This window comes from Nocardia vinacea NBRC 16497 (assembly GCF_000308835.1).
GTDB lineage: Bacteria > Actinomycetota > Actinomycetes > Mycobacteriales > Mycobacteriaceae > Nocardia > Nocardia vinacea.
This window is the reverse complement of record NZ_BAGN01000105.1, coordinates 1-41,051: the sequence shown is the minus strand read 5'-3', so window position 1 is coordinate 41,051 and position 41,051 is coordinate 1. Positions and strand designations below refer to the sequence as shown.

Annotated in this window: 39 protein-coding genes; 23 read left to right on the top strand and 16 right to left on the bottom strand. The window is 66.1% G+C overall.

Annotated features, from left to right (window positions below; genetic code table 11):
• Positions 1-215: alcohol dehydrogenase catalytic domain-containing protein (locus ON44_RS48205; protein ID WP_157187143.1), on the bottom strand; the 215-nt coding region annotated here is incomplete at its 3' end.
• A 192-nt stretch (positions 216-407) separates the two neighbouring features.
• Here ON44_RS48205 and ON44_RS14145 point away from each other — a divergent pair.
• Positions 408-1,382 (top strand): sugar-binding transcriptional regulator, encoded by a 975-nt coding sequence (locus ON44_RS14145; RefSeq protein WP_085998534.1) that lies wholly within the window; start codon positions 408-410, stop codon positions 1,380-1,382.
• Positions 1,383-1,807: 425 nt separating this feature from the next.
• Here the strand turns inward: ON44_RS14145 and ON44_RS14140 are convergent, their stop codons facing one another.
• Positions 1,808-3,088, bottom strand: coding sequence for a family 2 encapsulin nanocompartment cargo protein terpene cyclase (locus tag ON44_RS14140; protein WP_218007560.1), 1,281 nt, complete (start codon positions 3,086-3,088; stop codon positions 1,808-1,810).
• 296 nt (positions 3,089-3,384) lie between these two features.
• Between ON44_RS14140 and ON44_RS14135 the strand changes: the two genes are divergently transcribed.
• Together ON44_RS14135 and ON44_RS14130 are read left to right on the top strand one after the other, a co-directional pair.
• Positions 3,385-4,002 carry a class IV adenylate cyclase gene (locus tag ON44_RS14135; protein WP_218007559.1) on the top strand — a complete coding sequence of 206 codons (618 nt, stop codon included), beginning with the start codon at positions 3,385-3,387 and terminating at the stop codon, positions 4,000-4,002.
• Positions 4,003-4,087: 85 nt separating this feature from the next.
• Positions 4,088-4,423 (top strand): WD40 repeat domain-containing protein, encoded by a 336-nt coding sequence (locus ON44_RS14130; protein WP_040690070.1) that lies wholly within the window; start codon positions 4,088-4,090, stop codon positions 4,421-4,423.
• 422 nt (positions 4,424-4,845) lie between these two features.
• Here ON44_RS14130 and ON44_RS53975 read toward each other — a convergent pair whose 3' ends face one another.
• The 3 genes from ON44_RS53975 to ON44_RS46745 form a co-directional block, all read right to left on the bottom strand.
• Positions 4,846-5,100: a transposase gene (locus ON44_RS53975; RefSeq protein WP_373283159.1), complete on the bottom strand. Its 255-nt coding sequence runs from the start codon at positions 5,098-5,100 to the stop codon at positions 4,846-4,848.
• A 142-nt stretch (positions 5,101-5,242) separates the two neighbouring features.
• On the bottom strand, positions 5,243-6,358 hold the full coding sequence (locus ON44_RS14120; RefSeq protein ID WP_040690065.1) for a BTAD domain-containing putative transcriptional regulator: 1,116 nt from the start codon (positions 6,356-6,358) through the stop codon (positions 5,243-5,245).
• A gap of 66 nt (positions 6,359-6,424) precedes the next feature.
• Entirely contained in the window at positions 6,425-9,361 is a 2,937-nt protein-coding gene (locus ON44_RS46745) for a tetratricopeptide repeat protein (RefSeq protein WP_051181993.1), read from the bottom strand.
• A 121-nt stretch (positions 9,362-9,482) separates the two neighbouring features.
• On the opposite strand from ON44_RS46745, the gene ON44_RS14110 reads away from it, so the two are divergent.
• From ON44_RS14110 to ligD, 6 genes are all read left to right on the top strand, one after another.
• Positions 9,483-10,403: an alpha/beta hydrolase family protein gene (locus ON44_RS14110; protein WP_040690062.1), complete on the top strand. Its 921-nt coding sequence runs from the start codon at positions 9,483-9,485 to the stop codon at positions 10,401-10,403.
• A 65-nt stretch (positions 10,404-10,468) separates the two neighbouring features.
• Positions 10,469-10,702 carry an NfeD C-terminal domain-containing protein gene (locus tag ON44_RS14105; RefSeq protein WP_040690061.1) on the top strand — a complete coding sequence of 78 codons (234 nt, stop codon included), beginning with the start codon at positions 10,469-10,471 and terminating at the stop codon, positions 10,700-10,702.
• A gap of 37 nt (positions 10,703-10,739) precedes the next feature.
• Positions 10,740-11,840, top strand: coding sequence for an SPFH domain-containing protein (locus ON44_RS14100; protein ID WP_040690060.1), 1,101 nt, complete (start codon positions 10,740-10,742; stop codon positions 11,838-11,840).
• A gap of 31 nt (positions 11,841-11,871) precedes the next feature.
• Entirely contained in the window at positions 11,872-12,270 is a 399-nt protein-coding gene (locus tag ON44_RS14095; RefSeq protein WP_040690058.1) for a cold-shock protein, read from the top strand.
• A 290-nt stretch (positions 12,271-12,560) separates the two neighbouring features.
• Complete coding sequence (locus ON44_RS14090) at positions 12,561-13,646, top strand: ATP-dependent DNA ligase (RefSeq protein WP_218007558.1); 1,086 nt, start codon at positions 12,561-12,563, stop codon at positions 13,644-13,646.
• Positions 13,646-14,656 carry a non-homologous end-joining DNA ligase gene (ligD, locus tag ON44_RS14085; RefSeq protein ID WP_083897854.1) on the top strand — a complete coding sequence of 337 codons (1,011 nt, stop codon included), beginning with the start codon at positions 13,646-13,648 and terminating at the stop codon, positions 14,654-14,656. Before ON44_RS14090 ends, ligD begins: the two co-directional genes overlap by 1 nt.
• Positions 14,657-14,667: 11 nt before the next feature.
• Here ligD and ON44_RS14080 read toward each other — a convergent pair whose 3' ends face one another.
• A complete protein-coding gene (locus ON44_RS14080; RefSeq protein ID WP_040690054.1) occupies positions 14,668-15,429 on the bottom strand; it encodes a DUF4190 domain-containing protein in 762 nt (253 codons plus the stop codon).
• Between the two features lie 314 nt (positions 15,430-15,743).
• On the opposite strand from ON44_RS14080, the gene ON44_RS14075 reads away from it, so the two are divergent.
• Positions 15,744-16,130, top strand: coding sequence for a hypothetical protein (locus ON44_RS14075; RefSeq protein ID WP_174415063.1), 387 nt, complete (start codon positions 15,744-15,746; stop codon positions 16,128-16,130).
• On the opposite strand, the gene ON44_RS14070 is transcribed toward ON44_RS14075, so the two are convergent.
• The 3 genes from ON44_RS14070 to ON44_RS14060 form a co-directional block, all read right to left on the bottom strand.
• The gene (locus ON44_RS14070) at positions 16,127-16,798 is read right to left on the bottom strand and encodes a TetR/AcrR family transcriptional regulator (RefSeq protein ID WP_373283158.1); all 672 of its coding nucleotides are present in this window, start codon (positions 16,796-16,798) and stop codon (positions 16,127-16,129) included. The two genes, ON44_RS14075 and ON44_RS14070, sit on opposite strands and share 4 nt — an antisense overlap.
• Positions 16,782-17,927: an acyl-CoA dehydrogenase family protein gene (locus ON44_RS14065; RefSeq protein WP_040690050.1), complete on the bottom strand. Its 1,146-nt coding sequence runs from the start codon at positions 17,925-17,927 to the stop codon at positions 16,782-16,784. Before ON44_RS14065 ends, ON44_RS14070 begins: the two co-directional genes overlap by 17 nt.
• 132 nt (positions 17,928-18,059) lie before the next feature.
• Positions 18,060-18,764: a TetR/AcrR family transcriptional regulator gene (locus ON44_RS14060; RefSeq protein WP_040690048.1), complete on the bottom strand. Its 705-nt coding sequence runs from the start codon at positions 18,762-18,764 to the stop codon at positions 18,060-18,062.
• Positions 18,765-18,944: 180 nt separating this feature from the next.
• On the opposite strand from ON44_RS14060, the gene ON44_RS14055 reads away from it, so the two are divergent.
• From ON44_RS14055 to ON44_RS48190, 4 genes are all read left to right on the top strand, one after another.
• Complete coding sequence (locus ON44_RS14055) at positions 18,945-19,880, top strand: alpha/beta fold hydrolase (RefSeq protein WP_051181992.1); 936 nt, start codon at positions 18,945-18,947, stop codon at positions 19,878-19,880.
• A gap of 61 nt (positions 19,881-19,941) precedes the next feature.
• Entirely contained in the window at positions 19,942-21,276 is a 1,335-nt protein-coding gene (locus tag ON44_RS48195) for a hypothetical protein (protein WP_051181991.1), read from the top strand.
• Positions 21,277-21,381: 105 nt separating this feature from the next.
• Positions 21,382-22,851, top strand: a complete 1,470-nt coding sequence (locus ON44_RS14045) for an SDR family NAD(P)-dependent oxidoreductase (RefSeq protein ID WP_051181990.1) — start codon at positions 21,382-21,384, stop codon at positions 22,849-22,851.
• 45 nt (positions 22,852-22,896) lie between these two features.
• Complete coding sequence (locus tag ON44_RS48190) at positions 22,897-23,286, top strand: DUF2784 domain-containing protein (protein WP_083897853.1); 390 nt, start codon at positions 22,897-22,899, stop codon at positions 23,284-23,286.
• On the opposite strand, the gene ON44_RS14040 is transcribed toward ON44_RS48190, so the two are convergent.
• Together ON44_RS14040 and ON44_RS14035 are read right to left on the bottom strand one after the other, a co-directional pair.
• The gene (locus ON44_RS14040; protein WP_040690086.1) at positions 23,226-23,984 is read right to left on the bottom strand and encodes a thioesterase II family protein; all 759 of its coding nucleotides are present in this window, start codon (positions 23,982-23,984) and stop codon (positions 23,226-23,228) included. The genes ON44_RS48190 and ON44_RS14040 overlap by 61 nt on opposite strands.
• 11 nt (positions 23,985-23,995) lie before the next feature.
• Positions 23,996-24,901 carry a dienelactone hydrolase family protein gene (locus ON44_RS14035; protein WP_040690047.1) on the bottom strand — a complete coding sequence of 302 codons (906 nt, stop codon included), beginning with the start codon at positions 24,899-24,901 and terminating at the stop codon, positions 23,996-23,998.
• 44 nt (positions 24,902-24,945) lie between these two features.
• On the opposite strand from ON44_RS14035, the gene ON44_RS14030 reads away from it, so the two are divergent.
• Positions 24,946-26,292, top strand: a complete 1,347-nt coding sequence (locus ON44_RS14030) for a CoA transferase (protein ID WP_040690045.1) — start codon at positions 24,946-24,948, stop codon at positions 26,290-26,292.
• 37 nt (positions 26,293-26,329) lie between these two features.
• On the opposite strand, the gene ON44_RS14025 is transcribed toward ON44_RS14030, so the two are convergent.
• The gene (locus tag ON44_RS14025) at positions 26,330-26,902 is read right to left on the bottom strand and encodes a TetR family transcriptional regulator (RefSeq protein WP_040690042.1); all 573 of its coding nucleotides are present in this window, start codon (positions 26,900-26,902) and stop codon (positions 26,330-26,332) included.
• Positions 26,903-27,003: 101 nt separating this feature from the next.
• On the opposite strand from ON44_RS14025, the gene ON44_RS14020 reads away from it, so the two are divergent.
• Genes ON44_RS14020 through ON44_RS14010 form a run of 3 tightly spaced genes read left to right on the top strand, consistent with a single transcriptional unit; the run spans position 27,004 to position 30,168 of the window.
• Positions 27,004-28,206, top strand: coding sequence for an FAD-dependent monooxygenase (locus ON44_RS14020; protein ID WP_040690040.1), 1,203 nt, complete (start codon positions 27,004-27,006; stop codon positions 28,204-28,206).
• Between the two features lie 49 nt (positions 28,207-28,255).
• Entirely contained in the window at positions 28,256-29,284 is a 1,029-nt protein-coding gene (locus ON44_RS14015) for a nucleoside hydrolase (RefSeq protein ID WP_040690082.1), read from the top strand.
• Positions 29,281-30,168: an amidohydrolase family protein gene (locus ON44_RS14010; RefSeq protein WP_051181989.1), complete on the top strand. Its 888-nt coding sequence runs from the start codon at positions 29,281-29,283 to the stop codon at positions 30,166-30,168. Before ON44_RS14015 ends, ON44_RS14010 begins: the two co-directional genes overlap by 4 nt.
• A gap of 3 nt (positions 30,169-30,171) precedes the next feature.
• Here ON44_RS14010 and ON44_RS14005 read toward each other — a convergent pair whose 3' ends face one another.
• Complete coding sequence (locus tag ON44_RS14005) at positions 30,172-30,813, bottom strand: NAD(P)-dependent oxidoreductase (RefSeq protein WP_040690038.1); 642 nt, start codon at positions 30,811-30,813, stop codon at positions 30,172-30,174.
• Between the two features lie 120 nt (positions 30,814-30,933).
• Between ON44_RS14005 and ON44_RS14000 the strand changes: the two genes are divergently transcribed.
• From ON44_RS14000 to ON44_RS13985, 4 genes are all read left to right on the top strand, one after another.
• Positions 30,934-31,428 carry a MarR family winged helix-turn-helix transcriptional regulator gene (locus ON44_RS14000; RefSeq protein WP_040690036.1) on the top strand — a complete coding sequence of 165 codons (495 nt, stop codon included), beginning with the start codon at positions 30,934-30,936 and terminating at the stop codon, positions 31,426-31,428.
• A gap of 386 nt (positions 31,429-31,814) precedes the next feature.
• Positions 31,815-32,693: an Rv0361 family membrane protein gene (locus ON44_RS13995; protein WP_040690034.1), complete on the top strand. Its 879-nt coding sequence runs from the start codon at positions 31,815-31,817 to the stop codon at positions 32,691-32,693.
• A 65-nt stretch (positions 32,694-32,758) separates the two neighbouring features.
• Positions 32,759-33,622: an Rv0361 family membrane protein gene (locus tag ON44_RS13990; protein WP_157187141.1), complete on the top strand. Its 864-nt coding sequence runs from the start codon at positions 32,759-32,761 to the stop codon at positions 33,620-33,622.
• Complete coding sequence (locus ON44_RS13985) at positions 33,622-35,046, top strand: neutral zinc metallopeptidase (RefSeq protein ID WP_040690030.1); 1,425 nt, start codon at positions 33,622-33,624, stop codon at positions 35,044-35,046. Before ON44_RS13990 ends, ON44_RS13985 begins: the two co-directional genes overlap by 1 nt.
• A 42-nt stretch (positions 35,047-35,088) precedes the next feature.
• Here ON44_RS13985 and meaB read toward each other — a convergent pair whose 3' ends face one another.
• From meaB to ON44_RS13970, 3 genes are read right to left on the bottom strand one after another with little or no spacing between them, the layout of a single operon-like run.
• Entirely contained in the window at positions 35,089-36,114 is a 1,026-nt protein-coding gene (meaB, locus tag ON44_RS13980; protein ID WP_040690080.1) for a methylmalonyl Co-A mutase-associated GTPase MeaB, read from the bottom strand.
• A gap of 23 nt (positions 36,115-36,137) precedes the next feature.
• Positions 36,138-38,438, bottom strand: coding sequence for a methylmalonyl-CoA mutase (gene scpA / locus ON44_RS13975; protein WP_051181988.1), 2,301 nt, complete (start codon positions 38,436-38,438; stop codon positions 36,138-36,140).
• Positions 38,438-40,285 (bottom strand): methylmalonyl-CoA mutase family protein, encoded by a 1,848-nt coding sequence (locus tag ON44_RS13970; protein ID WP_040690029.1) that lies wholly within the window; start codon positions 40,283-40,285, stop codon positions 38,438-38,440. Before ON44_RS13970 ends, scpA begins: the two co-directional genes overlap by 1 nt.
• 174 nt (positions 40,286-40,459) lie before the next feature.
• On the opposite strand from ON44_RS13970, the gene ON44_RS13965 reads away from it, so the two are divergent.
• On the top strand, positions 40,460-41,051 hold a 592-nt coding region (locus tag ON44_RS13965), incomplete at its 3' end, for a TVP38/TMEM64 family protein (RefSeq protein ID WP_051181987.1).

Below are 41,051 nucleotides of genomic sequence, written 5' to 3'. Positions count from 1 at the left end.
CCGGTGATCTCATGCCCCGGTACGACCTCCGTCTCCGCCCATGCCGCCCGGTTTTCGTCACCCCAGAACTTCGATGCGCCGTGGTAGCACTTCAGGTCGCTCGCGCAAATGCCGACGGCCTCGACGCGGATGAGTGCCTCTCCTGGTCTCCGCGACGGGACCGGTAGCTTCTCCAGCCGGTAATCAGCGGGACCGTGACACACGACTGCCTGCATCGTGTCACCAGCGCAAACGGCTGACCGGGTATGTCGATCAGTCACGAGGGACTCCTTCTGCCTGCCGCCTCCCGGGGGAGGCGTGTTCTATGTCACTATAGACATCGGTGAACAAATGTACAGCACAAATGTTCAGACCCGATCGAATACTCTGAACATCTGCACACTGATTTGCACGGAAGGAGGATGCCGATGAGAGACCGAGCAGCCGGGAGTATCGATGCGGGCGCCCGCCGCCGGTTTCCTCCCGGGCTGGTGTACCAGGCGGCGCGGCTGTACTACCTGGACAACGCGACTCAGGCCGAGATCGCACACCAAATCGGCACCAGCCGTGCGACCGTGAGTCGTCTCCTCGCCGAGGCGCGCGAGACCGGAATCGTCCAGGTCACAGTCCGTAACCCGGAGAAGCGGGCGCTGACCGACCTCGAGCATGATCTCCGCCAGGCGCTTGGACTAACTGCGGCATACGTGACACCGGAGTCCCCAGGCGTCGAATTGGGGACGCTGCTCGCTCCCCGCGTCGCCGACGCGCTCACCGAATCGCAACTGCGCCCCGGAGACGCGCTTCTAGTGTCAACCGGCGCAACGGTATTCGCAGTCGCACGGCACGATCTCCCGCCGTTGCCCGGCGTCGTCCTGTGCCCGACAGTCGGGGGTATCGAAGAGCCGGAGGCGCACTACCAGTCGAACGAGATCACGCGGGCGCTGGCGCTGCGGGTCGGCGGAGTCCCCGTCATGCTGTACGCCCCCGCCATGCCGACCCCGACCCTGCACGAAGCGTTGATGAGCGACCCACAGATCCAACGGGTCCAGCAACTGTGGCGGTCTGCGCGCGCCGCACTGCTCGGGATCGGTGCTCCACCGCTGCACCGCTCGTCGCTGCCGAGCGTCATCTCGGCGCGGGAGGCAACACTCGAGCACGCCGTCGGTGACATCTGCGCCCGGCCCTACGGACCCGACGGAGCGCCGATCGAGTCCAGTGGGTTCGAGCGCCTCATCGCCATCCCGCTAGAGGACCTCCCGCGCATTCCGCACACGATCGGCGTCGCCATCGGCCAAGACAAGGTGGATTCCATCCTCGTGGCGGCTCGCGCCGGCTACGTGAACACCCTCGTGACCGACAGTCCGACGGCGGAGGGTCTCCTCAGAGCGGCTGCCGTCCGATAGACGACCACCACGACTCCCCCACGACCGGCACAGCACCCCCAGCACCCGGTTCCGTGCCACACCACCGGCCGCCGTGCCACACAGACACCACGCCACTCCCACACAACCCATCCGCACTTTCCACATCCATCCACAGCTGAGCTTCTCCCGGTCTTCGGGACACCGATAGTGAGGCTCGCCTCCAGCACATCCCCCGAAGTTCCGGCAGCGTGCGACCGAGCTGGCTCGTGCCGGTGACACGCACAACGCTCGCTCATGGATGACAAGTCGGCCCATGCCTGCTGGACCAGTCCTACCGTCCGCTCGGGCGCGTCTCGAACCATTGCGCCAGGGCCACCCGAAGTGAGGTGATGGCGGACTCGGTGGGTTGGTCGATATGTGCCGCCCAAGCGATATCAGGAGGTTACCGCCAGGGCACGACCCACCTAGCGGTAGCGCGGGTTCGTGTTATGCCATTCGAACGAGCCGCCCATCCAATCGCGAACGCCGTGCATGAACAGCTGGAGCTCGGGGGAGGGGATGGCGCGCAGGGCGCGATGGTCGGCTTCGAACTGGTGCACCATCCGGTTGTGCAGGTCGACGGTTACCTCGGTCGCTTCGGCCAGCGAGCACCCACGATCGGCGGCGATCTGCAGCACCATATTGCTGACGGGTACTTCGTCGGCGGCATCCTTCTTGATCGAGAACAGGTCGTTGACCAGGACGGCGGCGGTACCCGCGCGGAACACGGCCTGCCGGACCCGATCGTCGTAGAAGAGGTTCGCGGGCAGCTCGTACCCGGCGACGGGGTCGATCAGGGTCATCGAGGTGTAGAAGGTGTCGTGCTGGCGGGCGGCGAGATATTCCCACGCGGAAGGTGATTCGCCGGTGTGTCGCCACGCGGCGTAGGCGGTCCAGGACACGAACATCGTGAACGTCGCGTAGCAGGCGCGCTGCACCTGCCCCGGGGTGGCGTGGGCACGCAGATTCGCGATCGCGGAACCGAAAGCACGCAGCACCTTGTCTTCCCGCAGCACCTCCTCCAGCGGAGTGGTGAACTCGCCCGCGTCGGGCAACGGATCCAAGGCCGCCATCGCCAAGGTGAGTCGTTGCGGCAGCCGGGTCGGGTCCGCACCGAGCGCCGAATCGTCGGCGTAGTAGTCGTCGGCCATCCACCAGGCGGTGTTCATCTGGGCCGGGACCAGCAGCCGGTCGGGGTCGTCGGAATCGGTGTGGGTCAGCATGACCAGCCGTCCGTAGCCGGTCCGGCGCAGCTTCTCGAGCTCCTCGTCGGTGAACCCGATCGACTCCGCCCACGTGGTGAGGCGATCGTCGATTCGGTCGGCGAGATTGTCGTCGATCCGGGTGGCGGGCGGGCAGTACAGTGGCGGCGCGGAACCGTCACCCCAGGCAAGTTCTCGGTAGGGCTCGATCTCGGCCGTCGCGTGCCGCACCGGTATCCGAAACGCGCTCTCGCCCAGGAGAGTTCCAGTGCTGCGAAGGTGCCGTAAGCCGGCGCCGGGCAGTGTGGCCGCCGGCATCGTGCCGGGCGCGGGTGGTGCCGCCGGATCGGGCTCGGCCCGGGTCATCGTCGAGAAGCGTGCGGCGAGTTCGGTGCCCAGGCCGTGAGGCCCAGCCAGAAGGTGCGTGAGTCGTTCGCCGGGCGGTTCCGGATTGTCGGTAACCGTGTCGCGGTGGCTGGTCTGGTCGTTGTCGAGACTTGTCACAGCACTTCTCCCGTCGCAGGGGTCCATAGATGCAGACAACACGATGCACTCAAAACGACTATCGACCGTCTCGCCCAGTGCCGCAGGCGATTGCGTGATTCCGGTGGATTCGACACGCCGATCTCCGACATAGGGGTCGAGCTTCCGCCACGGCGACTCTGAACGAGCACTACACCACTCCGGATCGACTCGCGGGCCACTTCGCGCCTGGCACATGGAACGTGCTACTCACATTGCAGGCCTACCCATTCCTCGAACGAGCCCATTTCGGCCAGCCCCACGACCACACTCACCGGATGGGCGTTCTCATCGCGACGAAGTCCCCGGACAACCACACGAAAGGCGATCCAGCCTCGATGAAGCACGAGTACGAAGCCAAGTTCCTGGCGATCGACGTCGACGCCGTACGCACCAAGCTCACTGCCCTCGGCGCCACCCAGTCATTCCCACGAACACTATTGACCCGCAAGATATTCGAAAACGATGCACTTGCCCAAGGCGCGTGGGTGCGGCTCCGGAACGAGGGGTCCCGCTCAACGCTCACCCTCAAGCAGGTCACCGATGCCAGCACAATCGACGGCACCACCGAGATCGAAACGACCGTCGGTGATCTGCACGCCACGGCCGAAATCCTGACCAAGCTCGGCCTGCAAGAGCTCCGCTACCAGGAGAACTACCGCGAAGAATGGCAGCTGGGCGACGTGGTGTTCGACCTCGATACCTGGCCGGACCTGCCGACTTTCTTGGAGATCGAGGGACCGGACGAAGCAGCGGTCCGCCACGCAGCGGACCAACTTGGCCTCGACTACGCCGAGGCACGCTTCGGCAGCGTCGACGAAATCTACAAGACCGAGACCAGCCGCGACATTCTCACCGAACCGACACTGCTATTCAGCGATACCAACGGGGTCTAGCCCCAGGCTGGGGCGTCAGGGTCGAAAAGCCCTGGCGGAGTGGCGGCTTCGGCTTGCAATCCGGCACGGAACAACCTGAGCATCGATGACCGAGCTGGTGGCGCGCGGCCGGAACCATGAGGCAGGCATTTCGGGAAAGCCGTCGCTCGAGGAGCGCTCGGCGACGGGTGCGCCGACGTTGGGTGGCATGTCAAAGCTTCGGTGTGTCTTCGCGGTGCTCGCGTGCACCAGCATCGACGGTCGGCCCGTGGTTGTCACCGCTGGCTACGATCAGACCACGCGGATCTGGGATCTGACGACGATGACCCTCACAGCCGTGATCGACTACCCCGCGCTTGAACCCGTCGTCGCAGTAAGCCCGGGAGCCGACATCATCCTGGGCCTCGGCAACGACATCGCCGTCCTCACACGACAGCCATAACCGGCACAGACATCGCGGAACCGACCGACAGCACCAGCGGCGACCCCCATGCCCCGGCTGGCCATAGTCAATGAAAGTGACCTGTAATCAGCGTAAGTCGTTTTGTGTCAAGCGGTTCGGTCGGTGCCTCGACCGTCGTCGTCCCGGCATAACGGTGATGGGGTTGGTTCCTTCAGCGTGTAATCGGGTTGAGGTGACGACGGTCGGGGCTGCCCATGATTACAGGCGAGATCACGGTGTGTCTCTATGCCGCGTGGGGCTCGCCCCGACCGCCCGCTCGTTGGTCGCCGAAATATTCAGGCGGCCAACGGGATTGGGGTGATGGTGGCTCGGGTGCCGTGGGTGGCGGTGTGTGGGTCCCAGCGCTTGCCGGTGGTGATGACGGCGTGCAGGTGACCCAGGATGGTCGCGGTGATGGCGGCCTAGGCTTGGGTGGGGGTGAGTTTGTTGTCCTCGCGGCCGGTCAGATGCTGGTAACGGGCGGCATAGACAGGGTTCGCCCGTTGGGCGCCCCAGACCGCTCGCCACGCGGCCAGACGCAGGCTGGGTCGGCCTTGGCCGGTGAGTTCGGTGCGTCCGGTGAACGTGCCGGACAGCTTCTCCCGTGGCGCCAGACCAGCGTGTTCGACCAGGGCTCGGGCGGTGGTGAACCGGGCGGGGTCGCCGGTTCCGGCCAGGATCGCCGCTGCACCGACCGCCGAGAGTCAGGTGATGGAGGTGACCAGGTCGGTGAGCCGAAGCTCGTTGAGCACGTTGATCATTCGGGTCTCGGTGTCGGTGAGGCGTCGTTCCGGATCACCGCCGATCCCGCCGCGCAGCTCAGATCAGCGTGAAGACGAATTCGAATTCGCCGATGCGGATCACCGTACCTTCGATGAGTGTGACGCTGTCGATGATGCGCGCACCGTCGAGATACACCCCGTTGGACGACCACAGATCCTTGATCACGAAGTTCAGTCCGTTGTCCACGATCACTGCATGCTGACGGCTGACCTTGCCGTGTTCGAGCACGATATCGTTATCGGGCAGCCGCCCGATCCGGGTCACCGATCCGGTGATCGGATAGACCTCGCCCCGCCGATCGCGCAATCCGGCCCGCGCCCCGGCCGCGGCGTGCTCGACAATGGTGGTCGCCCGGGTCATCGTCACATCGGCGACCGCTCGGACGCTGAGCGGATCCTGGCGCAGGATCCGCGCCTCCAACTCTTGGATCGCCGGGCCGGGGTCGATGCCGAGTTCGTCGTCCAGTGTGGTCCGTAGCTGCCGGACCGCGCCTAGTGCGTCGGATTGCCGCCCGCTCAGATACAGCGCGGTGATCAGCTTCTCCCACAATGGTTCTCGCAAAGGATGCGCCCCCACGAGCAGGGCGAGTTCGGCCGCGACGGCGTCCGCGCGCCCGCGCGCGATATCGGCCGAGGCCCGCGTCTCGATGACACCGAGCCGTTCATCGTCGAGGGCGGCGGCGTAGGCGTCGGCGAATCCGAGCCCGCGCAGGTCCGACAGCACCGGGCCACGCCACTGTTCCAGTGCGCTCGACAGCGCTTCGGCGGCCACTGTGAAGCGACCCGCCGCCAGTTCCCGCAGGCCCGCTTCCTTGCGTGCCCGGAACCGCTGCACATCACTGGCCCCATCGGCCACCGTGATCCGGTATCCGGTGCCGACCTGGGCAAGTACGCCGCGAGCGTCGAGTCCGGCAGCGCGCAGCGGTTTGCGCAGATTCGAGGTGACAGCGTGCAGACTCGCCCGCACATCCGAGGGCGGACTCTCCTCCCACACCGCCTGCGCCAGCGCGTCCACCGAGACCGGATGATTGGCATTGATCACCAGATACGCCAGCACCGCGCGCTGTTTCGGCCCGCCGACCGGCTGCGCGACGCCATCGATCGACAGCTGCACCGGCCCGAGCACACCGAATTGCGCCCGCATTTCGGCCATCGTCGTACTCCTTACGACTGGGCCAGCCGCTGGCCCGCAAAAACATTAGCCCCGATACATCCTCGGCTACCCGCCGGACCGGGCGCGCCAGTACTCCAGGTTGCTACGGGTGAGCAGAGTGTGCGGATGGTCAGGACCGAGGACGCGGATCTGATCGGCGAGCAGCGGCTCGAATTCGCCAATGGCGGCGCCGATATCACCCGCCTCGCCATAGCAGCCCGCGAGGCAATTGCGGGTGTGCAGGGTATCCGGATGATCCGGCCCGAGAATGCGCAACTGATCCGTCCGCAGGGCGGCGTATTCGGTAATGGCCCTGGCCGTTTCGCCGCTCTCCCGCCGCCAGCGCGCCATACTGATGCGGGTGCGCAGGGTCTGGGCGTCATCCGGGCCGAGGATGCGGACCTGGTCGACGAGCAGCAATTCGAATTCGGTGAAGGCGCGGACCAACTCGCCCGCCATGGCACGGGAACGCGCGAGATGCAGTCGGGTGCGCAGGGTTTGCGGGTCGACGGGACCGAGGATGCGCTCCTGATCGGCGATCAACTGTTCGAATTCGATGACAGCGCGCCGCAGACTGCCGCGTTCACTGCGCCAGTAGGCCAGGCTGTTTCGCGCGCGCAGCGTCCACGGATGGTCGGCGCCGAGGATGCGGGCGTGATCGATGACGAGCCGTTCGAAATCCGCGACCGTCCGCTCGAGCTGGCCCATATGCCCGCGCCAATCCGCGATGTCGTAGCGGGTAGTGACGGTATCGAGATCATCCGCGCCGTGTACCCGCGTCTGATCGCGGGCCAGCTCTTCCAATTCGGTGACGGCGGTGGCGAATTCGCCACTGCGGCCACGGCAGTTCGCGAGATGATTGCGAACCAGCAGCGTGACGCGATGATCCGGCCCCATGGCGGCGGTGAAGCTCGGCAGCCAGGCCACCCACAGATCCCGATTGTCCACCACGCGTGTGGTTTCCAGCGATTCCAGGTAGCCGAAGGCGGCCGCCGCGTCGCCGTAGGCCAAGTAGTGACGCACCGCCGCACCACGGGCATAGTCGGCCACGCGCTCGGTGGTTCCCGCCTCGATGGCCGCGATCACCGCGCGGTGCGCATCCTCGCTGTGCACGCCGAGCCGGTCGCATTCACCGGCCAGTCCGGGGAGCAGGGCGGCGTGAGCGATACCGAGCGATTCGTCGGCCGTACCGGGGCGGCTGCGCGTGACCAGCACACCCAAACCCACGGTGAGATCGCGGATGCCGGCAATGCTCACCTCGGCCCCGAGTTCACGCATCGCCGCATCCAGCAGTTCCAGCGGCAGCACCGGACCGACACCTGCCGCGACCAGCACACCGAGGACCGCGCCGATCCCCCAGGCATCGGCGACATTCGGTGCGATATCCGGTCCGTCGCCCGCTGCGGCCCGGATGGCCGCGCCGACCCGCAACGCCACCAGACCGTCGACACCGATATCCTCGGCCACCACCCGATCGGTGACCTCGTCGGCGATCTCGGCCAGCAATCCGGCCAACAGCCAGCCCGCCGCAGCGGCAGGGGAATCGGCACGCGCCGTTGGTGTTTCGGCCAACCGCGCATCGATCCAGCCGACCCATTCCTGCTCGTCGACGGCGGCACGCTCATATCCCGCCGATTCCACAATCGCGGCGATATCCTCGGCCACCGGCTCGGCGACAACGATCCGATGCATATGCCGCAGTTCCGGATCGTTCTCGAAGCCGAGCCCCTCCCGGATGCCCACGATCACCCGGACATGCGCGAGCTCCGGTCGACGGGTCAACTCGGCGACGGCGGCCACCAGCAGTCGCTGGGTGCCCTCTTCCGGTTCGTTCAGTCCGTCCACGACGATGGTGACCCGTCGACCCCATCCGCCCAGGTCCGCCAGCGGTTGCCGCACCTCGACATCGAAAACATCGGGTGCGGTGACACTGTGCCGGGCCAGGCTGCGCGCCGCCGCGACCGCAGCTCGGAAGCCGGGAAGTCGGGTGCTCAACTGCGCGGACAACTCGGCGGCGACCGCCTCGATGGAACTGCTGACGGTCAAAAATACTGCGGCCGTGATGTATTCGGGTGCGACGGGCAGGGTGTCGACCAGGCTCGGCCGGATGAGCATTGCCAGTAGTGTCGATTTGCCGACACCGGGCGGTCCGATCACCCCGCGCAACCGGTAGCTGCCGGATCCGACGATATCGTCGAGCGTCTCGCGCACGGCCGGGGTCAGTAGCAGTCTGCGGGTGAGTTGATCGACGAAACCAGCTGCCGGACGGCCGGTTACGGCGTCGCGGTGACGGGCGATATTCGGCACCAGCCACAGGCCGGGATCACCGCCCTCGGCCGCGGATACCGTGCCCGAGGTGAACGACAGATGTTCCGGCTGCTGCCGGGTGCACGCAGCGGCGATCGGATCGACCAGATCCGACGGCAGCAGATTCTCCCCGCGCGCGGGCAGTCCGGCCGCGAAGGTGGACAGCAGCGTTCGGGTGAAGCAGCCCGCGTAAGCGGGACCGTCGCCGGCGGCGACAAGTAACTCCATCCGGCCCGCCGCCCGCGACAGCAGATCGGTCCAGCGACGGGCCGCGCCGAGCACGCCCTGTTCGGTCTCACACGCGTCGACGAGGACCACCAACCCGTCCAGCGACGATCGGTTCAACCGCTCCCGAATCTCCTGTGTCAGGTGGAAGGCCGTATGCGAGTTCGGCACCGCGGGCGAATCGTGGCCGAGCAGAAAGAAATCCTCCGCGCTGGTCGCGGTGCCGTGTCCGACGAATCCGATCAGCAGCGTCGCCTGCTCTCGCGCCGCCGCGTCGAAAGCCTCGTCCACTGCCGTAACCAGCTGTGCCACTGTCGGATTCAGCACCGGGCCCGGCACCTCCGTCGCCGCCCGCCAGCCGCCGGATCCGGTCAATGTCCCATACAGACCCGTCGCCAACTCATCGGTGAACCCCAGTTCCCCCAGTGCCTCGCACTCGGACCCGACTACCAGGGCGAGCCTTCCTCCCATTTCAGCACCACCATTCCCACCGTCGACTCCCCGACGACCCTCGACACCCCGACACCGGCCGCCCTGCGTGGTAGGAAGGTACCCGAAGGCACATCGGGGCAAATGACAACGGGGGCGGCTGATGGCAGCGATAGTGCTGGTGCACGGGATCGCACAGGAGCAGTACGGTGCGGATCTGCTGGAAGCGCAATGGCTTCCGGCGCTGGCGGCCGGTGTCCGCACGGCCGGCTACGGCGAACTCGCGGATCAGCTGTGGCGCGGCCAGCGCCCGGGCATACTCGAGGTTCGAATGGCGTTCTACGGCAATGCCTTTCTCGACCCGGGCGCTCAAGGCGGCGGCGGGCCGGTCGGTACCGAGGATGCCGAACTCACCGAGCAGATCGCCGAGGCGTGGTTGGCGACGGCTGCCGAGCAGGCGGCCGATCAACGCGATCGGCTGGAAGCGCAACGCTACCTGGATAATTCCGCGCTCGGCACCGAGGGCGCACAGGGCTTCGGCCGCAAGGCCAGACCTGCGGCGAATGCGCTGACCAAGCTGAAGTGGTTCGCGCCCTTCGGTTTCGGGATGGCCGGCAAATTCGTCAACCGGTCACTGGCTCAAGTCAGCAGATATCTGGCCGAAGATGCGGTGCGTGCCTACGCGCAGCAACAGGTGCTCGACCTGATCGGTCCGGAGACCCGGATCGTCATCGGACATTCGCTCGGCTCGGTGGTCGCCTATGAGGCACTGCATCGGACCGATCAGCCCGCGGCGCTGGTCACCCTCGGTTCGCCGCTGGCGTTGCAGTCCATCATCTATCCGCTGCTGCGCCCGCAGCCGCCCACGGTGCCCGCCGCGCTCACCCGCTGGGAGAATTTGGCCGATCGTGACGATATCGTCGCGGCGCATCTGGATCTGACGCCCTATTTCTCGCCCGCGCCGGGACGCGATGTGGTGCCGACGACCCATCCCGAACTCGACAATGGCTCCAGCCCGCACGATGCCGCGCACTATCTCACCAAGAAAACGGTCGGGTGCATCATCGCCGAGTCCCTCTCGTAACCGGAGCGATTCCGAATCGCGCGTACGCTGACAACTCTGGCACCGAGTGCGAGGAGTTCACCGCGATGACCGACCCCGTGCAAGGTTTGACGGGTACGCTCACCTCGCCGATCCGGGGCCCCGGAATGCTCGGCGAAGTATTGGTTGCGATTCGCGGGGGCACGGAGATATATATCGCGCGGGCGGCCGAGCCGATCTCGGCCGGCGAAACCGTCCTGATCATCGCGGTACAGCCGGGCCGCATCGTCGATGTGGTGCCGTGGATCCCGCTCGAACCCGTCCCGGTCGACGATATCTGACACCGCGACCGAAGTTATGAACTGCTAGGGAGGCACAGTGCTGGGTTATCACGTTCCGGATCCTGACGAGGCGATGCTGGTCAGCGGCGGTACGAGCAAGGACAACGCGCCGTTCGGCGTCGTTATCGGACGCGGCAAATGGGTGATGCCGTTCTTCCGCAAGGTGAGCTATCTGTCGCTGGCCATGTTCGAGGCCGAGATCAAGGAACGCTGCGTCACCAAGCAGGCCATCCAGCTCGAGGTGCGGGCGGTGATCGCGTTCAAGGTCGCCAACGACACCCAGTCGATCGTCAATGCGGCCCAACGCTTTCTGTCCGAACAGGAGCGGGAGATGTCGGTGCTGACCGGGCGCATCTTCTCCGGACACCTGCGCTCGATCGTCGGCTCGATGACGGTCGAGGAGATCATCCGCGAACGCCAGCGGCTGGCCGACGAGGTACTGGTGGCCTCCAAGGTGGAGATGAGCAATATCGGCCTGTGGGTGGATTCGTTCCAAATCCAATCCATCGATGACGGCAATCTGGGGTACATCACCGCACTGGCCGCACCGCATAACGCGGCCGTGCAGCGCGATGCGCAGATCGCGCAATCACAGGCCGCGCAGCGTGCCGCCGAGGCCGAACAGGAATCGCTGCGCCGCCGAGCCGAATATCAGCGTGAGACCGCCATTCTCCAGGCGCAGTATCAGCAGGATATCGATAAAGCCAATGCCGAAGCGGCACAGGCCGGTCCGCTGGCCGAGGCCAAGGCGATGCAGGAGGTGCTCACCGCGCAGGCCGAACAGGCACGCAAAGAGGCCGAGTTGCGTGAGCAGCAGTTGCAGGCCGAAGTCGTGAAACCCGCTCAGGCCGAAGCGGAGCGGGTACGCATCCTCGCCGAGGCCGAGGCCGATCGGACTCGGATCCAGGCCGAGGCGGCAGCCTCGAACAACCGGATCGCCTTGGACCAGTTGCTGATCGAGCAGCTGCCGGAAATCGTCAAGCAGGCCTCGAACGGCCTGGCGAACGCCAACCTGACGGTGCTCAACGGACCCGATGGTGTCGGCGAATTGGTCAACGGAATGGTCGGTCAGGGCCTCACTGTATTCAACTCGTTACAAAAGGCGCTTTCATCCAACGACGGGGATAATGCGGGCTAAAGTGGCCGAGTAGCGACGGCGCGAGGAGCGGGTGTTGGTGTCCATCGGGAAATTGGTGTCGTTCGACAGTTCGCGGGGATTCGGGTTCATTCGGCCCGACGATGGTGGCCCGGATGTGTTCGTTCATGTGAACGACATCGGACTGGACGAGGATGAACTGCGCCAGGGGCGGGTGTTCGAATTCGATGTGACCGAGGGTGATCGTGGTCCGAAGGCGGTCAACCTCGCCGTGGTCGGCGGTCAACCACTACCACCCACTCCTCGGCACAAAAAAGACAGATCCGGCTCCGGCCAACTGACCGCCACCGAACACAAACGCCTGATCACCGAGCTACTACTGGACGCGAGCCCCGCCCTCACCGCCGGTGAGATCCTCACCATCCGTGACCGCCTCACCGCCTTCGCCGATCAGCACGGCTGGCTGGAATAGCGCGCAAGCTCCCCGCCTCCCTGGGCCTTCAGGCGCCGGACTCAGTGCCACAAAAATTGCGTTGGCGCCTGGCACCAGTCAGCCCGTTCCCCGGTGAGTTACCCCTGTTCGCACCTGATCAGTTCTTGCGTGGTCGGCCATCTTCTCGGCGCTTCGGACGGTCCAGGCGAGGTTCACGACCTTGTCGGACCGGCGTTCTACGATCAAGCCACAGCCCCGGCCGCACCGATGAATCTGCGTCGACTGCGACGTCGATATGGGTGAGAGAACGGACCCCCGAGGAGGATGGTGTGGACCTACCCGTGATGCCGCCGGTCAGGCCGATGCTGGCGAAAACGGCGCCCTCGGTGCCGCACGAGCCGGGCCTGAGTTACGAACCGAAATGGGACGGCTTTCGCTGCGTGGTGTTCCGCGACGGCGACGAAGTGGAACTCGGTTCCCGCAACGACCGCCCCCTCACCCGCTATTTTCCCGAGGTCGCCGAACTACTGAAGGCGGCGCTGCCGGATAAATGCGTGGTGGACGGTGAAATCGTGGTGGTCACCGATGAGGGACTCGATTTCGACACCCTGCAGAACCGGTTGCATCCGGCGGCCTCGCGGGTCAACAAGTTGGCCAAGGAAACGCCGGCCAGCTTCGTCGCCTTCGATCTGCTCGCTCTCGGCGACAAGGATCTCACCGGTGAGCCGTTCGCCGAACGCCGACGACTGCTGGAGACCATTCTCGATACCGAACTCGCCCGGGTGCACCTGACCCCGATCACCCAGGATCCCGCCGTCGCCGAGGACTGGTTCACCCGCTTCGAGGGCGCGGGGTTCGACGGCGTCATGGTCAAGTCCAACGAGCTGGCGTATCTGCAGGACAAGCGGGTGATGCTCAAGGTCAAACACGAGCGCACCGCGGACTGCGTGGTGGCCGGTTTCCGCTGGCACAAGGATGGCGAGGGCGTCGGTTCGCTGCTGCTCGGACTCTTCGACGACGAGGGCAATATGCATCATGTCGGAGTCGCGAGCAGTTTCACCGCGGCCAAACGCAAGTCGCTGGTGGATGAGCTGAAACCGTTGCGGGAGAACGCATTGGTGAATCATCCGTGGCGGGAATGGGCCGATGCCGCGGCGCAGGCGAAGGCCGACGGCAAGATGCCGGGCGGGGTGAGCCGGTGGACCGGCGGCAAGGATCTGTCCTGGGAGGCGCTGCGTCCGGAGTTGGTCGCCGAGGTCCGCTACGAACATGTGCAGTCCGGACGATTGCGGCACGGCGGCAGGCTGGTGCGCTTCCGGTCCGATCGCACACCGGAATCGTGTACCTACGCCCAGCTCGACGAGGTCGCACCGGCCGAATTGAGCGCCATCTTCACCGAAGCCCGAGGCCAATGATGACCGAGTCGGTCGATATCGAGGTGGACGGCAGAACCGTCGCCATCAGCAATCCGAACAAGGTCTACTTCACCAAACGCGGTGAGACGAAACTCGATCTGGTGCGGTACTACCAGGCCGTGGCCGAACCGTTCCTGCAGGTGGTGCGCGATCGGCCGCTGCTGCTGGAGCGGTATCCCGATGGGGCGTCCGGTAAGTCGTGGTTCCAGAAGCGGGTGCCGAAATCCGCACCGGATTGGCTGCACACCGTCGAGGTCGCGACGCCCAACGGCACCACCAGCGACGCCCTGGTCGCCCACGATCTCGCGCACATTCTGTGGGCGGTGAACCAGGGCTGCCTCGGCTTCCACGTCTGGCCCAATCACGTCGACGATCTGAATATCGCCGATGAGCTGCGCATCGACCTGGATCCCTCGCCGGGCATCACCTTCGACGATCTCAAGCACGCCGCCGTACTCACCCGTGAGCTGTTCACCGAACTCGCCATCGACTCCCGCATCAAGACCTCCGGCTCGCGTGGATTGCACATTTACGTTGCGCTGGAACCGAAATGGGACGGCTATCAGGTGCGCGCGGCCGCGGTCGCGCTGGCTCGCGAACTGGAGCGGCGGCATCCGGATGAGATCACCGCGCAGTGGTGGAAGGAGGAGCGCGGCAACCGCGTCTTCGTCGACTTCAACCAAAATGCCCCGCACAAAACGGTTTTCGGCGCATGGTGTGTGCGACCGAAGGTCGGCGCGCAGGTCTCCACGCCGATCGCCTGGTCCGATCTGGATACCGTTGCCCCCGAGGAATTGACCATTGCCACCGTCCCCGCGCGGCTGGCCGAATCCGGTGACCCGTGGGCGGACCGACCGGCCCAGTCCATCGAGCCGCTGCTGAAAATGTCGGAGCGGGATATGGCATCCGGGCTCATGGACGCACCGTGGCCGCCGCAATATCCCAAGATGCCGAACGAGCCGCCCCGGGTACAGCCGAGCCGGGCCAAGAAGCCGGAAACGGAAGGCTAGCTACTGGGAGGCTATTCGGTCCAGAGCACCCAGACTTTGCTCTCACACGTCACTGCCCGCCCATCCGCGGTGCGGGCACTCTTCGCCGAACCGTCGCATTTGGTCCCCGGCTCCGCGACGGTGCCGCCGACGGTGTACGGACCGTTCCACTGGTAGACACCGCCGCTGGCCAGGCACAGCAGGGTGTTGCCGTCGGCCCCCGTGCCGATGCGGCCCGGCTCGGTGCACACCGTGCCCTTCTTCGGAGTCACCTGGCTCGTCGACGCTGCGGCCGAGGTCCCCGGGGGTGCGACGACGGTCGGAGCCACCGAGGGCTGCGGGATGGCGGTCTGGGCGATGGTGGAGGGCAGCGCGACACTCGATACGACCGGGGTCCGGTTCATCCCGGACAGCGCGTCGGAGAAGTTGCTGCCGGACAGCACGACGTATCCGGCGATAGCGACGACCTCGATCACACCGAGCAGCAGTGCGCACACCGCCATCGTCTTGCCACGCGGATGGCTGAAGGCGATGAACCCGAAGACGATCGCGACCGGAAAAAGGCCGAGCAGCGCGGCCACCAACGCGACGATCGCATACGGATTGACAATGGGCGGAACCTCGACCCGTAGGCGACCGGCCCGGGTAGCACGCCGGGCCGGCGGCTCGACCTCCGGCCAGCGGTCGTTGGGATCCGGATCCGGCCACCGGCCGATCGCTCCGGTCTCCGCCTCGTACTCCTCCGGCTGTGCCTCCGGCCAGCGTTCGCGCTCACGGTTATCCGTCCGTGCCATCCAGGTCCCTCTTCCACACCACCAAACCGCGCAGGAACCTCGAACTGCCCGGACCCGCCCCGATACCGACAAAGGATAGGGGCCGACGGCCGCAACATCATCCGAAACGGCCGATCAATTGTCATCAAACCGTAATCGCGAACGCCGCCATGTCAACTCGGCCTCTACTCGGCCCCGGGGCGACCGGATTCGGGACAGTGCGATTCGAGCACCGGAGTAACAAACCGGCAAACACCACTCGCGCCGCGCGCCGTCGAGGTACATGCTGGTCTCGGGACCGACCCCATGCGGTGACGTCAGCAGAGGAGGGATGCATGCGCGGTGAATCCGGTTCGAAAGGACAACAAGGGCGGCCGTGGCATTCTCACGCGGGCGATCTACTCGGTGACGACTACAACGTGCCCGGCATCATTCTGTGCGCGCTCGGCATCGTCGCCATGGCGTGCACACTCACCGCGGCCGGTTACGGCTTCATCGGCTGGACCCGGATCGGTGCGATAGTGACCGCCGCATTGTGGATCTCCGGAATCGGCGCACTGCTGGTCGAGCATCACCGCGAGGAAGTGATCGAGCGGAAGTACGGCCGCACCGGGCACGCCCCCGGGCATGTGCGGCGCGTCCGCTACAGCGCCACCGAGCGTCGGATCGCGCCGAGTAAAAGGCCTTCGGAATTGCCGAAACAGCCCACGCCGCACAGTTAGTGCCCGGGATCCACCTTCGGCATGGTTTCGGTCACCAGCGTCATCAGCATGTCGGACAGCAGCGCGTGCACCTGCTCGCGGGTGAGGGCGCCGCGGGTGATCCATTCTCGGCCCGCGACTTTCACCAACCCACCGAATGCGCGGACCATGGCGCGCAATTGCGCACTGTGGGCCGAATCCGCGCGCCCGACCATCAGCAGCATCCGCTCGGCGGCCGCGTCATCGGCCTGATCCAGGATCTGCTGCACCTCGGGATCGTCACCTACGCCCTCGTGACTGGTCACCTTGACCCAGGTGCTGCCGTGTTCGGAGATCACATCCAGCAGCCAGTGCACACTCGCATCGACGCGTTCGCGATCGGTGCCGGTCGGCGCGACCATATCGTCCAGGCGGGGCAGGGTGACCATCCGGCGCACGACCGCGAGATACAGGTCGCGCTTATTGCCGAAGTAATGGTTGATCAGCCCGCGCGCGACCCCGGCCCGCTGCGCGAGTTCCGCGGTGGAGACCGCCGCGTAGGGCCGCTCGCCGAACATGTCGATCGCGCACTCCAGGATCTGTGCGCGTCGCTCGTCCGGTTCCAGCCTGCGCCTGCGCGGCTGCGCCTCGGTGTCGTTTCGAGTGACCGGCAAGCGGTCGCTAGCGGTGACCTCAGAGTGACCTGGCAATGAGATCCTTCATAACCTCGTTGCTGCCCGCGAGGATGCGCAGCACGCGGGCACCAGTGTAGAGCTGGGAAATCGGATACTCCGTCATATAGCCGTAGCCGCCGAACAGTTGCAGGCAGCGATCGACCACAATACCGAGTTGGTCGGTCAGCCAGTACTTCGACATCGCAGCCGTGGGAATATCGAGTTCGCCGCGCAGATGTTTGCCGATGCAGTCGTCGAGGAAGATCCGGCTGACCTTGGCGATGGTCGCGCATTCGGCCATCTCGAATTTGGTGTTCTGCATCGCGAACAGCGGCTTGCCGAAGGCCTCGCGCCCCTTGGTGTAGTCGACGGTCAACTGCACCGCCTTCTCCATCATCGCGACAGCGATGATGGCGGTGACCAATCGTTCCTGGGCCAGCAGCTGCATCATCTGATAGAAGCCCTGGCCCTCGGCCTCGCCGAGCAGATTCGAGGCGGGCACGCGTAGTCCGTCGAAGAACAGCTCCGCGGTGTCCTGGGCCTTGCCGCCGATCTTGTTCAGGATGCGGCCGCGCTTGAAACCCGGAGTGTCGTCACCCACCTCGGCAAAGATCAGCGAAACACCTGCCGCGCCCTTGGTCGGATCGGTCTTGGCGGCGATGAGGATGCCGTCACAGAGCCAGCCGTTGGTGATGAAGATCTTCGAGCCGGTGATGACGTATTCGTCGCCCTCACGGACCGCGCGGGTCTTGATGTTCTGCAGATCCGAGCCGGTGCCCGGTTCGGTCATGCCGATGGAGAGCACCATTTCGCCGGTCGCGGCCTTGGGCAGCACCCGCCGCTTGAGGTCTTCGGTACCGAAGTGCTGGATATATGGCGCGATGATCGAGGTGTGCACGGCCATACCCATCGAGCCGTCACCCGCGAAGGCCTGTTCCTCGATGATGGCGGCCTCGTGCGCGAAAGTGCCGCCACCGCCGCCGTATTCGGTCGGGGTCGCGGTACACAGCAGGCCGAGTTCGCCGGCCCGGTTGTACAGGGCGCGGTCGGGATGTCCCTGCGCGACGAACTTCTCCTCGTGCGGGACGACTTCCTTCTCGAAGAAATTTCGCGCCAGCTCCCGGACCGCCTCGACCTCGTCGTCACTCCATGCCGCGCGTGCCATCGCAGAATCCTTTGCTCGATCGCGCGGGCCTGTCGCACCCGCGTCTCGTCATCAGATTGGCGCACTATTGGCATGATGTCAACAAAGCGGACGCACGGCGGGTCGAGGTGGGTTTACGAGGGCGGAAGCGGATCAGCCGGTCGGCCGCTGCGCCTGGTTTACGGCCGCGAGGGCGGTGAAGATCGGGGTGTCCGGATCGGCCGAGATGCCCTGGCGGCGCAGGAATCCATCGATCAGACCCCAGACGAATTCGGTTGCCTGGTCGACGAATTCGGCGGTGTCGTCGAGACGGCAGGGATCCGCGTCACCCAGCCACAGGTCGGTGATCGCGACGACTACGCCGACGACCGCGCGGGCCAGATAGTCGATGCCGGTGGCATCGATCGGAATGGATTCGGCGATCTCGCGCGCCTGGCCGGCGACGCGGCTCGCGGCCGCGCGGCCGAGATCGAATTGCAGTACCGAACCGTCGGAGTACTGGGTGATGTGCGCCTGGCCGAGGAACCGAAAGACGTTGGGGTGCTGGAGAATACTGTCGGCATAGCCGGCGAGCACGCGGTGCAGCGCGACCCGGGGCGGTTGCAGCATCAGCATCAGATCGCTGCCCGCGCCGGCGGCGACGGAACCGGCCATCCGGTCGCCGATTTCGGTGTAGAGATCAGCCTTGTCGGCGAACTGGCGGTACAGGCGCGGTTTGGTGATCCGGGCCTCGCGCGCGATGTCGTCCATGCTCGGGCGCGGACCATCCCGGTCGATCACCCGAATGGCGGCGTCGACAATCTCCTCGCGGGTGATCGTCCGCGGCGCTGATCCGGCAGATCTGTCCGAACGGGCCATGGCCGGAGCATACACGTACCGGCGGTACGCCCTGTTGAGCCGGAAGCACCCGGGTTATGGGTGACCGACCTCATAGCCGGTCGCGGTTTCAATCCATTGCTTCGGGCAATACGTACTGTCAGTATCGGATCACGTACCGGCGGTACACGCGGCACCCAGCGCATCGATCGAGGCAAGCAGATGACCGAACAGCTCGACTCCCCCGACCCGACCGGCATCCAGCGCCCACACCGCCACTGCACGGTGCCCGGCGCGAATGGTGAGCTGGCCGTCTTCGAATGGGGCGATCGCAGCGCGGAACCGCTCGTCTTGGTGCACGGGCTCTCCGATACCCACCTGGTCTGGTCCGCGGTGGCGACGCTGCTGGCCGACGGCTTCCGGGTCATCGCCTATGACGTGCGCGGGCACGGTGGATCGGCGAAACCCGGTGTGCCGCAGGACTATCGACTCGGTCACCTGGCCGAGGACTTCTTCGCGCTGATCGATGCGATCAGTCCGAAGCGGCCGGTGCACGTCTGCGGACACGGCTGGGGTGCGGTGCAGGTGTGGGAGGCGGTCTGCGATTCGCGCGCCAATACCCGGATCGCCTCGTTCACCGCCGTCGCGGGCCCGAATCTCGATCACGTCGGCATGACACTGCGCGAATTGGCCGGTCAACCGCGCCGAGCGCTGGAGCTGATCGCCGACCGGAAATTCTGGCGGCACGGAGTCGGAACGGCCCAGACCGCGGCGCGACGGATCGCTTATCCGCCGCGGGTGCGTACCTGGTTGATCGAACAGCTCGGCGGCGTCGCTCGGATGTACGCGCCGATCGCACCGACCTGGCGCACGGATCTGGCCGCGGGCGCCCGGATCGCCGTCGCCAACCTGGCGCATCATCTGCTGCGGCCGCGTGAGCGCACCACCGCGGTTCCGGTGCAACTCGTCGTGGACACCACCGACGTGCTGGTGCCCCCGTTCCTCTACTACGGCAGCGCACGTTGGGTGGATCGACTGTGGCGCTGCCCGATTCCGGCCGATCACTGGCTGCCGGTGACCGAGCCGCTGCTCGTGGCCGAGGCCATCGCGAACTTCGTCGAGGATCTGCGCGCGGCGAACGCCAGCATCCCGCAGTGACCGCGCATATCCCACCAACGGTGGGTGGCCGGGAAATCGGACGGGGTGGTACTTTGCGCGCATGACCGGACCGGGGGAACAACAGAACCAACCCAACGACGCGTGGTGGGCGCAGGAACAGCCCCAGCAGCAGGGACCGCAGTATTCACAATCGGATCCGACGATGGTCGGGCAGCCGGGGTATCAGCTGCCGTCACAGCCCGCGGTTCCGGTGGTGGGACCGCAAGGCCCAGCCGAGCAGCAGCCCGCTGATCCGACGATGGTTCGGCAGTCGTTCGATCAGCCGGGGGCCACACCCGCCGGATACCAATCGGGGACCGGATATCAGCAACCGGGATACCACCAGTCCTCGCCCGCATATCCGCAGCCGGGGACACCGCAGGCCGCGCCAGGATTCCAGCAGGCCGGAGCACCACAAGCCACACCCGCCGGATACCAATCAGGGACCGGATATCAGCAACCGGGATACCACCAGTCCTCGCCCGCATATCCGCAGCCGGTAACGCCGCAGGCCGCGCCTGGATTCCAGCAGGGTGGGGCGCCACAAGCCACACCCGGATTCCCGCAAGCCGGAGCACCACAGTCCGCACCGGGATTCCCGCAGCCCGGGTTCCAGCAACCCGGATTCGAGCAGCCCGCACCCGGATTCCCGCAGGGCGCATCGGGTTTCCAACAGCCCGGATACCAGCAACAGGCACCCGGATATCAGCAGCCGCCCAAATCCGGTGGCAAAGGCTGGCTTTGGGCGCTCGGCGCGGTCGTCGTCACCTCCGCGGTATGGGCGGGGGCGATGTTCGCGATCGGCGCCTTCGATGCCGGCAAGGCCGATATCAGCAAGGACGCCGATCTGCGCGGCTACAAGTACATCGCAAATCTCTGCGATATCACCGACACCTCGCCCTACACCAGTGCGGGCTTCACGCTGTCGAAGGCCGATTCCTCGGGCAATACCTACCCGAAGCACGACGGTTCCAAGCACGCGGCGGTAGATACGATGGGCTGCGATGTCCGCTTCACCCCGTCCGGATCGAGCGAGAAGTACGACTACGCCGCGATCTACACCAGCGCGCAGGTGCACAAGCAGACCAATCCGGGACCGGAGTTCACCGCGTCGTACGAGACCTGGACCCAGAGCGAATACGGCAAGGACGCGAAGGTCGACAAGATCTCCGGACTCGGCGACGAGGCGTATGTGATCACCGGTAAGCACAAGTCGGATGATCCGACGGCCGATGTCTCACTGGCCGTGCGCGACGGCTGGGCCACCTACCACATCAGCTGGTCGCAGTATTCGTCCAGTTCGTCGAAGTCTCCGGGCAAGATCCTCAGCGCGTCCGAGGTCACCGATCTGCTGAAGAAGACGGCTACCTCGACCTTGAGCAAGCTGCGCAAATAGGCGGCGTCCGGTCGGTGCGGGACCGCCCGCGCCGACCGGTCCGCATTCGAATGCGACAATGACTGGGTCAACCTCCCAGTTCACGAAGGATAAACCCGCATTCCGATGGTCGAGAACACCGCGTCGACGTCTACCGCACCAGCGCCGAGCGGCACCGCCATCGACCCCGATGAGCTGGCGATCTGCCTGCGGGTGCTGGAGCAGGCCGGGCAGTTGGACAAGGACGATCCGGCGTCGGTCACGGTGCAGCGCGCCGTCGGCCATATGTTCAAGAAATTGAAGCAGCGCAGGCGAACCGTGGCCAGGGATGCGGTCGCCGAGGCGGACCGAGCGGTGGTCGCGGCGACTGCGACCGGATCGCCGAATCGGATCGATGACGAAACCGCGGGCATTCCGCTGGCCTCGAATGCGGCGGGTGCGAGCGCGGGCACGCTGCTCCGGCCTCGGCCCTGCTATATCTGCAAACAGCGCTACACCCGGGTCGATGCGTTCTATCACCAGCTCTGCCCGGACTGCGCGGCCAGCAGCCATGCGAAACGAGACGCCCGTACCGATCTCGCCGGACGGCGTGCCCTGCTGACCGGCGGACGCGCCAAGATCGGCATGTATATCGCGCTGCGGCTACTGCGCGACGGGGCGCACACCACCATCACCACCCGCTTCCCGAACGATGCGATCCGCCGCTTCGCCGCCATGGACGACAGCGCCGACTGGCTGCACCGGCTGCGCATCGTCGGCATCGATCTGCGGGATCCGGCGCAGGTCGTCGCGCTCGCCGATGATGTCGCGGCACAGGGACCGCTGGATATCCTGATCAACAATGCCGCCCAGACCGTGCGCCGCTCCCCCGGTGCGTACAGCGCGCTGGTCGAGGCCGAATCCGGTCCGCTGCCCGCGGGCGCGCTGCCGGATGTGGTGACCTTCGGCAAGACCATGCAGGCGCACCCCACCGCACTCACCGCATCCCTGACCCCGACGCTGTCCTCGGCCGATGTGGCGGAGCTGGCGCTGGTCGCGGGATCGGCCACGCCGGAACGCATTTCGCGCGGTATCGCCATCGACGCCGGTGGTCTGGTGCCGGATCTCGCCCACACCAACAGCTGGGTGCAGACCGTCGCCGAGGTGGACCCGACCGAACTCCTCGAGGTCCAGCTGTGCAATTCGGTAGCGCCGTTCATTCTGGTTTCCCGCCTGCGCCCGGCAATGGCCGCCGCCGCGGCCCGCCGCAAATACGTCGTGAACGTCTCCGCGATGGAGGGCCAGTTCTCCCGCGCGTACAAGGGTGCCGGCCACCCCCATACGAATATGGCCAAGGCCGCGCTGAACATGTTGACCCGCACCAGCGCCCGCGAAATGTTCGAACAGGACGCCATCCTCATGACGGCCGTGGACACCGGCTGGATCACCGACGAACGCCCGCACTACACCAAACTCCGCCTCGCCGAAGAGGGCTTCCACGCGCCGCTGGACCTGGTGGACGGCGCCGCCCGCGTCTACGACCCCATCGTCCAAGGCGAAACCGGCACCGACCTCTACGGCTGCTTCCTCAAGGACTACCAGCCCTCGCCCTGGTGATCCAACGGGGACGAGCCCGCACGTATCCAGCGCTACGCTGACCATATGCTGTATCGGCTGCTGGCCGATGCCACAGCCGCGGTGCATTTCGTGTTCGTGGCGTATGTGGTGGTCGGCGGGTTCGTGGCGTGGCGGTGGCCGCGCACCATCTGGCTGCATCTGATCGCGTTCGGGTGGGGATTCAGCACGGTGCTGTTCGGATATGATTGTCCACTCACGTATTTGGAGAATTGGGCGCGGCATCGGGCCGGGATGGCGGGGCTGCCGCCGAGCGGGTTCATCGCCCATTATCTGACCGGGGTGATCTACCCCCAGAGTGCGCTTGGATTGGTGCGCGGGCTGGTCGCGGTGTGCGTGGCGGTGTCGTGGGCGGGCTATGTGTGGAGGGTGCGGACGATGAGGTCGGCGACCTCGGAGACCTTGTCATCCAGGTAGAAGTGACCGCCGGGGAACACCTTGTAGTCGAAGGAACCTGTGGTGTGCTCGCGCCATTCCTCGGCCTGCTCCGGCGTCATTGTCGGGTCCTCGGTGCTGACCAGCGCCGACACAGTACAGGTCAGCGGTGCGCCCTCGCGGTAGCGGTAGGTCTCGATGGCCTGGTAGTCGCTGCGCACCGCGGGCAGCACCAGTTCGGCGAGGCTCGGTTCGGCGCGCAGGATCTGGACGGACGCGGGATCGGTCGCCAGGCGCTCCAGATCACCGATCAGATCGTCGTCGGAGCCGAGATGCAGCCGGCTCTGCTCGACGAAAGTCGGTGCGGGACGACCGGATACGAACAGCACGGCGAGCGGTTGCCCCTTGCGTTCCAGGCGGCGTGCGGTTTCGAAGGCCACGGTCGCCCCCATGCTGTGGCCGAACAGCGAAAGTTGTTCCACCGGGCCCTGATTCAGCACCTCATCCACGATTCGATCGACGAGGGTGTCCATATCGCCGATGGTGGGCTCACCGAGCCGGTCCTGCCGCCCCGGATACTGCACGGCCGCAACGGCAATGCCGTTGTCGAAGCGTTCGGCCAGTGCCCGATATGCCGTGACCGCTCCCCCACCCGGCGGGAAACACAGCAGTTGATGGCTCGGCGCGGGATGTGCGCGCAACACCCGCAGCCAGTCCGTCGCGGCAATGGCCTTGCCCACGTCGCTCTCCTTCACCCGAGGTATGTGCCGTACCAGTCCAGGACCCGCTGCCACGCCTCCGCGGCGGCGGCCGGGTTGTAGCGGGGTCCGGTGTCGTTGAAGAAGGCGTGGTCCGCATTCGGTGCGACGTAGATCTCATGGGTGAGGCCCGCCCGGTCCAGGGCCGCTTCCGCGGTGGGGCGCGAAGCGATCACCCGCTCGTCCTTGGCGGCGTAAATTCCGAGCACCGCAGCCTTCGAACCGGACAGATCCCCGTTCTCCGGGAAGGGGCCGTAAAACGGTGTCGCCGCAGCGAGTTTCGGTGTTCCCGCGGCCAACAGCAGCCAGACCAGACCGCCGCCGAAGCAGAATCCGGTGGTGCCGATCTTCGTTCCCGGCACCCGGCGTTCCAACTCGGCGATCCCGGCCTGCAGATCGGCGATGAACTGTGCCGGCGCGATCTTGCCGAGTTCGGCGGTGGCCGCCGCCGGATCGGTGAAGGCGGCGGTCCCGCCGAGTTCGGACAGCAGGTCGACGGCGAGTGCGGAGTATCCCGCACCCGCGAAACGGCCTGTCACCGAGCGGATGTGGTCGGTGAGACCCTTGTTCTCATGGATGACGAGTACGCTGCCGCGCGGCTGTGGCGCGGCAGCCCACGCGGCTTGTAGCTGGCGACCGTCCGGTCCGGGAAAGGTGATCGCGGTGGCCGGGACCGCGCCGCTGGTACCCGGCGGAGCCGACAACGCCGCAGGTTTCGAGCCCGTCGACGCGGTATTCGCCTGGTCGCCGCTACTGGAGCAGGCGGCGAGCAATGCGACCGCGGCGGTGGCGCCGACCCCGAGCATTCCTAGTCGGCGCAGTGCTTCCCGGCGGCCGATCAATCCGTCGGCGTGGTCGGTGGCTATCTCTTCGGCGATATAACGCTGCAGCGGCGTCATGGCCCCGACCCTACTACTGCGGCGCAACAACTACTCTCGATCTCGTGATTGCGCACGAACAGCTGGTCCGCGACTACGAGGCCGGAATCGGTGTACCGGCCTCCGGCACCGTCCCCGCCGCCGATCCGGGCAGCTGTTTGGCTGCGGCGCTGCCGGTTTGGGCGCTGGCCGCCGGATCGGTGGCCGCGGTGACGGCGGCGGCGAACCGAATCCGCGACGCACACCACCTCAATCCGGTGCTGCACCGACTCGATCCGGTCCGGATCACCGCCGCCTTCTCCAGTGAACGCCTGCTGCGCGTCGGCGGTGCGCCCGCCAAGATATTCGCCGATCTGTCGGGATTCTTTCCCACCTTCGACGGCTGGGTCCGCACCCACGCCAACTATCCGCATCATCGCGCGCGATTGCTCGCCTCGCTCGGACTGCCCGACGACGCCCCCGTCGATCTTGCGGTCGCGCAGATGGCGATGAGCCGGGCCCGCGATATCGAGGAACACGCGGCCGCGCACGGCGCCATCGCGGTCCAGGTGCGTAGCGAGCAGGAGTGGGCGGACAGCCCACAGGGCCAGGCCGCCGCATCGGGTCCGCTGGTGGCGATCGACACCCGGATCGACCGTGGCGAACTCGGCCTGCCGATCGGTGCATCGCCATTGCAGCCGTTGCGCGGAGTCCGGGTACTCGATCTGACACGGGTGATCGCCGGACCCGTCGCGACCAGAACCCTGGCGCTACTCGGCGCCGAGGTGCTGCGGATCGACCCGCCGCACCTACCCGAGATCCCATGGCAATACCACGACACCTGCCAAGGCAAGCGCTCCACGCTGCTCGATCTGCACCGGCACCTGCCGCTGATCAACGAGCTGCTCGCCGCGGCCGATGTGCTGATCACCGGGTATCGACCCGGCGTACTGGAAAACGCCGGCCTAACTGCCGCCCGTCGCCCCGGCCTCGTGCACGGTCGGATATCGGCATGGGGCGAATCCGGCCCGTGGGGTCGGCGGCGCGGTTTCGACAGCATCGTGCAGGCCGCGGCCGGTATTTCGGTCGTCGAGGGCGCACCCTCGGTGCCGGGGACACTGCCCGCGCAGGCACTCGACCACGCCTCCGGCTATCTGCTCGCCGCCGGGGTGATCGACGCGCTGGTGGCCCGCGCACATGACGGTATCGGCCGCGATGTCCGAGTCGCATTGGCGCGCACCGCGTCCTGGCTGCTCACCGCGCCCGACCGGACCCCGCGTCATCCGCAGGCCACCCCACCGAGTCCGATAGCGGCGGTCACCCACGGCAATGTCACAACTGCCGCGCCGGTGCTCGCCGAATATCCGGATTACGCGTGGCCCGCACCACGATACGGCGCGGACCGGCCGATGTGGCCACTGCACACCCGATAGAACTCACACTGTTCGCCGGCAGGCACTGCCTGCCCGATCAGGACTCGCCGGCCAGGGCCGCAATGGCCTTGGCCAGTCGCGCGCCGTCGGGCAGGTTCCCGCCCTGGGTGATCGTCCACAGGATGCCGAGGCCCTGCGTCAGCACGAAGTACAGCTCGCCTATCGCCTGGGCGGTGTCCGCATCGAGATCAGGACGGGATTCCCTGAGCGCTCGACCGATGTCCTCGTAGGCACCGTTGAGGCTTTCGTCCATGAACGTCCGCGATTCCGGCGTCCGCGCGACGCGCACCAGATTCTCCAGACTGGCCAGCATGCCGTCCCGGTTGTCCTCGAAGACCTGCGGCATCGCGTTCCACATCTGTGTGAATGCCTCGAGCGGCGGCTGCCCACCGCCCGCGCGGATCAAGGCCTCCATCCGATCGCCGATATCGTTGCCGAGCGCCTCCGCGAGCGCCTCGGTGATCAGCCGATCCTTCGAACCGAAGTGGTAGCCGATCGCGGCCAGGCTGACACCCGCGGCCGCCGCGATATCGCGCGCGGTCGTCTTCGCCACGCCACGTTCGATGATGGCCTTACGCGCTCCCGCCAATAGATCTTCTCGGTTTCCCATGACCTCAGCTTACACTCGAATAAGACATTTGTACTAGACATTCGTGCCAACCTCGTGTTAGACATACGTCTGACACATTCGTTCGAGAGATTGGCCCGGTCATGATCAAATCCCTCCACATCCTCATCAGCGGCGGCGGCATCGCAGGCAACGCGCTCGCACTGCAATTGCTGCGGGCGGGCATTCGAACCACCGTCGTCGAGCGCGCTCCGAAGCCACGCCCGGGCGGGCAGGCCGTGGACCTGCGCGGCCCGAGCCGCGAAGTCGCCGAGCGGATGGGACTCATGCCGGGCATCCGCAAGTACCAGCTCGACGAGCGCGGCATGGCCTACGTCGACGAAAACGGCCGCGAGTTCGCCCGGATGCCCGCGGAGATGTTCGACGGCAAGGGTCCGGTGGCCGAAATCGAAATCACCCGAGGCGATTTGAATCAGGTACTGCTCACCGAACTGGCCAGCACGGCCGGCGAACTCGACTACCGCTACGGCGAATGGATCGTGGCGCTGCGCCAGGACGACACCGGCGTCGAGGTCGATTTCGCGTCCGGGCACACCGAGCGTTTCGATCTGGTCGTCGGCGCGGACGGCGTGCACTCGGCAACCCGGGAGCTGGCCTTCGGACCGGAGGAGCAGTTCGTCACCTATCTCGGCGGCTACATGTCGTTCTTCACCATTCCGACCCCGACCGGAACCGAGCCAGGGTGGTTCAAGATGCACACGGTGCCCAGCGCCGCGGTCGCGATTCGGCCGGATGCCGATCCGGCCACCTCGAAGGCGATCATCACCCTGCGCACCGAGGCCGATCCGGCGCTGCGTCGCGATGTCGCCGCGCAGCAGCGGCTCATCCACGACATGCTGGCCGAGGCCGGATGGGAGACCCCGGCCGTGCTCGACGCGATGACCACGACCCCGGACTTCTATTTCGACATGCTGGCGCGCGTCGATATGCCGTCGCTGTCGACCGGTCGGGTCACGCTACTCGGCGACTCCGGCTTCTGTGGCTCCCCGATGACCGGTATGGGCACCGCCATGGCCATCGTCGGCGCCTACGTCCTGGCCGGTGAAATCGCAGCGGCGCCAGATGATCTCGCGACAGCACTGATCCGCTATGAGGAGGTCGTCACACCCTTCCTGGACAAGGCCAAGGAACTGCCCGGTGGCGGTATCAAGATGATGCTGCCCACCTCTCGCCTCGGCACACGGATGGCCCGCACGAGCATGAAGGTCATGACCTCGCGGGTGATGCGTCCGGTGATGCTGCGGATGATGTCGAGTACCGACGACTACGTGCTGCCCACTTACTGAGCCGTCCCGGTCCGCTCGCTAGGCTCGACTGGTGCGGCAGAAGATCGTCATGGACGTCGATACCGGGATCGATGATTCACTCGCGCTGCTCTACCTGCTCGCCTCCCCGGAGGCCGAGATCGTGGGAATCGCCGCCACCGCGGGCAATGTGCCCGCACCGCAGGTGGCGGCGAACAATCTCGCCTGGCTGGATGTGTGCCGTGCACCCGATATCGAGGTCGCGCTGGGTGCCGCGGAACCGCTCGCGATCCCGCTGCGCACCACCGAGGACACGCATGGGCCGCAGGGGGTCGGATATGCGGAACTGCCGCAATCCGCTCGGCCGATCTCGGCCCGGTCGGCGGCCGAGATGTGGGTCGATCTGGTGCGCGGGGCTCCCGGCGAGATCGTCGGGCTCTGCACGGGACCGCTGACGAATCTGGCGCTCGCCCTTCGCCTCGAACCACGGCTGCCACTGCTACTGCGGCGGCTGGTGATCATGGGCGGAGCCTTCAATCACCCAGGCAACACCACGCCGACCAATGAATGGAATGTGCACGTGGATCCGGAGGCGGCCAAGAAGGTCTTCGACGCCTTCTCCGCCGCCCCCGCCGATCGGCGGCCGATCGTGTGCGCGCTCGATATCACCGAGACCATCGAGATGCGGCCCAAGCATGTGGCGCAGCTCGCCGAACGCGCGGGGAGTCTGCCGGTGGAGCTCGTTTCGGAGACCGATCCGACGGCGGCCAGGTCGGCGACGAGTAATCCGATCGTGCGTTACTTCACCGATGCGGTCCGGTTCTACTTCGATTTCCACAAACTCTACGACCAGGGCTATCTCGCGCATATGCACGATCCGTTCGCGGCGGCGGTCGCGCTGGATCCGGCGCTCGCCATAACGCGACCGGCCACCGTCGATGTCGAACTCGTCGGCGCCATCACCCGGGCAACCACGGTGGCGGACTGGGCGGGCATGTGGGGCCGAGAACCCAACGCCGACATCGTGGTCGGCACCGACCCGGAGGCGTTCTTCGAGCGATTGATCACCAGGGTCGGTGACTTCGCACGGTCGGCATACCCGCAGGAGGCTGCTCGATGATCGGTGACAGCGACGACAATACCTACCTGACCGATTTCCGCACCCGGCTGGAACTGCCCGGAATCATCGACGTCCATACACATTTCATGCCCGAGCAGGTCATGGCAAAGGTGTGGGCGTACTTCGATTCGGCCGGCCCGCTGGTCGGCCGGGAGTGGCCGATCGCCTATCGCGACGATGAACAGGTCCGGTTGAAGACATTGCGCGGCTTCGGTGTTCGCGCGTTCACCTCGCTGGTGTATCCGCACAAGCCGGATATGGCGGCGTGGCTCAACGAATGGACCGCCGATTTCGCCGAACGCACCCCGGACTGCCTGCACACGGCGACGTTCTATCCCGAACATTACGCCGACAGTTATGTGGAGGCGGCGATCGAGCGCGGTGCCCGAGTATTCAAGGTGCATGTGCAGGTCGGCGATTTCCATCCCGGTGACCCGCTGCTGAATCCGGTGTGGGGCATGCTCGAGGATGCCGGGATACCGGTGCTGATCCACTGCGGCTCCGGACCCGCGCCCGGCGAGTACACCGGACCGGAGCCCATTGCCGGTCTGCTGCAACGCTATCCGCGCCTACAGCTGATCATCGCGCATATGGGCACACCCGAGTATTCCGAATTCCTGGATCTTGCAGAGGAATACCCGGGTGTGCACCTGGACACGACAATGGTGTGGACCGATTTCACCGAGGCCACCGCACCCTTTCCGACCGCCGAGCACGGCAGGCTGCGTTCGTTGAGTGACCGCATTCTGTTCGGTAGCGACTTTCCGAATATCCCTTACTCCTACGGGCATTCGATCAGTGCGCTGGAGCGCCTGGAGCTGGGTGATTCATGGCTGCGGCAGGTCTGCTACCGAAATGCCGCACGGCTCTTCGAAATCGCGTAACACTCACACCGATGCGACGGTGAACCTGGTTCGCCGGTGTGCGGGCCGCTCGGCCTCGTCGAGCAGCGCTACCGCGAAATCTGCCATGGATATCGCCGAGACTCCGTCGGCATTCGTGAGCAGTTCGTCCGAGCCGAGCCGGTAGGTGCCGGTCCGCCGACCCGGCACCAGTTCGGCGGGCGGGCTCAGGTACGTCCAGTCGGCGGCGGTCTCGGCGCGGCAGATGGCGAGTTGGTCGGCACAGGCGCGGGCGATGGCACGCAGTTCGACCGGGAAATCCGGGCTTTCATGCAATGTCAGCGCGTCGGCGCCGGGTACGAGCAGGGTGGCCGCGCCGCCGACCACCAGCAGACGCGCGCCGGTGCGCGCCAACCCCGATAACAGCACCGAGGTGATGGCGGGCAGTTCGTGCTCGCGCCCCGGTGCTGGACGGGTCGCGGTGATCACCAGGTCCTGTCCGGCGCTCAGCGATACGACATCGTCGAGGTTCGCCGCATCACCCGTGCGCAACGTCGCCGCGGCGGGTACCCCACCGGCCCGTTCCAGGTCGCGGACCACCGCGGTGACTTCGTGCCCACGGTCCAGCGCCTCGGCCACCACTCGGCTGCCCACATCGCCCGCCGCTCCGAATACGGTGATACGCATGATGATTCGCCTTCCGTCCGGATCTGGATCAATTACTCAACCCTCAGGAACATAGCTTAGCGTTAAGCAATTCCCGCCTATGAGATACCTCACCGCTGAGGTATTCGCTAGGCTGCGGTCGTGACAGATCATGTCGAACGGGTGCTCGATCAATGGCGCGTACAGCGTCCGGACCTGGACGTCTCACCGATGGCCGTCCTCGGCAGATTGACCAGACTGTCCCAGGTGATCGGCGCCGAGCTACGCAAGACCTTCGCCGCGCACGAACTCGACGCCGCGTCCTTCGATGTGCTCGCCACCCTGCGCCGCAGCGACCCGCCCCATCGCCTCACCCCCACCGAACTCATGCGTTCTGCCATGATCACCTCCGGCGGTGTCACCCAGCGCCTGGACCGCCTCGAGGAACGCGGACTCGTCACCCGCGCACGCAGCGAACACGACGGGCGGGGCGTGCACGTCACACTCACCGAAGCGGGGCGCGAACTCATCGATGCGGCACTGCCCGACCACGTCGCCACAGAGGCCCGACTGCTCGAACCGCTGACGCCCGCACAACGCAAGCAGGTCGCGGCCGCCTTGCGCACCCTGCTCGAGGCACACGGCGATTCGGTCTGACGCCCCTCGGCCTGCCGTAAGCCGAGTGGCGTCGTCCGACCGGCAGAGCATGTCCCAGGTCGTTCGCGCTCGGCATGGATCGGATTTCGATCAACTCGTCTTGCGGTCGGAATCCCCACCACCGCAAGAGAATTGCAAATAAGCCGCGTCCGTACTCGATTGCCACATAGATAACCGCGTCGCATATCTTCCGCACTCGACGACAGCTCGCCACGATTCGTTATGTGAGCATTCTCGAATTTCGCGATCTACACGGAACTCGTTAACAGGTGCGACCGCTCGTTGTCAGGTCGGCCGACCGCGCGCATATCGCGGATTGCTGCCCGTTAACGGTTGACCTCCGACAGCAGAATTTAGTGGCAGTGGTCACAACCGAGAGGGAAGGCATGTCCGAGTCCGAGAACAATTTGCAAGCCGCTGGCACCCTGGCGGATAGCCCGATGCCACACGGCGCGCCCGCTGGCCGGCCGACGCCGAGCCGCCGTGGTCGCAGGGCTGTTGCGATCGGTGCCGTTTCGCTGCTGGCATTGGGGGGTATCGGGGCGGGCGCATACTTCCCGGTCCGGGCGCATATGGACCAGCCCACCGAAGCGGATCACGTACGAGCAGCGGTCCGATCCGCCACGGATGCACTGCAGGCGGGCGACGTCGGTCGGCTGCGCTCCATTTTCTGTGCCGAATATTCGGAGGAGCTGGCGCAATTCTCGCCCGGACAGTTTGCCGCGTTGGTTCGATTCGACAACGACAAGAACGGACGATTCACGATCGACGCATTCGACACGGTCGAGGTTTCGGGTGATCGCGCACGCGCCACTGTGTCCGGACATATGGATCGCGGCGATATCGGCATGCAACACACCAGCTTTGCGCTGACCCGAATCAGTGGCGACTGGAAGTTGTGCAAATGGCCGGAAGACGATCCGGCGACCAAAGCCAAGCAGGAGCAGGCGGCCGCCGAACAATCCGTACGTGACGTCGTCACGAAGTTCTACGACGCGGTCGAGGACCGCGATCGTGAGCAACTTGCCGCGTTGAGCGACGGCCCCGTCGCACAGTCGATCGTCGGCGCGCCACCGGACGAGTTCGCGCGCACTCTGCGCCGCTGGGGCACGCTCGAATCCGTCGACGAGGTCGTGATCCGCAGCGACTCGGCCAAGGTCACGGTCACCGGCAAGGACCGCGAGGGCAGGTACGTCACCGAGCTGACCCTGCAGCGGATCTTCGGCGAATGGAAGCTCTCCGACGCCACGGAGATCAGCCGATGAACCCGCACCCCAGCACGGACACCCCACTGACCCCCACCGACCTCGCAATGCCGAAAGGACCCATCATGTCGACTCCACCCTATCTCGCGGAGCCGCCGACGCCGGAGTACGTGCCAACGAATCCCATCGCGAAACCCGTTGCACGCAAAAGGAAGCGGGCGCTCATCGCGCTGGCCGGCATCGCTGTCGTCGCGGCCATGGGCGCCGCGGGCGGCGGTACCTACCTGGTCACCCACCCGACCGAGTCCGGGCCGACCGCCGAAGCTCGGGTGCGGGCCGCCATCGACGACTACTACGCCGACTGGCAGCGTGGCGATCTGGCGCAGGTCCGCGCCGACGTCACCGATGATGTGGCCAAGGCCGCATTCGACGTACAGCCGGCCGCCTTCGCCGACTACGTCAAACGGTTGACGGCCCAGAACGGCCGCTTCGTGGTCAATTGGTTCGACGACGTCGAGATCGACGGCGATCGTGCGCGGGTCGCCATGACCGGCCACTCGATCGGTGGCGACCTGTCCGACATCGGCGACGAGCACCCCCGAATCGAACTGACCCTGATCGACGGAACGTGGCGCATCAGTAAGCTGCCCAGCGATCCCGCTGCGGAACGCCAGCGGACCCAGATTATGGACGAGGCCGACGTACAGCAGACGGTCCAGAGCCTTTTCGATGCGGCGAGTACCGGTAATCTCGTTGCCGCACAAAAGATTACGAACATCGATGCGGCGACCTTGGCGACGCTGAAGGGCACCGTGATCCGCTCGGTCGACCGGACGGTCGTCAACAGCGATTCGGCAAGTATCACGGTGACCATTCAGCAGGCCGATGTGACGCAGCGCGTGACCTTCCTGCTCGAGCGCATCGGCGGGCAGTGGCGGATTGTCGCTTCCGCCGTGCTCAACGCGGTCCTGACCGGCGGTGCGCACTGATGAACACACGAACCTTCCGCCGATGTTTGCTGGCGACGCTCGTCCCGGTCACCGCGCTCGCATTGGTCGCCAGCTGCGGACATGAACCCGCCGCACCCGTGCACGCCGGGTACGACGCGACCAAGGTCGCGGGCCTGCCGGTCACGGACGGGCCCAGCGGTCTGCGCGAGCATCTGCCGCCACCCGCGATCACGGTGGACGGGTTCACCGGCACGCAGGTCGATCAGCTGGCAGCCAACGCGGTCGCCGACGTCGAGGACTTCTGGCGGGTCCAGTACCCCAAGATGTTCGGCCGCCAATTCGTTCCCGTCGACCACCGCGTCTCGTACGACTCCAGCGATGCGGGCGCAACCGTCTGCGGCGAATCCTTTGCGGGCGTACAGAACGCGTTCTACACCACCGAGTGCAAGCAGGGCACACTCATCGCGTGGGACCGAGAGCTGATGTCGATGTACGTTCAGCTCGGACCGGAGAGCGTCCCTTTCATTCTGGCCCATGAGTACGGACACGCGGTCCAGGATCAGGCCAGGCTGGTCAACGACTCCACGACGGCCATCGTGCGCGAACAGCAGGCCGACTGCTTCGCCGGCTCCTACTCGAGATCCGTCGCCGAAGGCAAGTCGACTCGCTTCACCCTCAACACTGCGGACGGTCTGAACAATGTAATCGTCGCGGCACTGACGTTGCGCGACAGCGACTACATCGGAACGATGCCGACCGAGCACGGAAACGGATTCGAGCGGGCAAGCGCCATGGAACTCGGCTTCACCGAGGGCGCGGACGCCTGCAGCAAGATCGACGATGCCGAAATCGCGGTACGGCGCGGCAACCTGCCGGCCATCTTCAGCTCCACCGAAACCGGCGAGCAGGAGATTACGCAGGATTCGGTGCAAGCCCAGATCGACTTTGCGGAAAGGCTGTTCAAGCTGAAGAACAAGCCCGAGGTGGAATACACCGGCGCGATCCGGGGCTGCCCGGACGCGCACGAAACCACACCGGTTTCGTACTGCCCGTCCACCAACACCATCGGCATCGACCTGCCCGGGCTGGTGAAACGAGGGCACCAGGACTGGGGGCTGATGCCCACCGGCGACTTCGATGCTTACGCACTGGTCGCCTCTCGCGTCCTGCTCGCGGTCGAAAAGGCTTCCGGCCGATCACTTTCCGAGCAGACGACCGCACTGCACGTCGCGTGCTACACCGGCGTCTACACCGATGCCCTGGCCAGGGGCGAGCTGGCGAAAAGCGTACTGTCCCAGGGCGATGTGGACGAGGCGCTGGCCGGGCTGCTGCGGGACGGCCTGGTCGCCAGCAATGTCGACGGCCTCTCGGTGCCGAGCGGTTTCGCTCGCATCGAGGCCTACCAGCTGGGCCTGAAGCACGGTCGGACGGCCTGCGACAACACATACACCGACGCGAGATAGGCCACGATGTCGCCGGTACGGTGGCCTGCCGTACCGGCGAGGTCAACCCTCACCATCGAAGGCGTCGAGAAGCTGTTCGGCGGCCAGTGCGGCGGTCAATGTTCCGTCGCGCACCTGCTTCTCCACTTGTGCGCGAATGGCTTTGACGCTCGAGTTCTCCGCGAGGCGGCGCAGCAGTTGGTCGTGCACCATGGTCCAGGTCCAGTCGACCTGTTGGCGACGCCGCTTTTCGGCGAATTCACCCGCCTCGGTGAGCACCCGGCGGTGTTCGAGGACGGTGTCCCAGAACTTCTCCAGCCCATGGCCTTCCAGACCGCTCATGGTCAGCACCGGCGGGCGCCAGAGCGCGTCGTGCGGATGAATGAGGCGCAGCGCCCCGGCCAATTCGCGGGCGGCGGCCTTGGCCTCGATCTCGTGCTTGCCGTCGGCCTTATTGACCGCGACCAGGTCGGCGAGTTCGAGGACACCCTTCTTGATGCCCTGCAACTGATCTCCGGTGCGGGCCAAGGTGAGGAAGCAGAAGACGTCGACCATGTTCGCGACCGTCACCTCGGACTGGCCGACGCCGACGGTCTCCACCAGGATCACGTCGTAGCCCGCGGCCTCGAGCAGCACGATGGTTTCGCGGGTCGCCTTGGCGACGCCGCCGAGGGTGCCCGCGGTCGGTGACGGACGGATATAGGCGTTGCGCTCCAACGACAGTCGCGCCATGCGGGTCTTGTCACCGAGGATAGAGCCGCCGGTACGGGTGGAGGACGGGTCGACGGCCAGCACCGCGACCCGATGCCCCTTGCCGATCAGATCCATGCCGAGCGCATCGATAAAGGTCGACTTGCCGACGCCCGGAACACCCGTGATACCAACACGATTCGAAGTGACCGTATCGGTGGGCGGGGTCAGTTTCAGCAGCAGCTGCTGTGCGAGCTCCCGATGGTCGGCCCTGGTCGACTCGACCAGGGTGATGGCCCGAGCCAAGGCGGCCCGCTCCTGAGAGCGGACCGCCTCCGCGAGTGCGTCTACGTCAATGACGCGCTTTGGCCCGCCCGTCGCCCGACCACCGCCCCTCATGGGATCGCTGCGCGATGCTGGATTCATTCGCCGCTGCCGCCGCCGATCTCGTGACCGAGTTCGCCCGCCAACTTTTTCAGCAGATCGATCGCGGCGTCCGCGATCACGGTGCCGGGCGGGAAGATCGCCGCCGCACCCGCCGCATACAGCTCTTCGAAATCACCGGGCGGGATCACACCGCCGACGATGACCATGATGTCGGGTCGCCCGACATCGGCCAGTGCCTGCCGCAGGGCCGGCACCAGCGTGAGATGGCCCGCCGCCAGCGAGGACACACCGACGACGTGCACGTCGTTGTCGGCCGCCTGCTGCGCCACCTCTTCCGGGGTCTGGAACAGCGGGCCCACATCGACGTCGAAGCCGAGGTCGGCGAAGGCCGTGGCGATCACCTTCTGACCTCGGTCGTGCCCGTCCTGGCCCATCTTGGCAACCAGGATGCGCGGGCGCCGTCCCTCCGCCTCGGCGAATTCCTCGACGAGTTCGATCGCCTTACTGATATTGGTCACCTTGCCGGCCTCGTCGCGGTACACACCGGAGAGCGTACGGATCTCGGCCTGGTGGCGGCCGTACACCTTTTCCAGCGCATCGGAGATCTCACCGACGGTGGCCTTGGCGCGCGCGGCATCGATGGCGAGCGCGAGCAGGTTGTTCTCCATGCCACCCTCCGAAGAGGCTGCCGCACGGGACAATTCGGCCAGCGCCCGCTCCACCTCGGCCGAATCACGTTCGGCGCGAAGCCGGTTCAGCTTCTCGATCTGTTCGGCTCGCACCCGCGAATTCTCGACCTTGAGGACCTCGACCTGCTGATCCTCTTCGACCTGGTACTTGTTCACGCCGATCACCGGCTGCTGACCGGTATCGATGCGCGCCTGCGTGCGAGCGGCGGCCTCCTCGATGCGCAGCTTCGGGATGCCCTCGCCGATCGCCTGCGCCATACCGCCGTGCGCCTCGACCTCGGCGATATGCGCGCGGGCGCGGTTGGCCAGCTGGTGGGTGAGCCATTCCACGTAGTACGAACCGCCCCAGGGGTCGATCGGGCGCGTGGTGTTGGACTCCTGCTGAATCAGCAGCTGGGTATTGCGGGCGATGCGCGCGGAGAAGTCCGTCGGCAGGGCCAGCGCCTCGTCGAGGGCGTTGGTGTGCAGCGACTGGGTGTGGCCCTGGGTCGCGGCCATCGCCTCGATGCAGGTACGCGCCACATTGTTGTAGGCGTCCTGCGCGGTCAGCGACCAACCCGAGGTCTGCGAATGCGTCCGCAGCGATAGCGATTTCGCGCTCTTGGGCTCGAACTTCGCGACCAGCTCACTCCAGAGCAGCCGTCCCGCACGGAGTTTGGCGACCTCCATGAAGAAGTTCATGCCGATGGCCCAGAAGAACGACAGGCGCGGCGCGAACTTGTCGACCTCCATGCCCGCGGCGACACCCGCACGAATGTACTCGACGCCGTCGGCGAGGGTGTAGGCCAATTCCAGATCGGCCGTGGCTCCGGCCTCCTGGATGTGGTAGCCGGAGATGGAGATCGAGTTGAACTTCGGCATCTTCGCGCTGGTGTAGGCAAAGATATCGGAGATGATCCGCATCGAGGGCTTGGGCGGGTAGATATAGGTATTGCGGACCATGAACTCCTTCAGAATGTCGTTCTGAATGGTTCCGGCCAGCTGTTCCGGTGCGACCCCCTGCTCCTCGGCCGCGACCACGTACAGCGCGAGGATCGGCAGCACCGCACCGTTCATGGTCATCGACACCGAGACCTGATCCAGCGGGATGTGGTCGAAGAGCTGACGCATGTCGAGGATGGAATCGATGGCCACACCGGCCATCCCGACGTCACCCTGGACGCGCGGGTGATCGGAGTCGTAGCCGCGGTGGGTGGCCAGGTCGAAGGCGACCGACAGCCCCTTCTGCCCCGCCTGCAGATTGCGGCGGTAGAAGGCATTCGAATCCGCGGCGGTGGAGAAGCCCGCGTACTGGCGAATGGTCCACGGCTGGTTCACATACATCGTCGGGTACGGACCGCGCAGGAACGGCGCGATGCCCGGCACGCTGTCGAGCGGATACCCCTCGGCCGCAATGGCATCGCGATCGGCCTTGGTGAAAACCGGTGGCACATCGATACCTTCGGGCGTCGACCACACCAGCTGTTCGGGGGTGTAGTTGTTCGCCTCGGCGGCGGCGCGCACGTAGGCATCGACCTGTGCGGAGTCGACGTCGGCGGGTTCGGCCGGACGTTCGGACAGCGGCACCTCGGCGAAACTACCGATCCGGTGCTCGATGCCGCCCGGCTCGTCGATTTCGCCCGGCTTGTCGATATGACTCAATGTCATCAGGCTCCCACCTTCTCCAGCAGGTCGGACAGTGCGGCCACGGCACCGATGCGGGCCGCGAGATAACCGTCGGGGCGCTGCGCGCCGCTCAGGTCGGCGACGGCCTTTTCCGCACCGGCCAGCAGCACCGTCTCGATTCCGGCGGCCCGCAACTGCTCGGCAGCCGGACCCGCCTGCTCGGCGTAACGCTTGTCCGAACCACATAATACGGCGATCGTGGCACCGGATTCGGTTACCGCCGTACCGATTCCGGTCACCTCGAGGGGACCGGGGTTGATCGACTCGATACCGCCCGAGGCCAGCAGGTTCGCGATGAAAGTGACCCGAACATTGTGTTCGGCCACCGTCCCGAGCGGCACCAGCAGCGCGCGCGGTCGCGCACCATTGGCGGCGAGGTAGGCATCCGAGCGGTTGCGCAGCGCCTCGAAGGCGGCGCCGTAGCGAACCACCTGTCCGGGCCGACGCGCGGCCTCGGACAGCGGCTGCTCGGCCAGGTTCGGGAATTCGTTGACACCGGTGACCGCCGTCTTGCGGTGTGCCACATCGGCATCCCGGACCGACCGGGTGGCGGCGATCCGCTCGGCGAGCAGGCCGGAGTCCAGTGCGGCCAGGTAACCGCCCGCGGTCTCGAGCTCCTGCATGAACTCCCATGCCTTGGCCGCGAGTGCGGCGGTGAGGTCCTCGACGTACCAGGAACCTGCACCCGGATCCTGCACATGACCCAGATGCGACTCCTCGAGCAGCAGCAGCTGGGTATTGCGAGCCATGCGGTCCGCGAACGACTTCGACACGCCGAGTTCGCCCAGCGGCAGCGCGGAATCGAAGGGCAGCACCGTAACCGTGTCCGCCCCACCGACTCCCGCGCCGAAGGCCGCGAGGGTGGTGCGCAGCATATTCACCCACGGGTCGCGCTGGGTCATCATCGCCGCGGAGGTCACCGCATGCTGTGGCGCGTCACCGAATGTGGGTGCGCCGCACACGTGCGCGACGCGAGCCCAGAGCTGGCGGGCCGCACGGAATTTCGCGATGGTGGCGAACTGGTCGTCGGTCGCGGCGAAGCGGAACTCCAACTGCTCGAAGGCATCCGCGATATCCTGGCCGTCTTCGGTGAGTGCGCGCAGGTAGGCCAGACCGGCCGCCACCGCCGCACCGAGCTCCTGCGCGTCCGAGGCGCCCGCATCGTGAAAGACGGTGCCATCCACTGTGATAGCGCGCACGGCCTCCGGTCGCTGCACTGCCTGACCGGCCAGGGCGATGGCCTCCGCCAGTTGGATATCGGCGGTTGCGGCGAAGCGACTGGTGAGCGGGGCCGCGCCCAGCGCGACTCGAATTTCGGTCCGGTCCGCCACCTGGTAATCGTCGAGCTGCGCGAAGACCTGTTGTGCCGCTGCGGAAACCGCGTCACCCGCGGCGAGTGTCAGTGGCGCCAGTTCGAACAGCAGACCCGACAGCGCCGCGGGCAGTTCGGCCACCGGCACACCGCGCTCGCCCGCGCCGAGCCACAGTGCACTGATCCCGTTCTCCAGCGCGGCCAGGATCTCGCGATTCGCCGCGGCGCCATCGGCCGCGCCGATGAAGGCACTGACATACCAGCCGCGATGCACATCCCTGGTGGCGTCACGGCCACGGACGAAGGGATATTCGCCCGGCAGCGGCAATTCGGGCCGCTCATCCCCGCGGGTGTACAGCGGGGCGATGGTCAGACCGTCGTAGGTCTGTTCCTCGAGCAGCTTTTCTGGCTCCTCCGGAAGTTCGGCGACGTCGACCCTGCGGGCCTTCGCCAGTACCCCCGCCACGCCCTTGCGCCATGCGGCGTAATCGGGCACCGGCTCTGAAGCAATCGGCATAGCTGCTGTCCCTCTTCTCCTCGACGCACATCTCGCGTGCGCCCGAAACCGTTGCATTCGCCCAGCTCAGCGAGCACATCGGTTAACGAGCATTCGTCCCGTTTCCTTCGATGCTAGCGGCAGCTCCGCAGCCGGTTGACCGTGGCCGCCACTACCAACGGGTAACCTTGCGCGGTGCTCAGGCTCATCCGTGACCCACGCATCCTCGCCTTGCTCGTCGGTGGCGCGGCGCTGTTCACCGCGGCAATGCTGGTCCCGCTACCGACACCGCAGCAGATGCAGGACTGGGCCACCTCGGTCGGCCCGATCTTCCCGCTGCTGTTCTTCGTGGTCCATGCGCTGGTCACGGTGGCCCCGATCCCACGGACCGTGCTGACGGTGAGCGCGGGCGTTCTGTTCGGTCCCGCGCTCGGCATCGTCCTGGCCGCCTCGGCGACCACGGTCAGCGCCGCACTGGCGATTCTGCTCGTCCGCGCGCTGGATCGCGATCGCGTGGCTGCCCACCTCACCCATCCGGCGGTCCGGTCCATCGATGAACGCCTCGAACGGCGCGGCTGGCTCGCCGTCGGCTCGCTGCGCCTGATCGCCTTCGCCCCGTTCTCGGTGATCAACTACTGCTGCGCCCTGTCCTCGATCCGCTTCTGGCCCTACCTGATCGCTACCGTCATCGGCATCCTCCCGGGGACCATCGGCACTGTCATCCTGGGCGATGCCCTCACCGGCCGTACCCACCCCGGCATGCTCATGGTCTCCGGGGTGCTCATCG

Excerpts from the sequence above, each read along its gene's own strand:
- ON44_RS14145 (WP_085998534.1), top strand. The coding sequence starts at position 408 with ATGAGAGACCGAGCAGCCGGGAGTATCGATGCGGGCGCCCGCCGCCGG.
- ON44_RS14135 (WP_218007559.1), top strand. The coding sequence starts at position 3,385 with ATGGGCGTTCTCATCGCGACGAAGTCCCCGGACAACCACACGAAAGGC.
- ON44_RS14130 (WP_040690070.1), top strand. The coding sequence starts at position 4,088 with ATGACCGAGCTGGTGGCGCGCGGCCGGAACCATGAGGCAGGCATTTCG.
- ON44_RS14120 (WP_040690065.1), bottom strand. The coding sequence starts at position 6,358 with ATGGCCGAAATGCGGGCGCAATTCGGTGTGCTCGGGCCGGTGCAGCTG.
- ON44_RS46745 (WP_051181993.1), bottom strand. The coding sequence starts at position 9,361 with ATGGGAGGAAGGCTCGCCCTGGTAGTCGGGTCCGAGTGCGAGGCACTG.
- ON44_RS14110 (WP_040690062.1), top strand. The coding sequence starts at position 9,483 with ATGGCAGCGATAGTGCTGGTGCACGGGATCGCACAGGAGCAGTACGGT.
- ON44_RS14105 (WP_040690061.1), top strand. The coding sequence starts at position 10,469 with ATGACCGACCCCGTGCAAGGTTTGACGGGTACGCTCACCTCGCCGATC.
- ligD (WP_083897854.1), top strand. The coding sequence starts at position 13,646 with ATGACCGAGTCGGTCGATATCGAGGTGGACGGCAGAACCGTCGCCATC.
- ON44_RS14080 (WP_040690054.1), bottom strand. The coding sequence starts at position 15,429 with ATGGCACGGACGGATAACCGTGAGCGCGAACGCTGGCCGGAGGCACAG.
- ON44_RS14075 (WP_174415063.1), top strand. The coding sequence starts at position 15,744 with ATGCGCGGTGAATCCGGTTCGAAAGGACAACAAGGGCGGCCGTGGCAT.
- ON44_RS14065 (WP_040690050.1), bottom strand. The coding sequence starts at position 17,927 with ATGGCACGCGCGGCATGGAGTGACGACGAGGTCGAGGCGGTCCGGGAG.
- ON44_RS14060 (WP_040690048.1), bottom strand. The coding sequence starts at position 18,764 with ATGGCCCGTTCGGACAGATCTGCCGGATCAGCGCCGCGGACGATCACC.
- ON44_RS14055 (WP_051181992.1), top strand. The coding sequence starts at position 18,945 with ATGACCGAACAGCTCGACTCCCCCGACCCGACCGGCATCCAGCGCCCA.
- ON44_RS48195 (WP_051181991.1), top strand. The coding sequence starts at position 19,942 with ATGACCGGACCGGGGGAACAACAGAACCAACCCAACGACGCGTGGTGG.
- ON44_RS14045 (WP_051181990.1), top strand. The coding sequence starts at position 21,382 with ATGGTCGAGAACACCGCGTCGACGTCTACCGCACCAGCGCCGAGCGGC.
- ON44_RS48190 (WP_083897853.1), top strand. The coding sequence starts at position 22,897 with ATGCTGTATCGGCTGCTGGCCGATGCCACAGCCGCGGTGCATTTCGTG.
- ON44_RS14035 (WP_040690047.1), bottom strand. The coding sequence starts at position 24,901 with ATGACGCCGCTGCAGCGTTATATCGCCGAAGAGATAGCCACCGACCAC.
- ON44_RS14025 (WP_040690042.1), bottom strand. The coding sequence starts at position 26,902 with ATGGGAAACCGAGAAGATCTATTGGCGGGAGCGCGTAAGGCCATCATC.
- ON44_RS14020 (WP_040690040.1), top strand. The coding sequence starts at position 27,004 with ATGATCAAATCCCTCCACATCCTCATCAGCGGCGGCGGCATCGCAGGC.
- ON44_RS14015 (WP_040690082.1), top strand. The coding sequence starts at position 28,256 with ATGGACGTCGATACCGGGATCGATGATTCACTCGCGCTGCTCTACCTG.
- ON44_RS14010 (WP_051181989.1), top strand. The coding sequence starts at position 29,281 with ATGATCGGTGACAGCGACGACAATACCTACCTGACCGATTTCCGCACC.
- ON44_RS14005 (WP_040690038.1), bottom strand. The coding sequence starts at position 30,813 with ATGCGTATCACCGTATTCGGAGCGGCGGGCGATGTGGGCAGCCGAGTG.
- ON44_RS13995 (WP_040690034.1), top strand. The coding sequence starts at position 31,815 with ATGTCCGAGTCCGAGAACAATTTGCAAGCCGCTGGCACCCTGGCGGAT.
- ON44_RS13990 (WP_157187141.1), top strand. The coding sequence starts at position 32,759 with ATGTCGACTCCACCCTATCTCGCGGAGCCGCCGACGCCGGAGTACGTG.
- ON44_RS13985 (WP_040690030.1), top strand. The coding sequence starts at position 33,622 with ATGAACACACGAACCTTCCGCCGATGTTTGCTGGCGACGCTCGTCCCG.
- meaB (WP_040690080.1), bottom strand. The coding sequence starts at position 36,114 with ATGAGGGGCGGTGGTCGGGCGACGGGCGGGCCAAAGCGCGTCATTGAC.
- scpA (WP_051181988.1), bottom strand. The coding sequence starts at position 38,438 with ATGACATTGAGTCATATCGACAAGCCGGGCGAAATCGACGAGCCGGGC.
- ON44_RS13970 (WP_040690029.1), bottom strand. The coding sequence starts at position 40,285 with ATGCCGATTGCTTCAGAGCCGGTGCCCGATTACGCCGCATGGCGCAAG.